This is a genomic window from Allobosea sp., assembly GCF_017308075.1.
Taxonomy (GTDB): Bacteria; Pseudomonadota; Alphaproteobacteria; order Rhizobiales; family Beijerinckiaceae; genus Allobosea.
Genome location: NZ_JAFKFX010000041.1, coordinates 1 through 57,671 on the forward strand (window position 1 = coordinate 1; position 57,671 = coordinate 57,671).

Consider the following 57,671-nt stretch of genomic DNA (forward strand, 5'->3'; position numbering starts at 1 on the left):
ATCCTCCAAGGCTCGAAAGCCTACTTCAGGGAGGGCCACTTTTCAGGGGGCAGGCCATGTGCGGTGGCCGCGAGCAACGATGCCAGTGGCAGCCTCTGAAGCGCGAGGCTGGCAGGCGCCTCGAGAGTGAGCTCGCTGTCGAGGTCGAGCGCGCCGACGCTGCTCAGATCGAGACTGAATCGCGCGCGGCCGAAGCCGGCGGAGATATCGGCCTCTTCGACAACCGCCAATGTCGAGGTCAGCGGAAAATCCCGCGCTGCGAGCACGATGCTCAGATCGGGGCGCGGCGCTCCGTAGACAGAGCCGACCAAACGCCCCGCATCGAATGCAAGGCGTCCCCACCGCAAGCCCGGGGTTGCGTCGGCCACGAAGGCTTTGCGGAAGCGCGCCAGCTCTATCGGCCCGGTATCGGTGTGTGCCTCCACGACTGCGATGCGCGTCTGGCCGTCGACGAAAAGCCGGGGCGGCGTGAAATGGAAGGCAACCGCATCGGTGCCGGCGAGGCTCTTGGGCTGGAGATAGGCGGATCCCGCCAGCGCGCCGTCAAGCTTCAGCGAGATACTCGACAGGCGCTCGAAAGGCACTGCGAACCAGCCCCGGACGCTGCCGGCGAGATCCGCGTCGACGAAGGCCTCGCCCGCGCCCGGTGCATCGCTTCCAGTGGACATATCGCCGCCCGGTATGGCGAGCGGTGTGCCATCCTCGAGAAGCGCCTCGACCGGCGTGCCGATCTCGATGTCTTCGGGCAGCTCAATCTGAAAGCCATCGAAGCTGCCTGATACTGTCGAAAAATGGCAGGCGAGCCCCGCGATCTGTCGCCCCCCGCTTTTGACGACGACTTTGGCCGGGCGTTCCCCGGCCATGTCGCGCGCGCGCCCGACGATGACACGGCCGTTACGGAGGCCGTCGACGCTTCCGGAGAAACGCTGCGGCGCAGGGCGCTCCTTGCGCGTATCCGAGTTCTCATTGGCGCTGGGCTGTGCTTCCATCTCGCGCGTCGGCTCGGCATGTGGCGCTTCAGGCTTCTGGCCGCGCCTGGCGGCGGCCCTCAGAACGAGGATTTGCAGCTCCTCATCCGTTTCGGCGAGGATGCGGGGGTCCTTCGACAAGGCCTTGACGGCCTCGAACGCCTCGCGCGTGCCGGGGTCGTCGAGCCGCTTGAGCAGATGCGCCAGATGAACCCAGGGATCAGCATCTTCTGGCGCGAGCTCCGCGGCGCGTCGATAGGCGGTGGCGGCCTCTCCCAGCTGTCCGCTCTCCTTCAGCGCATGGGCGTATTGCACCCACAGACCCGCTTCACCGGCCGCTACCGCCACAACTTGAGCATACGTCTCGGCGGCTTCGCGCCATGCGTGTGCGTCACGAAGACCATCGGCCTTGGTAATCAGATCACGAATGAACTTGTCGTCCTTGCCGCCCGCTGAGAATGCCTCGTCAGCCGGCAAAGGCTTCTTTGACGAAGGTCTAAACTTCCGAGTAAGGCGCATCAAATTCATATCGCAGACCTTCCTCACGTCGAACAGCCACGCGTCGCCTGAGCAGACGAGTATTATGAAATGCCGAAATTGTTGCGGGGAGCTCTACCCAATTAAAGCTTTATATGCGAGGGCAAAAAACGATAAGGATTACCTATGACTATCTCCTGGTTGCGTTTCGTCAGATGGTTCTCCACTGCCCCGGACGGCGACGCCCAGATCCTTTCCGTCAGCGATGCGTTTCTGGCCGAGGCCGACGCGCTGCGTGATGGCGGCCGTTGGGTGGAGGCTGCGGCTGCCTATGCGCGTTTCCTGCAGATCAATGATTCACAGCCGGCGATCCATGTCCAGCACGCGCATGCGCTCAAGGAAGCTGGCCGGCACCGGGAGGCCCTCGCGGCCTATGCCCGCGCCATCGCGCTCGCTCCGGACGATCCGGAGGCGATTCTTCATCAGGCCCATCTGCTGAAACGAATCGGTGATCCGGCGGCCCTTCAAAGCTTCCGTCGCCTTGCCGTGCTCGATGCCACCGCCGTCTCGACAGAAGAGCTGTCGCGGCTCGAGGCGCTGTTCGGCGATTCGGACCCTGACGTCGAGCCCGAGGCGCCGGTGTCGCCCACCGCCGAGATCCCGCCGCCACGCCCCGCAACCCGCATCGTCGAGCCTCTGCCGCTCGGGCTGCATCCGCGACGACGGGCGGTTCGCTTCGTCGCAGACGTCGATGTCGAGGCTCCTGCTCCGAAGCTGCGCGTCATGCTCGATGGCGACATCTGGTGGAGCGGCGACATCGAGACGCGACCGGGATCGCGGTCCCGCCGGATCGACAGCATTTTTTCCTTCCCCGAGCCCGATGGCCCGACGGATCGTCGCGAAGTGCGGATCGAGGCGCTCTCGGGCGGCATCGCCCCGGCCCAGGCCTCGCTCGCCTTGCCCTACGCCGCACGGTTCGAGGGCGAGTTCACGCTTGGGCCGCCCGGATCCGATGGCGACCGCATCGGAACTGCCCGTTTTGTCGACCATGAGGGGCTGACGATCGCGCCGGCCTTGCGGGCGACGGATGCGGATGGTGCGTTCGTCCCGATAGTCCTCACGAGCTGGCGGCGCGAAGGCACGGGATTCGAGATCGTCTTCTCGACCGTTCGCGCCGGGGCTTTGCAGCTCTATCCGATGTGGAGCACGCAAGCGCTCTTGGAATGCGAGGCCGGCGAGGCGGATACGGGCACCTTCGCAGCGGCTTCCACGGTCGAAGCAACCGAGGTCGTCGGCCGCATCCTCGGCGTCGCCGACGGGCATGTCGAGGGCTGGGCGCTGCGCCCTGGCCAGCGCGATCGCGCGGTGATCGTCGATATCTTCGCCGTGGGAATGCTGGTGGGTTGCGGCCGGGCCGATCGACCGCGATCGGACCTGGCCGAGACGATCGGTGATGGCGGTGCCCATGGCTTCCGGATCGTCCTGCCCTGCGGCCTGCGGGAGAACACGCCGCTTACGGCGCGCGCACGCGGCTCCATGACCGATTTCGCCACGGGCCGCGTCCCGGCGCGAGCCGCCGGCGTCCTGGCCGCACCGGCGCGGTACGCGGTCTCTGTGGCTGCCGCGGCGGCGACGGCAGAGACCGCGCGATCGATCGCAGCGCTGCTGCTATGTGACGGCGATACGGCCTGGTGCGACGAGACGAGCCGCGTCCTGATCGAGCAGGGCCTGCCTGTTCACCGGATCATCCGCGGCAGTGGGGGGGTCCCCGAGAGCCTCGATGCTGCATTCACCGGGATCGAGCAGGATCTCGTGCTGGTTCTCGGCGAGGCCGCGCTCTGGAACGAGGCGGCGCTGGCTCCCATGGCGCAGGCGCTGGCCGCCTCCGGTGCCGTGGTGGCCGTGCCGATCCTGCAACCGTCCCGGTCCTCGAATCTTGCCGGCGCACCGGATCAGTGGGGCTGGTCGCTCGACCTGTCATGCGGCGAGGCGGTCCTGCGGCCGTCGCCGCCATCACCCTGGCTCGCGCAGGCCGCGGCGGCATCTCCCTTCGTGACCGTGGCCGGGGCGGACTGGACGACTGCAAGCCTGATCGACCGGCGACGCTGGCTGGAAGGAGGCGGGCTCGTTCTTCGATCGTCGACAGAGGCGACGGCTTCGCCGCACAGCCCTGCCGCACCCATCGCGGCTCTCGCCGAGACCGAAACGATCTTGGCGACGCAGGCGGTGATCCCGTTGCGCGGCACGCCGTCGGAGGCGCCTGTCCCGCTGCCCGCGGCCTCCGCTGACAGGCTGGCGCGGGCGCAGAGGCAGAGCCCGCTCCTGGCAGGAGCGCTTTTCGCGAGGCCGTCCGTCATTGCGCTGCTGGTCACGTCGACGCGGACCGATGCGCTCGAGGGCGATGCGATCGTCGCGCGCGAATTCGCTTCGGCGCTCTCGGCGGTGCTGCCCTCAGCCGAGTTTCGGCTGATTCCGCGCGAGCCCGATGGCGGGGCGGATCTGGCCGGCATCGATGCTGTGATCTCCCTTCGCGAAGATTGCGATCCGCGGCGTTTCCGCCATCTCTCGCCGTCCTGCCGTGTCGTGTTCTGGATCCGCAACTGTTTCGACGCCTTCCTGGAGAACGAGAACTGGCGGCGTGCCGACGAGGTGTGGATGTCGTCCGAGCATGAATGCAGGCGGTTCAGCCGGCATACTGGGCTTCCGGCTCGTCTCCTTAGGATCGCGACCAATCTGCAGCTGTTCGGGGCTGCGAGGCCCGATCCCGACCTCGCCTGCGATATCTGCTTCACCGGTTCCTATTGGGGCGTCCATCGCGAGATCGCGACCAGCCTCGCGCCCGAGATCCTGGATGCCACGGTGCGCATCTTCGGCGCCGGCTGGGAGGCGGTGCCGGAGCTCGCCGCGGTGGCACAGGGGCCGGCGCCCTATGCCTGGATGCCGGCGATCTATGCGAGCGCCAAGCTCGTGATCGACGACGCCAACCATGTGACGATCGACAGCGGTTCGGTGAATAGCCGGGTCTATGACGCGATCGCCGCCGGCGCCCTGCCGATTACCAACGGCGTCGCGGGGGCGCAGGAGACCTTCGGCGACCTGCTGCCGACCTATCGGGATGCTCATGGTCTGACGGGGCAGATCCGCCGGTGGCTGGCGGATGAGCCGGGCCGCCTCGAGCGCATCGCTGCGCTTCGGCGTCTGGTCATGGAAAAACACGGATTCGAGCACCGTGCCCGGGACGCCGTGCGCTTCCTGTCGGAGCCGGCGCAGATCCCGTTCGCCGCCGTGACCGGAGACGGGCCGGAGGCGGGAGCGACGGCGGATGCCCGGCCTACCGGGCTCGCACCGCTCATGACGGCGCTGGCCCGCGCCGGCTGGCGCGCCGACTGGATCGGGCCGTCGCACTGGGACGGGCGCCTGGCGGCGAGCGCCGATCTGCGCCTGCATGTCGGCGCCGCGCCGCCTCCCGCCACGCGAGCCGGCCAGGGGTCCGTCGCCTGGGTCCTGTCCGAGGCCGACAGCTTGTCGGCGCGTATCGTCGGGCGCGAGAACGCCGTCTTCGTCCCTGCGGCGACGAGGCAGGCCGTGCCGGACCTGCCGCGAGCGGTCCGGACGCTGGACTGGCCGACGCGGGATGAGGAATTCGAGGCGATCGTGGCGCGTTTCGCAGGCCTGCGATGATGGAGCTCCGACCAAGACCGGCGCCGTTGAACAGGCGGCTGCATCGCTGTAACGATGCAGCCGCCCGGAGAGGTCCTACGCAACCTGGGATATCGCGCAGCCTGATGCCTTCCTATCACGGTCAGTTTCGGGCGATCGCGCCATGATGTCGGCGGCGTCCTTGCTCTATCCCGCCCCACCGACGATCGAAGAGCGCAGCGGTAGCGAATTCATCCCCGCTCACCCCATGCCCCTGCGGCGTGATCCCAATCTGCTTCAGATCGTCATCGGCGCCCGCCGCAGCCTGATCGAGGGCTGGACCGAGAGCTATTACCGGTCAGGGATCGACAGCTTCCGCATTCTGCGTCGCCAGATCGTCTTCGTGAACAGCCCGGAGCTCATCCGATACGTCGTGGTGACGCGGCACGGCAATTTCGAGCGCAAGAGCCCGCAGATGCGGCGCGCGCTGGAAGCGCTCCTCGGAGACGGGCTCTTCATCAGTGACGGCGAGACCTGGAAGAGGCGGCGCCCGCTGGTGGCGGACATCGTCCACAAACGCCGGCTGCCCGAATTCGGACAGACGATGGAGGATGCGGCGCTCGCCGTCGCAGAGGAATGGGGCGCGTTGCCGGCGCGCTCCGAGGTCGAGCTGACCGAGGAGATGGGGCGCCTGACCGCCACGATCATCTCCCGGGCCGTCTTCGGCAAGAACATCCCGCGCGACGCGGCCCAGCGGGTCATCGACGGTTTCAGTGCCTATCAGCGCCAGACCGATGCGTTCAATCTCGGCTATTTCCTCGGCGCCGATGACGGCTGGCCGGCCTTCGGCGGCAAGCGGCGGCGCCGTGCGATGGCGATGGTTCACGACGTCATCGAGAGCGTGGTCAACGCTCACCTGGCCGGCGAGGGGGATGCGGGCTCGATGGTCGACCTGCTGATCCGCCGCAACCAGAAGAGCGGGGGCGAGCCGCTGGATCTCGCGGCGCTGCGCAACGAGGCGGCGACCATCTTCATGGCTGGGCACGAGACGACGGCAACGACGCTGGCCTGGGCCTGGTATCTGCTGGCCAACGCGCCCTGGGTGGCGCGCCATGTCCACGAGGAGATCGAGACGGCCTGCGGAACGCGTGCCCCGACCCTGGCCGACCTGCCGCGATTGCGCTGGTGCCGCGCCGTCATCCAGGAGACGCTCCGGCTCTATCCGCCGGTCCCGCTGCTGCCGAGGCAGGCTCTGGAGGCCGACCGCATCGGGCCTGTCGACGTCGAGAAATCGGCCCTGGTCATGATCGCGCCCTGGCTGCTGCACCGCTCCGTCGATCTCTGGGAGAAGCCGAACCATTTTCTGCCGGAGCGCTTCCTGTCCGGCACGCGGATCGACCCCTTCGCCTATATTCCCTTCGCGGTCGGCCCGCGGATCTGCCCCGGCATGAATTTCGGACTGGACGAGGCGACTCTGTGCCTGGCGATCCTGGCGCAGCGCTTCGAGGTGCGCCCCCGGGAGGGCTACAAGGTCGAGCCGGTCTGCCGCCTGACGCTGCGCCCGAAAGGCGGCCTGCCCGCCCGCATCGTCGCGCGCTCTTCCCGCCCACCCCTCTGAGACGGACCGCCACAGCCATGCAGAGCCTGGAGAGAATGGCGCATCGGGCTCTACGGCGCCTGCCCATCCCGATGGTGTCGAATCTGGGCGCCCGGCTAGCTTGGCTCAAGATCCGCTTCATCGATCCTGACGTCGCCCGCAAGGCCCGGGCCAATGTCCGGCGGCATCATCCGGAGATGCCGGAGGCGGAGGTCGAGAAGCTCGTCTGGCGTTTCGTCGAGAATGTCGGTCGGCTGATGGCCGAGTTCTCGATCGTGCATCGCTTCGCCTCGGCCGACCGGATGGAATTCGTTGGCGTGGAGGCGCCGCGCGCCAATGTCGGCAAGATCCCGACCATCGCGCTCTGCCTGCATCTCGGCAATTGGGAGGTGCTGGCTTCGGCAATGCAGATGATCGGCGTTCCGATCGCTTCGATCTCGGAGATCCCCGACAATGCGGCGCATCGCGACATCGCCGATGCGACGCGCGGCGGCTTCGACGTCAATGTGCTCGCCCCCGATCGGAACGGCCTGCGCCGTGCGCTGTCGATTCTCGCCGGGAACGGCGTCCTTGCCATCTTTCCGGATGAAAAGCGCGGCGACACGATGATGGCGCCCCTGTTCGGACGCCCGCCTCACCTCAAGGGCAATCTGGCCATGGCGGCGAAACTCGCCCGGCGCAGCGGGGCGCAGCTCGTCGTCGTCTATTGCGAGCGGATCATGGAGACGCGCTTCAGGCTGCATTTCGAGGGACCGTTCTACATGGATCCGGCGCAGACCGACCCGCTCGCCGATGTCGCCTATCTCAACGGCCGGATCGAGCCCGCCATCCTGCGCCATCTCGACCAGTGGTATTATCTGGACGATTCGATCGGGCCGATCGCATAAGGGACCGACCTCGTGACGGCCCGTTCGGAGAATGCTCGCGTGCCAAGCAGCGATCCGCTGAAGGTTGCCGTCGTCTCGGGCGGCTCGAGCGGCATCGGGCTGGCATGCGCGCGCGTCCTGCTGCAGCGCGGCCATCGCGTCGTCCTGCTGGCCCGAGACGCGGATCGCCTCGCCAGAGCCGCCGCGGCGCTCGATCCGGCGCAGGAAGGCCGTGTCGATGTTCTGGCCTTCGACGTCGCCGAGGCCGGAGGTGCGCAGGAGGCGATCGCCAAGGTGGAGGCCCGCCATGGCCGTATCGACTGGCTCATCACGGCCGCGGGGATCGTCGAGCCGGGACTGTTTCGCGATCTCGACCTGGCGGACCACCGGGCGCAGATGGAGATCAATTATTTCGGGACGCTTCACCTGATCCGGGCAGCGCTTCCCGTCATGCGCCGCCATGGCGGGCGGATCACGCTCGTCTCCTCGGGGGCGGCCTTCATCGGCATCGCCGGCTATAGCGGCTATGCGCCGGGAAAGTTCGCGGTGCGGGCGCTCGCGGAGATCCTGCGCGTGGAGCTGGCCTGCGAAAGCATCTCGGTCAGCGTCGCCTTTCCGCCCGATACCGAGACGCCGCAACTGGATGGGGAGAGGCCGAAGCGGCCGCTCGTGACGCGGCTCGTCTCCGAGCAGGGCGGGGTGATGACGGCGCAGCGGGTCGCCGAGAGCATGATCGCCCAGGCCGAGAGGGGGGCCTTCGTGCTGGCTCCTTCCAGGACGATCGCGCTGCTGGCCCGGTTCCACAGCCTGTACAGACCGGTGCTGGCATGGCAGCAACGGCGTATCCTGGCACGAGATTCCGGTCGGCGCCCGGAGTCGTGAGAGGGGGATAGCGGTCCATCGTCCTGCGGCGGCAGGCGTTCCCGGCAAGGCAAGGCATGATCTATATCTGCTACGGCATCACGAAATCGGCCAGCACCTTCCTCTATCAGTTGACGGAGGAGGTCTTCAGAGCGGCCGGTCGGCCGGTCGCCAGGCTGGGCAAACCGTTCAGGAAGCTCGATTCCGTCGAAAACTACTTCAACTTCATCGACCACGAACTGCTCGGGGAGATCGAGCGCCATATCGACGGCGCGGATGTCGTCCTCAAGACGCATGGGCCGCCGCGCGGCGATGTCGCGGCGCTGGTGACCGCGGGCCGGGTCCTGGCGAGTGCGTCGATCAGGGATCCGCGCGAGATCGCGCTTTCGATGCTCGATCACGGCACTCGTTCGCGGCGCTGGCGGAACAAGCCGTTCTCGGAATTCGTGACCGTGGCGGACACGTTGAACTCGCTCGACATCCAGCTCGGCTGCTTTCGCGAATGGGCCGCGGCCGAAAAGGTCGCGATCTTCAACTACAACGAGGTCTGCTACGATAGCGGCGCCGTAGTCCGTGCCATCGCAAGCCAGATCGGCGTGAGCGTCGATGTCGACGGCGTTCTGGGGAAATTTCGCGACAAGGGCGTCATCGGGCAGTTCAGCAAGGGCAAGGCGCTGCGCTATTCCGAGATGAGCGAGGCCGACCAGGCGACGTTCCTCGAACGCTATGCCGAGCTCTACGCCGCCCATGTCTTCGATACCGAGAATGCCCGCCGGGTGGCTGCGGAACAGTCCTCGCTCGAAATGCGGGCCTCGGGCGAGCTCGCCCAGCACATCACCAATCTCAGGCGCCGCCTGCGCATCTGAGGGAAGCGGAGCCCGGCCGAGCCGGTGTCAGCCCAGGACCTTGTCGTAAACGGCCTTGACCCGCTCGGCGTGCCGCTCTGGCGAGAAGAATGCGGCCCGGCTGCGCCCGCGGCTCGCCAATTCCGCGCGTAGATCGGCATCGGCATCGAGGGTCCGGATCGAATCGCGGATCGCCTCGATCTCGTAGGGGTTCACCAGCATGGCGGCATCGCCCGCGACCTCGGGCAGGGAACTGGTCGTCGAGGTGATGACGGGCGTTCCCAGCAGCATCGCCTCGAGGATGGGCAGGCCGAAGCCCTCGTAGAGCGAGGGAAACAGCACGGCCCGCGCGCCCCTGATCAGCGATATCAGCGATCCTCGCGGCACATAGGGCAGGCGCTGGACGCGGCGCTCCGGCCGGATATGCGAGCCGTCGAAGCGCCAGCTCAGCAGGCGCTCGTCCTGGAGCGTCTCGAGATCCTTGTCGTATTGCCAGCCGAGGCCACCGACGAGAATGAGCGGCCGCGTCGATCCGGAAGCTGCATAGGCTTCGACCAATCGCGAGATGTTCTTCTTCGGCTCGACGGCGCCGAGGAACAGAAAGTACTCCTTGAAGGCGAGGCCATAGCGGTTCTCGATATCGCGGGCCACCACATCATCCGAGGTGGAGACGAGGGCTTCGTCCAGCGAGACGGACTGCCATGTGTTGGTGATCCGATTGTCCGGAATGTCGAAGAATTCCTGTACGTCACGACGCGTATGCTCGGATACGGTGACGATATGATCGGCCTCTTTCACGAGATGCCGGATCATCGTGTAGAAATACTTCTTGTTGTCCAAAGTCGCGTAGGGCAGGCGCAGCGGAACGATATCGTGGATGGTATAGATATTGGCCGCGCCCTTCACGAAGGCCGGGGTCGGGCGGGTCACGTGGAACAGATCGTGACGCCCCTCGGATTTCACCGCCATTCGCCGCCCGAAGCGATTGAAGTGGAGAAATGCGCGCTCCCAGAACCGGACGGCCCCATGCGTCGGATGGCGCCTCTGCGCGGTGGTACCGGAACCAGGGTCGAGAACGATGCGCGGCGCCGGCAGGCGCTGGGTCCGGGCGCCCGCAGGCACGCCGATCGTCCAGTCGACCGCACGGCCGATCATCTTGAGCGGATCGATGGTCTTCGGAGCGGCCGCCTCGTTGAGAACGACTTCGGACAGGAGAGCCTCGCGCCGGTTGATGGCGCGTTCGATGCCGATCAACAGCTCGACGTCATGACCGAGGCCGGTCGCGGTGCTCGCGAGATTGCGGGCATAGGTCGCGATTCCCGTGCCCTGCTTGAGCGTCATCGCATGGGCTTCGAGAAGGATGTTCTTCGGCACCGGCTGGGTCCCTGTTGGCGATGTGTCGTCGAAAGCCGCCGATGACGGAGTGGGCGCAGCCTCGCGTGCCACGGGACGAGGAGAGGTCATTCGGCCCCGCCGCGCAGAATCTGCTTCAGCGAGGCGTCGCCGAGGTTCCGCACTTCCCGGACCAGACAATCGACGGCGTCGTCGATCTGGGCGTCGCTATGGGTGGCGTTGATGAAGAAGCGCAGACGCGCCGCCTTCTCCGGCACCCCCGGCGGCACGATCGGAAAAGCGTTGACGCCCTGATCGAGCAGGCGCTCGGCCAGCATGACGGTCGGAACTGTCTCGCCGATGACGATCGGAACGACGCCGAAGCCCCAGCTCTCGCCGGTGTCGAGGCCGGCCTGCCGCGCCCGCTCGCGGAAGCGCTGCGATTGCCGCTGCAGGCGCAGGACACGCTCCGGCTCGCGCCGCATGAGATCGAGCGCCACGGTGGCGGCGACCGCGTTGGTCGCCGGCATCCCGACGCTGTAGACGAAGCCCGGAGCCTGATGCTTCAGCAAATCGACCGCTGCGGCGCAGCCCGCGACATATCCGCCGCAACTGACGAGCGACTTCGACAATGTTCCGAGCCAGAGGTCGACGCCCTGCGGGGCGATGTCCTGATGCTCGAAGATGCCTCGTCCGCTCCGCCCGAGGACACCTAGACCATGGGCATCGTCGATCATCAGCCAGGCGGAGAAGTCCGTCTTGATCTCGATCAACCGCGCGAGGTCGGGGCCGTCGCCATCCATCGAGAACAGACCCTCGCTGACGATCAGCACCCGCTCGAACTGGTGCCGGTCCGCCTCGAGCATGGCCTGGAGGGCATCGAGATCATTGTGGGGGAAGATTCGTCGGGTCGAGCCGGCGAGCTGAGCGCCGACCACGACACAATTGTGGATCAGCGCGTCGTGAAGGATCAGATCGCGCGGCCCGAGCAGCGTGGCGATCGCCGATACCGCGCCGGCATGGCCGGACACGAAGGCCACGCAATCATCGGTCTCGTAATTGCGGGCGAGCGCACTCTCAAGGTCCCGATGGACCCGGCGCTCGCCTGCGGTGATCCGGCTGGCCGAAACGGAGCTGCCGTATTCCGCTACCGCCTTTGCGATCGCATCGGCGATCTCCGGGTGACCGTTCAGACCGAGATAGTCATAGGAGGCGAAGTTGGTGACCTGCCTGCCTTCGACGACGGAGGTCGCGCCCGCCCTGGCCTCGTGGAGGCGATAATACGGGCTCTCCAACTTTGCGAAGTCGGCAAAGCTCCTCTGGAACGCCATCTGCTGATAAAGCGGATGATCCTCGAAAGCCATGCTGACGCGCGGCAGATTCCGAACGCCGCGACCGGCCAGGGCCGGTGCGGCTTGCGGAATCTCCTCCATCTGCACCAGGAGTTTCGCCAGGGCGCCGTCTGAAAGGGGGCGGTTGTCGTGGCTCATTCGGCGGCGGCGCGGCGAGGCTGACGAACCATCGTCTCGATCTGGCTCGCCTGTTCGGGTGAGATATCCATCTTCGAATGCACGTTCGCCAGCCTGATGATGGTCGCCTGCATGCTCTCCGCCGAGGCCGGATCGGTCTCCTCCTCGGCCTGATCCAGCTGGTCGACGATGGAGCCCGCCATGTCGAGGAGGCTGCGGTCGCCGGCACCCACCACCGTGATCTGGACGTCGATCGCCGCCTCGAGTGCCATATGCAGCTCCAGAGCCATCAGCGAGTCGAGCCCGAAATCGGCGAGCGGCCGCGTGAGGTCGACATTGCTTTCCGCCATGCGCAGGATCTCGGCCACCTCTCGGCGCAGGACGCCCGTCACAATCCCGATGGCCTCCTCGCGGCTCTTCCCTCGCAGGCTGGAGCCGAGGTCTTCGGCATGGGCCGCGCGCGCCTCGCCGCCGGGATTGCCGAGATCGATGAAGGCCGCGCTCTTGAGCAGGTTGAGTTTCTCGGCCCCTGCACCCGGTGTGATGCCCGCGAAGAACTGCACGGGATCGACGGCGTTGCCGAGTCTCAGGAGCCGGCCGAGATGTGCCAGAGCCTCGAAAGACCGCATCGGCACCACACCGGTCGCCCGGCGCAGCCGCTGCCCGAGGCGCTTGTCGCGGGCGATGAGGCCGACATCGGAGATGGCGCCCCAGCCGATGGCGAGGCCGGGCTTCCCCAGGCTCCGGCGGCCGCGCATGAAGCCTTCGAGGAAGCCGTTCGCCGCGACATAGGCGCTCTACCCGGGACTGCCGATCAGCGTCGTCGCTGACGAATAGGCGACGAAGAAATCGAGCTGATGGTCCGCGGTCGCCTCTGACAGGTTGATGATGCCGTCGACCTTGGTGCGCAACACCGCCTCGAGCCGTTCCGGCGCGAGATTGGCGATCAAGCCGTCGTCGAGATGCACCGCCGCATGGATCACGCCGCGAAGCGGGCCATGGTCGCGGGCGAGACGCGCGACGGTCTCCCTGACGGCAGCTCCATCGCAGATGTCGAGCGCTTCGACGATGACCTGCGTACCAGCGGTCCGCATCTCGGCGAGCTGCGATGCGAGCTCCTCGTCCACGGCGCCGCGGCGGGAGAGCAGCGCGACATGCGAGGCGCCCTTGCGTGCGAGCCATTGGGCGGTGGCGAAGCCGAGGCCTGCCGTGCCGCCGACGACGATATGGAGTCCGGGCGGAACCGTGTAGTCCAAAGACGCGAGATCGGTCCGCGCCGTCCGAGGCGGACGGATGACGATCTTGCCGACATGCTCGGACGCCTGCATGGTCCGGAATGCCGCACCGACTTCGTAGGCTTCGAAGCTGCGATAGGTCAGCGGCCGCAGACCCTGCGTCCGGAAAGCCTCCGACAGCTCGGTCATCATCCCGCGCACCAGATCGGGATCGACGGCGAGCAGTTCGTCGAGGTCGACACCGCTATAGGCGATGTTGCGCAGGAAAGGCCGCAAGGCCAGCTGCGTATTGTCGAGAAAGTCGCGCTTTCCAAGTTCCAGGAAACGCCCGAACGGCTTGAGCAGGCGGAAGCTGGCCAGCATGGCCGGGCCGGCCAGTGAATTGAGCACGACGTCGACGGGGCCGAATTGCCTGCGGATCTCGCCGGCGAAACGTTCCTGACGCGAATCGAAGACCGCGTCGGCGCCGGCCGCCGTGGCGATGGCGCGTCGCGCCTCGTTGCTCGCCGTCCCGAAGACACGCGCCCCGTGCAGCTTGGCGATCTGGATCGCGGCGAGGCCGACGCCGCCGGCCGCACCGTGGACGAGGACGTCTTCGCCGGCGCGGACATGGCCCCGCGCGACCAGGGCATACCACGCCGTCGAAAAGGCGACGGGGATCGTGGCCGCGGCTTCGAGGTCGAGCCCGTCAGGCGCCGGGAAGAAATGCCAGTCGGGGCAGGTGATGTGGGAGGCGAACGCGCCGGCGGCGAAGCCCATCACCGGATCGCCCGGCCGCAGCCGCGTCACGCCCGGGCCGACCCGGCTCACGCGCCCCGCGCATTCGAAGCCGAGTGCCGCGCGGGTCAATCCGGCGCCGAGCAGATCGTCGTCGAGGAGACCGAGGCCGACCATCACGTCGCGATAGTTCAGCCCGGAAGCGACGATCTCGACCTCGATCTCGCCATCCCGCGGGGCCTCACGCGGCTGGCGTTGCCATTCGAAGCCGTCGAGACCGACGCCATCGGCGAAATGGAGGACGGCACGTTCATGCGGACCGAGCGGCGTGTCGAGCGCGATGCCGCGCCGAATACGGCTGACCTCGACGCCCGAATCTGTGATCCGAATGTCGCGCTCGGCATTGTCGAGCGCGAGAATTCCGGTGAGATCGACGCCGGCCGCATCAGAGATATCGACGAGGCGCAGGTCGATCTCGGGAAACTCGTTGATCGCGACGCGTGTGAAGGCCGAGACGCCGGCATCCTCGCCCAGGCGAGCGCCGTCGCCGGTATGGGCGTTCTGGGTCAGGACCAGCATGCGGCAAGGCCGCCCTGCTTCGGCGAGCAGCTTCAGCAGCGCCGCCAGGGTCTCGATGCGCGCAGCCAGTCGGCTGGTGGGCGGCGCGTCCGGGGCCTCGGGCGCGACGACGACCGTTGCGCGCTCGCCGGGCGGCAGCGCCGCCAGCCAGGTGCCGAGCGCCTCGATGTGGTCGCGATCGACGATCTCGGGATTCGCCAGGCCGTAGCGTGCTTCGTGAGCGCCGACGATCGCGACATGGTCGGATGCAGCGGGCGCGATGTCGGAGCGGACGGCGCGAGCGCTGGCCAAAGCCAGAACGCGATCCGCGTCGTGGCCGGTTTCGACGGCGACGACACGTGCCGACTCCAGACGCCGCCGTAAACCGTCCGTCCCGCCCAGCGACGGGTTGCCACGATCCTGCCAGATGGACTGGGTCGAGCTCCCGAGCAGGAAGGCGAGGTGCAGATCGTCGACGGGCGCGGCGAGCAGGATCGGCGCACCGTCTTCCAGGAGGTCGATGGCGCTGCGCTGCGCCGCCTCGTTCGTCTCCTGGAACGGCGAGAGCGGCATGCCGAAGCTGATGAGCGCATCGAAGCGCCACGGGGCCGATTTCTCGCTCCCGTCGAGGACCAGCATGTCGAACAGGCTGCCGACGCCCGGCCAATGCCGCTGCTCGTCGGCCCTCGCGGCGTTGGCGACAGCGAGCATGACCTTGATGCGCCCTTCGCGGGTCGCGGTCGCCAGCGCTTCCGCCAGTCCGCTGTTCCAGTCGCCGGCGACGAGCACCCGCAGCGGCCGCGTGGCGGCCGCAGTCCAGAGGTCAAGCGTGTGGCCGACCGTATCGCGCAGCGGCCCGGAAAGCCCGAGCAGGCTCCACTGGTCATGAGCGAAGCCGGCGGGACGCGTATCGATCTCGCCGGTGCGGAGGAACGGCCCGGCTTGGGTCAATGCCTGCGCCGCCAGGCGCAATTCGCGGTTCGCCGCCGGGAAACGCTGCATCAGCGTGCCGAGCAGGGCTTCCGGCGAAGGCATGGCGAAGGTCGCGGAGAGCCGTGTGCCGGCCTCGGTGCTCTCCAGCCCTCCCGCCATGGCGAGAATGTCGCGCGCCATCCCGAAAAGCGGCTGGGCGGCTGTAGCAATCACACCACTGGTCGCGGCGCTCTCGAAGCTGTCGCCGCTCTCCGGCGGCAAGAGATCGCAACAGAGCTTTCGCGCCAGGGAAACGGCGAAGGCCTTCAGCAGCAGCGAAAGCTGCTTCGCCTCGCCGGGTTGGCCCCGACCGGGGTCGGCCGCAGCGAGCGGAGGCGGCGGCAGGGCGACGGGAGCGACCGCCAGACGCTCCTCCCGAAAAGTCCGCTCGACCATGAAGGGCTTGACCAGATGGACGGAGCGCAGGACCGCCGCCTCGATCGAGGCGACGAGTTCGCCCCGATCACACATGAGGGAGACGGAGAGCGTCTTGAAGCGGTCGGTTTCCCGCAGCAGCTTGGTCACCGAATGCGTGATCTTCGCCCCCGGCTTCCAGACGCGGATCTGCCGGAAACGGATCGGGAGATGCGCCTTGCGCTCCCCGTCCCGCTGCGGCCGCGCGAGGAAAAGCCCGTGGAAGCTTCCGTCCAGCGAGACGGGGTGCAGCACATGCAGGTCGTCATAGGCTCCGACGCCGCCATCAGGCACGGAGAGGCGGCTTTCGCCAACGGTGTCGTCGCGCCGTGTCGAGAGTACGACCTGGAAGCGCGGTCCATAGTCGAGACCTGCGCGCTCAGCCGCAGCGTAGATTTCCGCGCCCTCGTTCAGGATCGGGTTCTCGACCGCGGGGATCTCGGGCGTCTGCGCCGCAGAGGCGGTGTGCAGCGGCCCGAGTACGCCGCGGGCGTGCAGTATCCAGTCGCTGCCGGCGAAACGGCGCCGGCTCCAGATCTCGATCGTCCCGGTATGCTCGAAATGGCGGGTCGAGATCTCGCGCGTTTCGTCATCGGCGAAGGTCATCGCCTTGGTGATGTCGAATTCCGCGATCTCCAGGGGCACTGCCCCGAACAGCTCCCGGCTGGCCGCCAGGGCCAGCTCGATCAGCGCCGCCGCGGGCATCACCACGCCGCCATCGACCCTGTGATCGCCGAGATAGGGCAGCAAGACCGGGTCGAGCAGATTGCGCCATTCCGGCGAACCGTTTGAAACGCGCGCTCCGAGCAAAGGGTGTAGCGGCAGGCTTGCTATCAGGCGACCATGGGCGTTGAGCGCTTCGCTCGTGCCGTCGAAGTGATACTGCTCCGGCTGGAACGGATATGGCGGCAAGGCTTCAACCGCAGCCGGCGGCTCGCCGAAAACGGCCTGCTGCTCGTGCCGGACGCCATTGACCACCATGCGAGCGACCACGCCGCGGATCGGATCCCGATCCGCAGGGTCGCTTGCCGACAGCGTCGACAGGATCGGGTTCTGGGCCTGGCTCGCCCGCAGGATATCGGCGATCGGTCCGACCAGGATCGGGCGCGGGGCGATTTCGACGAAGGCAGCTTCGGGATGGGCCGCCAATGCCGCCTCGATCGCCTCCGCGAAGCGCACGGGGCGGCGGATATTGTGCCACCAATACGACGCGTCCAACATGGCGGGAGCCAGCGAATGCCCGGTCACCGTCGAATAGAACGGGATCTGCGGCTCCTGGCCGGCTATCCCGCCGAGGTCGCGCAGAAGGCCCTCGCGCACGACCTCGAGCGCCCGCGAGTGGAAGGGATAATCGACCGCCAGGGGCACGCTGGCGATCCGGCTTCTGCGCGCCAGCCGGGCCAGGACGTCGAGCTGCTCAGCGGGCCCCGACACCGTCGTCGAGGACGCGCTGTTGTAGGCCGCTATATCGACCTCCGACGTGCCGGCCTGCCGAATGAGATCCTCGACATTGGCCGGGTTGCTCGCCAGAACCAGCATACGGCCTTTGCCGCGCACCGTTTCCTGATGCCGGCTTCGCTTGTGCATGACCCGCAAGGCGTCGCGACGCGACAGCAGCCCGCAGCATTCCGCCGCCGCGACCTCGCCGACGCTGTGGCCGAGCGCGCCGAGGGGGCGGACACCATACTCTGCGAGAACAGCGGCGAGAGCCGACTGGATCGCGAAGATCAGCGGTTGTGCCACCGAGGTGAGCTCGAGCTGCTCGTCCGGGACCCCGTCGCGCAGATGGTCGGCGATCGACCAGCCGGCGATTTCGGCATAGAGGCGATCAATGTCGTCGATCTCGCGCCGGAAGGACGGATTGGTCCGATAGGCCGCGACGCCCATCTGCGCGAATTGCGCACCATTGCCGCTGAATACGAAGACTGCGCCGCGTTCCGCCCCGTGAACGACCGCGGCCGCGCCGCGCCCCTGCAAATCGGAACCCTGGCCGAATGCGCGCAGGCTCGCGGCCACATCCGCCGCTGCGGTAGAGCCATCCGGGACGGCAATGGCCAGTCGATGCGGCAGCAATTCGCGCTGATGCGCGAGGGCGCTCGCGACGCGCGCGACGGCGCGTCCATCCGCAACCGTCTCGGCGATCTGCAGCGAGCGGGTCTTCAATGCGTCGGCCGTGCCGCCGGAGACGAGCAGCACCTCGGCCTGGCGCGCGCCTGATCCGTTCGTTCCGGCAGGTTCAGGTTTGTGATCGCGCGCCGCGCGCAGGATCGCGTGTCCGTTCGTGCCGCCGAAACCGTAATTGCAGACGCCGGCGAAAAGATCCCCGTCATCGGAGGTCAGTGTGAGCGGCTGCGTCAGTGGCGACAGATTGAGCTCATCGAAGGCGATCGCCGTGTTTCGCTCTTCGGTGAACAGCGAGCGGGGTGCGAGGCGATGCTCCAGCGCCAGGCTCGCCTTGAGCAGACTGGCCAGCCCGGACGCCGCTTCCAGATGGCCGATATTCGATTTGACCGATCCGATCGGCAGCGGCGCACTGCGTCGCCGACCCAGCCCCTCGCCGATGGCGGCGGCCTCGATGGGGTCGCCGATCTTCGTGCCCGTCCCGTGCGCTTCGACGAATGCGAGCGCTTCGGGCGCGATCCCCGCTGACCGGTAGACCGTCTCGATCAGATTCTGCTGCGATTCCTGCGAAGGCAGCGAGATGCCGTTCGTCCGGCCGTCCGCATTCGTGCCGGCGGCAACCACCACGCTGCGGATACGGCGGCCGGCAGCGACCGCTTCCGGCTCCCTTTGAAGCAGCAGCACCACGGCCCCTTCGGAACGGACATAGCCGTCCGCAGCCTCGGAAAAAGGCCGGCACAACCCGGTGGACGAGAGCATGCGTGCCTGAGAGAAGCCGATGAAGGGCACGGGCGAGAGCAGCATGTTCACACCGCCGACGATCGCCAGCTCGATGTCGCCGGCACGCAGCGCCGAGACCGCCTGTGTCAGCGCGACGAACGAGGACGAGCACGCCGCGTCGACCGTGAAGCTCGGGCCCTTGAGGTCGAAGACATAGGACAGCCGGTTGGCGAGAACCGACAGCGCATTGCCGGTCATGAAGTGGCTGCCGATCACGGCGGGATCGAGCGCCCCAACGCTCTGGTAGTCGGCCAGGGAGGCGCCGACATAGACGCCGATATTGCGGCCAGCGAGCGAGGAGGGCGGCAGACCGGCATCCTCGCAGGCGCGCCAGGCTGCCGTCAGCAGCAGACGCTGCTGCGGGTCCATCTGCTGCGCTTCTCGCGGCGAGATGTTGAACGGTGTCGGATCGAAGCCGAACGCGTCGTCGAGATAGCCCCCGGCGAAGGTGTAGGAGAAGCCGGGAGCAGGGTCGCCCGGACGAAGGAAACGCTCCACATTCCAGCGCCCATGAGGGCGGGCCGAAACGACGTTACGGCCGGCCGTCAGCAGCTCCCAGAAGGATTCGAGACTATTCGCACCCGGAAGGATGCACGAAGCGCCGATAATCGCGGCTTCGGTGGGAATTGACTGCTGTCGGAGCGACATGGACTTAGACAATCCTAGCGAAATGATACGACCCGCCCGGCGCTTCTCGGCACTATTGTCCCACCATATGCTCCCTGCTGATAAGGGGGCTTCAGGCAAAAAACAATCCGAGTCACGTCCGGGCCGCCTGATCGGTCAGGATCGTGTGAATGAAATGTGACAGTGACGAAAAGTAATCCGACCAGGTGAGCTCGGCATAGCCGGGAGACGGGGCCAGACGGCGGGGCTCCCCGGACAGCAGCGCGGCGATGGCGGCCTCCCAGCCCGGGCCGTCGATCGGATCGACGAATGTCGTCCCCGGATGTCCCACTTCGCGATGCGCAGGGATGTCGGAGGCGATGACCGGCGTGCCGAGGACAGCCGCTTCCACGACCGGCAGGCCGAAGCCCTCGATGAAGGACGGCATCAGCAATGCGCGCGCGCCGCTGATCAGCCGCTTGAGCGCCGGGGTCGAGAGGCCGTGAAGCACATGGATGTAGTCGCTCACCTGGCCGGAGCGCCGCAGGCGATCGAGAATCAGGTCGCCCTGCCAGCCCTTGGCGCCCGCGATCACGAGATGCGGCGTGGCTGGACCATGCTTGCGATACAGGCGCTTCCAGACCTCGAGAAGCAGAAGATGATTCTTTCTCAGCTCTACCGCGCCGCAGATCACGAAATACGGGACGCCGGTCAGGGTCGGATCCGGGTCGGGTGCCCCGCGAAAGATCGAGGGGACGGGCAAGGGCAGCGCAAGTGTCGGCAGTGCCTTGGCGCCGCGGCGCTCCAGCTCCGTTTCGATCGCCTTCTGGGCCGTTCGTGTGGTGACGATCAGACCGGCGGCATAGCGCGCGGTCTGATCGACCATGGTCGCGTGCGCCTTGACGGCGTGCGGGGCGACGTATTCCGGTGTCTCCAGCGGAATGACGTCGTGCAGCATGAAGAGCGGCCGGATATCGGGCCGCCGGTTCAGCCAGCGCAGAAGGAACGGCACCGTCAGACCGACCTGGCCGACATTGACGTAGACCGTGTCGCGCCCGAGGCTCGCAACCGCATCCTCGCCAAGGCCGATGCCCGTCGCCTTGAGCAGGGCGGTCATGCGCGCCGTGAGGGTGAGAGCGCCGTTTGAGGGTAGGTACCAGGAGGATTTGCCGGCCTGGATCGTCGGAGCGAGCGATGTCCAGGCGCCGTCGATCGCGGGCTGCCTGTTCTCCGCCCAAAGTTCCTCGAGACGCGTGAGGCCACGCAGGACGCGCTCGCGCGAGAAGGTCCGGGTGCCCCATGCCGTGGGCAGGATCGCGCAGCAATCTTCCGTCGAGTGCTCAAAGAAATGGCGCGCATAGGCCAGATCGACGCGGTCGATGCCCCGTGGCGTCAGGGACAGCGGCCCCAGCAGAAGGCGTGTCGCGTCATAGGCAATAGGCACTAAAGATCCTAAAATTCGTTTAGTTGTGACGGTCGGCCATCGTCGCCTGCTTGCCAAGACAGCCGAGTAGAACGGACTTCATGTCGAAAATCAATCCGATCTATACGCCCGGCGATACTTGCAACCAGCGATCCGTTCGGCGATAGCTGGTTCCACGATTGGCATCAAGCAGTCACCGCCTTTGATACGCATACACAACAGCCTGGTCCGCTCCCTTGAGAGGAAGGCGCTGGACTGGCTCGTCGGGCGCGCGCCCGCGCGCGTCACGCCCGATTTCCTGACGGCTTTCGGGATCATCGGCGCCGGGATCACGCTCGTCGGCTATGTGCTGGCCAGCTGGTCTCCCGGCTTCCTGTGGCTGGCCACATTGGGCCTCGTGCTTCACTGGCTCGGCGATTCGCTCGATGGCAGCCTCGCGCGCTTCAGGAAGATCGAGCGCCCGCGATACGGCTATTTTCTCGACCAGTCGATCGATGTCGTCGGGAACCTGCTGATCTGCGTCGGCATGGGCCTGTCGCCCTATGTACGCATGGATGTGGCGCTATTCGCGCTCGCCGGCTACCACGCCTTGTCGATCTATTCCCAGGTCAGGGCCTGCGTGTCCGGCGAATTCCACGTCTCCCTGGCCGGCTGGGGCCCAACGGAGATGCGCCTGCTCATCATACTGATGAATACCATGGTCTTCTTCTTCGGCGCGCCGATCTTCGAGGTGGGTGGTCTGGCGATGACCTGGTGCGACGTCTCCGTCCTGCTGATGGCAGCCGGCTTCTTCGTGACCTTCGTGCACTTGCTCGCGAGCTATGCCCGGCAGCTGGCTCGCGAGGAGGGCGACACCGGCAAATAGCGACGCATCGCCACCCGAAACGGCGTTGGATGGCTATCCGTAATAGGCGATGTATTTCCGGAAATACGCCTCCCAGGTCAGCCATTCGCCCCGAACCAGGTACGTCCGACGAGCGTCCGCCCAGCCCATTCCCAGCGCCGCCGCGACTTTCGGGTGGATAGGCACCTGCAGGCGACGCAGCGAGTTCAGCGAGCCGGGCAGCAGGAAATGCAGGGGCAGTCCGAGCTCGCGCGCAACCTGCCGGACCAGCATTTTCATGATTCGGCCATTGGGGTGGGCCGTCGTATAGAAGGTCTGCTTGCTCCTGAAATTCTCGAGGATGTAGGCCCCGATCCCGGCCGCGAATTTTCGGTCCATGTCCTCGAGGCGCGCCTGCTCGAAACGGTGCAGGCGGTTGAAGTCGACGACCCGCTCGATATCGAGCGACTCATAAGCCCGGAAGCGTTGCTCGTGATCGGGGATTTCCTTGCGCAGCCGCGCCAGGAGGCCGTCGAAATAGGTGAACTCGAAATTCGGGAAGTCGCGATTGCGGGCCAGCTTGTCGTCCGGCCCGTTGAAGGCGTCGAAGGGCCAGGGCGAGGCGAAGCGCACGCAGGGGTAACGCAGCGTCGGCAGGTCGCTCGGCACATGCGCGCGCAGCGGATACTGGTCCCATTCCCGAATGTCCTGGACGAGGAGGAGATCGCATTCCTCCAAATCGCGCCGGCCCTGCTCGTGCAGATTGGCAGGCAGCTCCATATAGTGGTGCTTGACCGAGAAATGGCGCGAAAAGCCGGAATGATGACGAAGCGCCTCGGCGAGAAGATTGCCCTGGCAGTTCCCGAAGATGACGATCTGCTTCCTGACGCCTCGGCGGGCGGCCGGCCTCCCGGAGGATTGCTGCGATGGTGGAGCGAGGGGTTCTGCGGAGAACCGGTGCAGATCAAGCGCGGTGAGGAGGATGTCCGCATTGCGGAAGTGGCTCAGGCGGATATCGATCGAGCGCGGCACGCCGGCATCCAGGCCCAGATCCCGCGGCACGGTGAATTCGAAGGAAACGCGGCCGGATTCCAACTCGCTCGTCCCGAACCGGCCTTCCCCGAGCGGAATGCCGTCCCGCGTCCTGACCGTGACTGCGAGTGCCTCGTCGGAGATGTTGCGGGCGCGCCTGAGAACGCAGCCGATTTCTGCGCGATAGCTGCCCGCCGGCAGCCGCAGGATCGCCGAGCTGCGGCCGAGCTTGAGGCGTGTGACGGACAAGGGCGAAAGGCGCACCGCGCCGGGGGCGGGAAGGGTTCGCAGCCGGCCGAGTAGCCGCCATGGCGCGAGTTCGGCCGGCGCTTTGGCAGCGCAGTCTGCGGACGCCTCGCGATGCAGCGTCACTTCGAGCATGGTCAAGAAGGCATTGCCGAAATGCGTGAAGCGGAACTCGAAAGGGGCGTCGGCGCCGCTTTCGATGCTCAGATCTGCTGGAACCGTGAATGTCAGGCTCTGCTCGCCGTCGCGAAGCTCGGCTGCGCTGTAGTCGCGCCAGCCCCGCAGGATCCGATTCTGCGCGATGACCTCGAGACCCATGACGGGGTGCTCGCCCTGCAGCGGCATCTTCACCCGACAGCGGAAGGACAGGCGGTATCGCCCTGCCTCGAGGCGCAGGAAGGGGCCGTAGAGAAAGGCCTGGGCCGGGATCAGGAACACGACCGATACGGTGCCGTCGGCCCAGCGCCTCGCTGGTTCGCGAACCTCCATCACGGGCAGGAGCGGCCGGGCCTCGTCATCGCGAGACTGCCGAGGCGCCCCCGGCGTCGTCTTGACTTGATCTAGAGCATCCATCCTCTGTTCCAACAGGTCGGGCCCGGCTCCTCTGCGTGATCCGCGACGATCCTGCAGAACGGCCCGCCTCGCAAGCCGACCCGGTCCAGCTCTAACATCACTGACGCGGCCATGCAGCCATGGCGCGTCGGCTTTCCAGGTTGATCTGGTGGGAGGTGCGCTCCATAGAAGGCTACGGGCTCCTTCCAGGTCCTCTCCATGGCAGAGAAGACGGCAGTATACTATTCGAAGATCGCTGACGGCGCTCGTTCCACAGATGGATCGCTATGAGTCATTTTTCGTCCCTGGCAGAGGTCTTGCAACATCAGGCCATGACGAGGCCGGAGATCGCCGCCGTGACGGTCTATTCCGACCGCCCGGGTGAGCCTTCGAAACTCAGCTTCGCCGAGCTCTACGCGCAGGCGGCGCATCTGGCCCGGCAGCTCGCGGCCGAGACGGTGCCGGGCGATCGCGCCCTGCTGGTCTTTCCGTCCTGTCTCGAATTCGTCGTCGCCTATTTCGCCTGCCTGATCGCCGGGGTGGCGGCGGTGCCGATGATGCCGCCGCGCCGCAATGCGAACCATGATGCCAGCGCCGCCATCATCGCCGACTGCGCGCCGCGCCTGGCGCTGAGCCCGGCATCGGATCCTGATCCGCGCGGCCTGCTGCGCGAGCGTCTGGCCGCGCGCGGCATCCGCCATCTCCCGGTCGCCCTGGCATCCCGGCCGAACCAGGCCGGAGAACGCCGGAGCAACCCGACGGGCCTCGCCTTCCTGCAATACACCTCGGGTTCCACCTCCGCCCCGAAGGGGGTCATGGTCAGCCATCGCAATCTCCTGGCCAATCTGGAGATGATGCGGCAGCGTCTGGGGAACCATACGGGCTCGGCGCATGTGAGCTGGATTCCGCTCTATCACGATCTCGGCCTGATCATGAACCTGCTGCAGCCGATCTATCTCGGCGCGCCTTGCGTTCTCATGACGCCATCGGGCTTCATGCATCGCCCGCTCAACTGGCTGAGGGCCATTCACGAGCATCGTGCCGAGGTCGCTGCGGCGCCAAATTTCGCCTTCGATCTCTGCGTCGACCGTTTCCGGCCCGAGCAGATGGAGGGCATCGACCTCGGCGGATGGAAGATCGCGCTCAACGGCGCCGAGCCGGTGCGCGCGGCGACGCTGGAACGGTTCAGCGCCACCTTCGCCGCCTATGGCTTCGCGCCCGAAGCGATGCGGCCGGCCTACGGGCTGGCAGAGGCGACATTGCTGGTGAGCGCCGCGGAGCGGGGCAGCCTGCCCCGGACGCGCGAGGTCAGCGCCCGGGCGCTGAAGGCCGCGCGAATCGCCTCGCCGGAGGGGGAGGGCGACTGCCAGAGAATAGTCAGCTGCGGCTCGCCGATGACGGGGCTATCCATCGCCATCGTCGACCCGGACACGTTGCATCCGGTGCAGCCGGGCCGGATCGGCGAGATCTGGATCCGGGCCGACAGCGTCGCCGACGGCTATTGGCTGCGTCCGGAAGAGAGCGAGCGGGTTTTCGAGGCCCGGCCACAGCGGGCGGGGACAGAAGCCGAAGATAACTGGCTCAGGACCGGCGATCTCGGCCATCTCGACGAGGCTGGCGAACTCTATGTCGTCGGCCGGATCAAGGACGTCATGATCATCCGCGGCGTCAACCATTACCCGCAGGACATCGAGGCTACGGTCGCGGCGAGCCATCCCGCCCTGCGGCGGGATCACGGCGCGGCCTTCACTATCACGGACGAGCATGGCATCGAGCGCATCGTCGTCGTCCAGGAAATCGAGCGCAGCCGGCGCCACGCCGTCGTCGAGGCGGAGGTGGTCGCGGCGATCCAGGCGGCGGTGGTGAACAATCACGACGTCGCCGCCGACCGGATCGTTCTGATCCGGACCGGCTCGCTGCCGAAGACCACGAGCGGCAAGGTCCAGCGCGATCTGACCCGGCGCCGCTTGTCGGAGGGAACGCTCGAACGATGGAATCTGCCCGAGCGGCCGGGGGAAACCATCCCCGCCTGACACGGACCCGTTCCGCTTCGCTTGAAATTGCTCTCGCTCCCCACCCGACGGATCGCCATGCCACCCACTTCCGAGATTGAACGCTTCTGCACCGCCCGGCTTGCCGCCATGTTGGAGATCGACGAGGCCGGCATCGCGCCGATGACGAGCTTCGCCAGCCTGGGGCTCGATTCGGCCGCCGCTGTCCATTTCGTCCTGGAGGTCGAGCAGGAATACGGCGTCGAGCTCTATCCGGGCGTCACGCAGGATTATCCGACGATTGCGCAGTTCGCCGAGCACCTCGCTGGCGCGGCAGCCCCCTAGGCTGCTGCCGATCCGTTTGCGCATGCGGGCGGGGTTTTGCGTCTGGCTCCGCCATTGCCGTGCGATGCAACCTCGACGGGTTGCGCTGTTAACGATAGGTAGTCGCCTGCCGACGAACCGATGCGGCAGGGGACCCACCGGGATGGACCAGAGCTGATGGCACATGCTCCGAACGCGGCCGGCGGCCAGCACATGGCGAATGCCGAAGACATCATCCCGCGCGACATCCGGTTCGGTATCCTCGACAACGCCCAGCGCCATTGGCTCGAGGACGACATCATCAAGACGGTGCTGATCGACGGGCTCTCGATCTTCCTGCCCGAGGGCGAGCGCTTCTTCATCCGCTCGCTGAAGCATTACGGGCCGAAGCTGCAGGACCGCGAGCTCGCGGCCGAGATCAACGGCTACTCCGTGCAGGAGGCCTATCACACGCGCGAGCACGAGGAATACAACCGCGCCATGGCCAGGCTCGGCTACGACGTCGAGAAGATGGAGGCGCCGATCCGTCGGGGGTTCGACATCGTCAAGAACCCGCTGCACCGGCTGTCGATCACCTGCGCGATCGAGCACATGACGGCGACGCTGTCGACGCTGACCTTGCGCCATCCGGAGCTGATGGACAGGGCCGCGCCGGCCTATCGGCGGCTGTGGATGTGGCATGCGCTGGAGGAACTCGAGCACAAGGCCGTGGCGCTGGACGTGCTCAAGGCGGCGACACCGGAAATGTCGAGCTGGCAGCGCTATTTCGTCCGCGTCCTCGGGATGAACGGGACGCTGTTTCCCTTCCTCGTGCTCTTCCTGCGCAACGTCCCGATCTATGCCAAGACGGACGGGGTGAAGACCGGGTTGCGCTTCTGGCTGCGCTTCTTCTGGGTGACGATGGTCTATCCCGGCTATTGGCGGCGCTGCTTGCCGAACGTGCTGCGCTACTACCTGCCGGGTTTCGACCCGCGCAACAGCGATGACCAGGAGCTGATGCGCAAGGGGCGCGACTGGCTAGCCGCCAATCTCCCGCCGGCGCCCGGCGCCTCGCCGCAGTCGGCCTCCTGAGCATCGGACATGGCGAGCCAAGCCTTCTCCGGCCTGCTGGAAGCCATCGATCGGGGCGCCTTCCCCAAGACCCGCAAATGGCTATGGCGCGGCCTCTACAACATCCTGTCCCGGCGCTGGCGCGACGACGACTGGCGTTTCATGAACTACGGCTTCCTGCCGCCCGCGCCCGGCATTCCGCTGGAGCAGGAGGACGAGGCGGACCGGCCCTTCATCGGGCTCTATGCGCAGGCGGTCGCCGGATTGCCGATGAAGGGCGCGCGCGTGCTCGAGATCGGCTCGGGACGCGGGGGCGGGGCGCGCTACATCGCCCGCTATTGCGAGCCGGATTCCGTCATCGGGCTCGATTATTCTCCCGCGACGGTCGCTCTCGCCCGCCGTCTCAATCGCGACACGCCGAGGCTGGCCTTCGAGGTCGGCGACGCCGAGAAGCTGCCTTTCGCAGACGGCGCCTTCGACGTGGTGATCAACATCGAGTCCTCGCATTGCTATGGGGATGTGGCGGCCTTCGCGCGGGAGGCGGCCCGCGTCCTGGCTCCCGGCGGCTGGTTCAGTTTCGCCGACATGCGCGGCAGGGCGACACTCCCGCTGCTGCGGCAGCAGCTGGCGGTGCCAGGGCTGGTCCTGCGCGGCGAGACCGACCTCTCGCAGGGCGTCATCACCGCGCTCGACGCAGCCGAGCAGCGCAAGCGGGCTCGCATCGGCAAGATCCGCTTCATGCGCGGCTTCATCAGCGAGTTCGCAGGCTCGCAGGGCTCGATTCTCTACCGGGAGCTGAGCGAGGGCGGAGTCGTCTACCTCGCGCAGCGCTATCGGAAGGAAGACGATTTCCGCGAACTGCCTCCTCCGACGATCAGCGACGCTCCGAAGGCGTAGGTGGGGCTGGCTCCGTCGCCTCGCCGCCGGACGGCTCGAAGCTCTTCAGCGTGTCGTCGTAGCGCGGATGCAGCGTGCCCATCCAGCGGTCCCACAGCGAGAAGGTGTGGCCGTAGTTGAAGCGGAACGTGCCGTGATGCTGGTCATGGAACACGGTGCTGGCGAGCGGCCAGGGCGAACGCCCGGCGGGCGAGGCGAAATGCTCGAAGCCGGCATGCCCGAGCATGCCGCTGATCTGATCGTAGAGCTTCTGCAGCACGAGCATCTGCCACGGGATCGGCAGGATGAAGACGATGATCGCGTAATAGGCCTGGTTGAGCAGCGCCTCGACGAAGCTTTCGTGATGATTGCTCCACACGGTCGGCGCCACGCTCTTATGGTGGAGCGCGTGAAAACGATAGAAGACGCGGCCGTGGAGCAGCCGATGGACCCAGTAGAACCACGCATCGTAGAGAACGACCGAGAGCAGCAGCATCAGCGGCCCGGACCACCAGCCGAGTTCGAGCGGGGTGAGAGACCAGCCCTGTTCCTGTGCGAACAGGCCGAAGGCGAAGCAGGCCGACAGCGTCAGGATCGAGATCGGGGCCTGCCGCAGCTCCTTCCATTTGCGCCGGTTGACACGGTCCTTCTGGATGCGGCGTTCGGGATGCCGACGATTCATGACCTCGAAGAAGAGGCCGGTGAGCAGCATCACCAGCACGACGGCAGCCACCACCAGACCGAAGAGGCGGAGGAAGTCGTTCAGCAGCGCCACGGTCGCAATCCCATCATCGATCCGGTTCAGGCGGCGCCGTCCAGATAGAGCAGGCGATCTTCCTGGTTGCCCGGGTCGAGCAATTCCTCATCCGTGACGGGCGTGACTTGCGCATCGTAGCCGAGGCATCGCAGCACCGGATAAGGGCCGCGCAACCGCGCGAGCAGGCCTCGGGGATCCCGGCAGCGCCCCGGGTTGAATTCGAGGATGATTCGCGGCCGCCAGCGTTCGATGGTCCGACCCAGCCCGAGCGCGATGTCCTCTTCCGCCCCTTCCGCGTCGATCTTCAGAAAATCGACGCGGGGGAAGCCGGCGAAAAGCGTGTCGAGGCTGTGGATCGGCACGGCGACCAGCGAGGCGTCGCTGCGCGCTTCCGCCGCGCCGACGAGGGTGGCATTCTTGGGTTCGCCCGCCGGGACGAACAGGCATCCCTGTCCGTCGCCCGCGCCGGCAGCCGCAGCCGTGATGGTGCTGCGGCCCGCGAAGCCGTTGAGCTCGAGCGTTCGCTTCAGCATCTCGACGACGGGAGGGTTGGGCTCGACGGCCAGAAGACGGCCCGTCGGCCCGATCAGATCGGCCATCAGCAGCGAGTAGTAGCCGAAATTCGCGCCGACATCGGCGACATGCATACCGGGCGCGACCACGCGGGCGATGAACTGCGTCAGCCACATCTCCCAATAGCCGTCGAGCATGACATGCGCGGCAAAGCCGCGATCCCGCGTGTCGAGAAACGCCTTGTAGCGTCCCAGGACCCGCGACAGCACGGTATGCTCGCCCAGATAGACGCTTTGGGTCGTCGCGCGGCAGATGCATTCGACTCGGTAACGGTCGGGGCCTCGCAGTTCATCGAGGGACAGGATGCTTCCGGGCAGGATCTGCGCCTGCATGTGCGGATGCTCCGCGATATGCGTCTTGTTCATCAACCCGTCCACTCCGACCGGACATCGATGCGCACCGCGGCGCGCTCGAGCCGGATCCGGTCACGCCACAGCGACCCGACCGTGAATACGCTTCTAAACTATTGATAGAGAACGTTTTGCCGAACCGACTGCATGTGCACTCTTATCGGAACGCGCTCTAGGTGGCGATACCCCGTTCGATCAACGCCCTCACGACGCGATCGGCCAGTTCGTCGGCCTCGTATCGGCTGCTGTCAAGGTGAAGATCCGGGGCGATGGGGCGCTCATAGACGGAGTCGATGCCGGTGAAGTTGCGGATCTCGCCGCGGCGCGCCTTTGCGTAGAGGCCCTTTGGATCCCTGTGCTCGCAGATTTCGAGGGGAGCATCGATGAAGACCTCCAGGAAGGGACAGCCGGCGAGGCGCTCGCGCACCATGGCCCGGTCGGCCGCGAAGGGGGATATGAAGCCGCACAGCACGATCAAGCCGGCATCGACCATGAGCTTGGCGACTTCCGCGACGCGACGCAGGTTTTCGACGCGGTCGCCTTCGGCGAAGCCGAGGTCGCGATTGAGCCCCAGGCGGATATTGTCGCCGTCGAGCAGGATCGTCAGCTTGCGCCGCGCATGCAGCCGGCGCTCGACGGCGTCTGCTATCGTCGACTTGCCGGCGCCGGACAGGCCGGTGAACCAGAGGACCGCGCCCTTCTGGCCCAGCAGGCTCTCGCGCGCCTGCCGATCGACCGTCAACTTCTGCGCGAACAGATTGCTGCCGCGCTCAAGCGCGTTCCGCACCATTCCGGCTGCGACGGTCTCGCCGCTGACGCGGTCGACCAGCAGGAACCCGCCGGTGGCCGGACAGCGGGAATAGCTGTCGAATGCGATCATTCCGGGCGTCGCGAGGTGGCAGATCGCGATCTCGTCGCGTTCGATCTGCGTGCCCGCCACCAAGGCGCCGCCGACGATGTCGAGCTTGCCCCGGATCGCCGTCACGGTCACCGGGGAGGTCAGGGTGCCGAGGCGCAGTTCGTAGTCGCGGCCGGCGAACAGCGCCCGCTCGCCGAACCAGACCACATGTGCCGCAAAGTGGTTCGCGCATGCCGGCGCATCGCCGCCGGCATGCAGCAGGTCGCCGCGGCCGAGGTCGATCTCCGGTGTCAGCGTGACGGCGACGGCCTCTCCCGGCCCGGCCCGCTCGGCCGGTCCGTCCGCCCCGATCAGTTCCCGTATGGTGGCTTCAGTGCCGCCTATGGCGGTCCTGACCCGCGCGCCTGAGGACAGCGTCCCGGCGGCGATGGTCCCCGCATAGAGGCGCTCGCCCCCGGCCGTGCGCCAGATGCCCTGGATCGGCAGGCGCAGGTCGCCGACCGGCTTCGGCCTTTCGATCACGAGGCGTTCGAGATGGTCGAGGAGTGTCGGCCCTCGATACCAGGGCATGGAGGGGCTGGCGGTCACGACATTGTCGCCCAGGCGCGCGGAGACCGGAATGGCGACGACCTCGAGATCGAGATGCTTCGCGACCGGGGCGAAGCTCTCGACGATCCGGTCCAGGCTATCCGCCTCGAACCCGACGGCATCCATCTTGTTCACGGCCAGGACGATGTGCCGGATGCCGAGCATGCCGCAGATCGCTGCGTGCCGGAAGGTCTGCGTCCGCAATCCGCGGACGGCGTCGGCCAGAATGATACCGACCTCGCATTGCGAAGCGCCGGTCGCCATGTTGGCGGTGTATTGTTCGTGGCCGGGTGTGTCGGCGATGATGAAATCGCGCCGGGGGGTCGACATGTAGCGATAGGCGACATCGATGGTGATGTTGCGCTCGCGCTCGGCCGCCAGGCCATCGGTCAGCAGCGAATAGTCGATCTCGCCTTGCCGGGTGCCGTAACGGCGCGAATCGGCATCGAGGGCTGCCAGTTGGTCGTCGGGGACGGCGCCGGCCTCATGGAGGAGGCGCCCGATGAGGGTGGACTTGCCGTCATCCACGGCGCCGCACGCCAGGATGCGCAATGCCGGCGGGCGTTCGGGTGGTGTCTCCCGTTCGGTCTCGCCGAAGACCGCGCGATAGGTTGCTGAAACGGGGTTCAAAAATAGCCCTCCCGCTTCTTCGCTTCCATGGACGCCGCGCCGGTGCCGTCGATCAGCCGGCCATGGCGTTCCGAGGTGGTGGTGGCTTCCAGCTCGGCCACGACCTCCGCCACGGTAGCGGCTTCGGATTCGACTGCCGCGCTGAGCGGATAGCAGCCGAGCGAGCGAAAGCGGACGGATCGTAGCTCCGCGACCTCGCCGGGCTGCAACGGAAAGCGCTCGTCATCCACGACGATGAGCGAGCCGCCTCGGTCGACCACCGGGCGCGGGCGTGCCAGATAGAGCGGCACGATCGGAATGCCTTCCGCCAGGGTGTAGCGCCAGACGTCCCGCTCGCTCCAGTTCGACAGCGGAAAGACCCGCATCGTCTCGCCCGGCCGCAGATGCGGGTTCACAAGGCGCCAGAATTCCGGTCTCTGGCTGCGCGGTTCCCAGCCATGTCCGGGGCTGCGCAGCGAGAAGACGCGCTCCTTGGCGCGGCTCTTCTCCTCGTCCCGGCGCGCGCCTCCGATGGCCACGTCGAAGCCTGCCTGCACGAGTGCCTGCTTGAGGGCTTCGGTCTTCATGACGCGGGTATAGGCGTTCGCGTCGGCGGAGAAGGGCGAGACGCCGCGCTCCAGCCCCTCGCGGTTGACATGCACCCTGAGCTCGTAGCCCAACGCCCGGGCAAGCCGGTCGCGAAAAGCGATCATGTCGCGGAACTTCCACGTCGTGTCGACGTGCAGCAGCGGAAATGGTGGCCTGGCCGGCCAGAAGGCCTTGGCCGCCAGATGGGCGAGAACCGTCGAATCCTTGCCGATCGAATACAGCATCACCGGCCGCTGGAAGAGAGCGGCCGTCTCCCGCAGCAGGAAGATCGCCTCTTCTTCCAGCCTCCTGAGGTGGTTCACGCCATTATTCGTCCGGTTCGGCGGGAGGGGGCCCCATTTGCGGGGCTTGGACCCTGTCGGCGCCTCGTTTGCGAGAATGCGCGCCTAGTAGAAGCGGCCCGCGACACTGGCGCCTTGAACCACCGGCGAGGACAGGCTCTGGAAGACGGAGAAGGCCTTCTGCAGATCCGTCAGCGGCGCATTCGAGACATAGAGGATATCGCCCCTCTGCATGCGCAGACCCTGGGCGATGAACAATCCGTTGGGGTCGCGCAGGTTCACGCGATAGACCACCGGAATCCGCCCGCCACGACCGAGGAGCGGGCTGTCCGGCTTGACCCGGCGCAGCAGTTCGGCGGATTCGAAGCGATACAGGAACACGCCTTCCGGGTCCGCGCGGAAGTCGAGGAGGCCGCCGGACTTGGCGATCGCCTGTGCCAGGTTCATGGCGTCGGCGTCGAACGGAATGTCGGTGTTGCGTCCGGTCGCGCCGGCGGCGATGAAGGTTCTGGGGTTCCGGACCAGCGTCAGGGTATCGCCGCCACGCAGATAGATGTTCTCGCGCGGGTTGTTGACGACGGTGATCATCGGAACCGCGACGGAACGCGAGCCGCGCATGAGACGGATCTCGGTCTCGTTGACGGGCGCGCGGATGCCGCCGGCTGCGGCGATGACGTCGAGAATGCGATCGCCCCGGTTGGAAAGAGGGATGCGCCCGCCCGTCGCCACTTCGCCGGTGACGGCCACCGTGCTGCTGACCGGACGGCTGACCGTCACCAGGATCTGCGGCTGGATCGCCTTGCCGGCGAGGCGTTCCTCGATCGTGCTCTGGACCTCGGCCGCCGTTTTGCCGGCCACTTTGACGCGCCCGGCGTAGGGCACCGAAATCGTTCCGTCACGGGCGACGGCCTGCTCCGGGATCGTGGCGGTCCGCGAACCGGGCGAGAAGCGATCCGTGGTCAGAGGTGCCGAGAAGAGGCCGCCTGCTCCAGCCTCCCAGATCGTCACCGCGACGAAGTCGCCGATCCCGATCCGGGTCTCGACCGCCCCGCTGCGATCGCCGAAGCTGCCGCTGAAGCTGTCGACCGCCCGGCTGTTCAGCGCGGCGAGCGAGGCCGGAGTGAGATCGATCAGCTCGAAGTTGAAGTTCGCGTTCTCGGCCGATGGGGACACGATATCTGAAGTGGACGGACCACTGGCAGGGAGATTGGAGCAACCCGCCAAAGTCATGGCGGACAGAATCACGAATAGGCCTACCCGCACAGATCTCGTCTCCTACGCCACTCTGCGACTACCACTGATTGTCCCGCTTTGAAAACGAAACGAAACCGAGGGAGCGCATTCCCTTTCGGAGTGTGGACTTCTTGCATCGCGAAACGGTTACGCGCTGCGCGGTGAACGGAAACATGCTTACCGAAACGTGAAGGGAGCGAGGCGGCCGGCGGTCCGCGGCGCCTATTTCATCTTGATGGCGTGTTCACGCACGCCGGCGAGGACCAGCCAGCCGACCAGGAACAGCAGGAGGCTTGCGGCGAAGGTCACCACCACCCCCCGCAGCCGGCGGGGCTGTTCGGCGAAGTCGGCGATCCGGGGTTCTACCACCCGCTCGAGATAGAGCTGCTGGCGACGCGCTTCGTTCCGTGCGACTTCGAGGCTGGTCATGGCGGAGGCGAGCGCCTTGACCGCGAATTCCCGCTGAAGATTGAGTCTTTCATAGCCAGCGATCTTTTCCGCCAGGCCGTCCGACGCATTCGAAACGCGCTGGCGCTCCAGCGTGATCTGCGCCTCGAGAGCAGCGATCCGGCGCCGCAGTCCCGGAATCTGCGGGGAGCTTGGCGAAGAAGCCTCGATCTCCCGCAGCTGAGCCGTCACTGCGGCCAGTTCGTCCGACAGGCGGCCGATGAGCGCGGCGATGACGAGCGAGCTCTGCGATGGGTCGAGCATCAGCTCGCGATTCCGGAATTCGGTGATCGCGAGCTGCGTCTCGACCAGGCGTTCCTCACCCCGCTTGACCTCGGCTTCGGCGAAGCGGATGGCGTCGGCACGGATTCTCTCGTTCATGCGATTGACCAGTGCCTCGCCCAGATTGAGCAATGTCCGGTTGATCTCGACCGAATCCTCGGGTCGGAAAGCCTCGACGGTCAGGGTCGTCAGCCCGGTCGTCGCGCCGTGGAGCACGCTGACGAACGATTTGTAGTGCTGGAACAGCTCCTCATCGCTCGAGCCGCGCAGCAGATTGGGATAGCGCGCCACGAAATCTGCGCCGGGGCGATCGAACATATCGCGCAGGGGCAGGCGCTCCGAGAGCGCAGTCACCGCATCACGCGACAGCAGATATTCCTGGACCGAATAGCTGTCGTCCTGTGACCGGGTGACGCCGACGATTTGCAGCAGCCCGCCAAGGCCGCCGGCAAGCGGCGCCTTGGCGGAGCGAACCACGAAAGTGGATTCGGACACGAACCGGTCCGAGGCGATCAGGCCGAAATAAATCGCCGAGAGCGCCGTGGGCAGCGCGACGAACAGAAGAAACGCCGCCTTGCTCCAGCTCAGGCGGATGCTCGGGCGCGGACGCAGCTCGGCATCGGGCGCCACGTCGGGAGCGCGATCTGTTCCGGGGAGCGGCAGGCGAAAATGCTTGGCGGCGAGCGGCCGTGCCACATGGGCGATCGGACGCAGCCGCCGAGAGAGTTTCTCGAAGCGCTGCCTCATGCCGGGACCTCGCTCCCCTCGCCGATTCGCAGAGAAGCGTTCATGTCAGGTCGATGTCGCGAGTGTCCGGAACCATTGGTTCGGCATTCCTATCGAAGAGGCGGCCTGCTATCTAGCACTCAAGTGTCGGGATCAGAAGTCGACGATGTCTCAAGGTATAATGCAGGAAAGTGCCACCGACTATGTTGAGCTCGTTCCCTTGCGGGTCAACGAGGCCGGTGTCGGCTTGCCCGCCAAGAAGCCTCTGCCCGGTTGGCTGGCTGCGCTGTCCCGGCACGCGCTGATCCTCGTAACCTTCGTCCTGCCCTGTTTCCTCGCCGTGCTTTATTACGGGCTGATCGTCGCTGACCGCTATACTTCCGAGGCGCAGTTCGTGGTCAGAAGCCCGAGCCGGGCAGGCCTCGACCAGCTGACGGGCATGATCCCGGTCACGGGTGGGGAGCGAGCCTCCGACGAGGCCAGTTCCGTTCACGAGTTCGTACGCTCGCGCGATGCCGTCGAATTGCTCGTGCAGAAGGCCGATCTGCGGGCGATCCTGTCGCGACCGGAGGGCGATGTCTTCTGGCGCTTCCCCGGATGGTTCTCCAGGGATCTGCGAGAAAAGCTCTTCGAGCGTTATCTGGATTTCGTCTCGATCAAGCCGGACGGCAGCACGGGCATCAGCACGCTGGTCGTGCAGAGCTTCCGGCCGGAGGATTCGGTGAAGATGGCCGAGGTCCTGCTCCAGGGATCGGAGGCGCTGATCAACCGGCTGAACGAACGCGCGCGCGCCGACACGATCCGGGCCGCCACGCGTGAAGTCGAAACGGCTAAGGCGCGTGCCTTCGAGCGGCGCGAGGAACTCACCACCTTCCGGACGCGCGCGGGGACAGTCGATCCGGCGAAATCCTCCCAGAACCTCCTGGAGACGATCGGGAAGCTGTCTTTCGAGGTCGCGCAGCTCAATGCGCAACTCGCCGAAGCGCAACGGAACTCGCCCCAGGGGCCGCAGATCACGAATCTGCGCAACCGCATCCAGGCGGTCGAGCAGCAGATCGTCGAGGAGAAGCGGCAGATCGGCGGGTCGGCCCAGGCGCTGGCCCCGATCATCGCCGAATATGAGCGCCTGGTGCTCGAGCGCGAATTCGCGGACCGCGCGCTCGCCTCCGCGCTCGCCTCGCTGGAAAACGCCCGGGCCGAATCCCAGCGCCAGCAGCTCTATCTCGAACGCGTCGTGGCGCCGCACGCCGCCGATTATCCGAGCCAGCCGAGGCGCTTGCTCTGGATCGGCATTGTTTTCCTGCTCAGCCTCTCGGTCTATTCGATCTGCCGTTCGCTGCGGGACTATCTTCGTCAGCGCGAGCATTGAGATGACGTCGCCTGCCGCCCTTTCGTCTCGGCCCGACACCGCCCCTGAAGCCGGCGCGGAGCGGGTGGTGCGTGCCGACGACATCGTGAAGGAATTCCATACCGAGCACGGTCCCCGACGTGTGCTGGACGGAATCTCGTTCAGCGTCGGGGCCGGCGAACGGATGGCGATCCTGGGCCGCAACGGTGCCGGCAAGTCGACCCTGATCAAGATTCTCGCAGGCGTCGAGCGGCCGACCTATGGCAAGATCCATCGCGGCCTGAACATGTCGTGGCCCTTGGCCATCGGCGGCGGTTTTGAAGGGCAGATGACTGGCTACGATGCCTGCCGGTTCGTTTCCGCCCTGTATGGCGCGCCGCTCAAGGACACCGTCGAGTTCGTCGCCGATTTCACCGAGCTGGGCAGCCAGCTCTTCACGCAAGCGCGTTTCTATTCAGACGGCATGCGGGCACGCCTGGCCTTCGGGCTCTCCCTGGCCATCGACTTCGAATGCTACCTCATCGACGAGGTCATCCTGGTCGGCGACCGGCGCTTCCAGCAACGCTGCCATGACGAGCTTCTCGTCAAGCGCAAGGACCGGGCCATGCTCATGGCGATCCATTCGATGGAATTCGCCCGAGAGTTCTGCAGCTCGGCGCTGGTTCTGAAGCAGGGGCGCGGCCGCGTCTTCTACGATCTCGATCTGGCCTGTTCGATCTATGCGACATTGTGAACCGTCACGCGGACCTATCTCTCGCCCGGTGACCTTCCGGGCATGACCACCATCGTTCTGGGCATCCCCAGCGCCTTCTCCGCCTGGGGTTTCGAGGTTGTGCGCCGCTTGGTCAAGGCGTCGCGGCCTGCGACTGAGCTGCGTCTCGTCGATCGTTACGATCAGTTCGACGAGGATCCGGATGCCGAGGTGATCGTCTGCTCGCAGTTCCCTTCGCGCTCGCTGCGCGAGGCGGCGCAGAAACCTCGGGCGCGCCTTGTCGTCTTCGCTGCCGACAGCCTGGCTGCCGTCAGCTTCCAGCGGCGCCGGCAGCCGAAACTGGTCGAGGCCTTGCGGACTGTCGGTGCCAGTGCCGCTCTGATCAGTGACTGCCGGCCGCAGAAGCGGGCGCTCTTCCTCGACGCCGCCGGCCTGACCTCGGCCGAGTTGGCGACGCAGCTCATCGCCGATCACATCGATTGCCCCATTCCCGCGGATTTCGCCGAGACATTGGCTTCCCTCGGGCCGATCCCGACGGAGGACGCGACCGGCTCTTCGCTGACGGAAGCGGATAAGGGGATCATCGCTCTCGTTCTCGACAATGCCACGGCCCATCTGCGTGATGCCGGCGTTCCGCTGAAATCCATTTGGCCGCATCGGGTGTTCTTTTCGGGCGATCGGCCAAACGAAGAGGCTCCGCTCGTGGTGGATGCCACAGGGGGTTCGCGGGTCCTGTATTACGGCCCGTATTTCCATCTTTCCGAAGGACGCTGGCGCGCCAAGCTCACGGTGGGCTTCACCAAGGAAGCGGCAGGATTGCCGTTCAAGATCTCCGCCTTCGGGCCGGAGCTGCTGGGAGAGGCCCGCCTGAGGCCGCGCCAGGAAGGGATTTTTTCAGCGCAGTTCAGTTTTCTGGTCTCCGAGCCGGAACGTCCGGTCGAGTTCCATATCCGCACCGAGGAAGGCGCCATCGAAGGACGGGTCGCACTGGCGCAGGCGGAACTCTCCCATCTCGGCGACAAGCGCCCGGCGGATTGATTCCGGCGGAGCGTGCCAGGAAGCTAAGGCGCTGGCGCTCGAAACGGATACGCTAATAGTGGAACGTCCAGAGCAGGCTTTCGCTCAGGCCCTTCAGCGCCTCGACGGCGTCGGGCCGCTCGCGCGCCAGGGTCGCGATCAGCGCGTCGGCCACGGCGAAGGCCGCGGTTGGCGAGTTCGGCAGGAAGCTGTTGCGGGCCGGGGCGAAGAGCGTCATGTCGGCCAGCGGCACCAAGGGCGATGACGGTCCGTCGGTGAGGGCGAGCAGCACGGCGTTGCGTTTCTTGGCGAATCTGGCGAGCTCGAGCGTCGCGCGCGAATAGCGCGGCAGCGAGATCGCGATGACGGCATCCTCAGGCCCGGCCGAGAGCATGTGGCGCACGGCGCGCTCCGGCCCGCCGCGCGAGGAGGCGAAGACCACGTCGGCGTCGAGATAGAGCGCCAGCCCGTCCTCGAGGAAGGCGCCGACATGATGGCTTGCGCCGGAGCCGACGATGAAGATTCGGCGCGCCTTCAGCAGAAGGGCGATGGCGCGGTTGACGGTCTCCTCTTCCAGCGTCGCGATCGCCTCGTCGAGATTGGCGGCCTCGCCCTTCAGCGTCGTCGCCATGGTGGCGAAGACCGAGCCGGCTGCCGCGCGCGCATCGGCGAGGCCTTCGACCGGCGCGAGAGCGACCTTCAGTGCCGTCGACAATGCGGCGCGGAAATCGCCGTAATTGCGATAGCCCAGGGCCCGGACGAAGCGGGTGACCGTCGCGGTCGAGGTGCCGCTCTTTTCGGCCAGGCCCTCGATCGTCACCGTCGCGGAATCGAGCGGGCTCTGCAGCACGAAATCCGCCGCCTTGCGATGGCCCTCGCTGAGCGAGGGGTAGATCCGGGCAATGCGGTTGGCGAGGTCCGTCGTCGGCTTCAGGGCGCGTGACATGGCTTTTCCGCTGATTGACGTCGGATCATTTTCATGTTTGCTACCGCGTGAAAATAAAACTGTCAAAAACGCTCACCTATGGGAACGGAGAAGGACCGATGCGGCAGCGCGCACTGATGACCATCCTGCTCGGCGCAAGCATGCTGAGCGCGCCCGCCATGGCGCAGACCCTGCGCGTCGCGCTTTCCTCGGAGCCGACCGCGGTCGATCCGCATTATCACGACCTCACCCCCAATAATGCGCTCGCCCTGCACATCTTCGACCATCTCGTGCTCCAGGACGAGAAGCAGGCGCTGAAGCCCGGCCTCGCCACCGCCTGGGAGAATGACGGCAAGAACCGCTGGACCTTCAAGCTCCGCCAGGGCGTCAAGTTCTCGAACGGCCAGCCCTTCGGCGCGCAGGACGTGGTCTTCACCTTCTGCCGCACCCTGAAGAACGAGACCAAGGTCTCCGGTTCCTTCGCCGACATCACCGGCAATTTCGCCAAGGTCGAGATCCCCGACGCCAGCACGCTGGTGATCGAGACCAAGACGCCGGAGCCGCTGCTGCCGACCCTGCTCTCGGGCCTGCCGATCCTCTCCGCCTCGATCGTCCAGCACGGCGATATCACCTATGACGTCGAGAAGAATTGCGGCGTCACCGGTCCCTGGCCGACCGTCAACAACTTCAACGACGGCTCGATGGCGATCGGCACCGGGCCCTACAAGCTGAAGTCCTATGTCCGAGGCTCGGCGATCGAGCTCGAGCGCAACCCCAATTACTGGGGTGCGGCCGAGCCCTGGGAGAGCGTGCGCTTCCTGCCGGTGACCAATGCCGGCCCGCGCCTCGCCGGCCTGCTCGCAGGCGATTATGACGTGATCGAAAGCCCGGCGGCGCGCGACCTCAACCGCATCAAGGGCGACAAGCGCTTCAGCCATGTCATCACGCCCTCGACCCGCATCATCTATTTCCAGCTCGACGTCGCCCGCGACGACAGCCCCTTCGTCAAGTCGCCCGACGGCAAGAACCCGCTGAAGGATGCTCGTGTGCGCAAGGCGATGTCGATCGCCATCGACCGTGACGCGATCGCCAAGCGCATCATGGACGGCGCCGCCGAGCCGGCCTACCAGTTCCTGCCGACCGGCATGTTCGGCACGCTGGCGAACCCGGCGAAGATCCCCTACGACCCCGCCGCGGCCAAGAAGCTGCTCGCCGAGGCCGGCTATCCCAACGGCTTCCAGCTGACATTGTCGGCGACCAATGACCGCTACATCAACGACAGCCAGATCACCCAGGCGGTCGCCCAGTACCTGACCCAGATCGGCATCAAGGCCGAGGTCGACGCGATGACCCGCGCGATCTATTTCCCGCGCCGCGCCAAGAAGGAATTCAGCGTCGCGATCGGTGGCTGGGGCTCGAACACCGGCGAGGCCTCGTCCTTCCTGCGGCAGTGGCCGCCGACTCCGAACGAGGACAAGACGATCGGCGGCTCGAACTATGGCGGCTACAAGAACGACGAATACGACAAGGTGATCCGCGCCGCGATCTCGACGCTCGACGACAAGAAGCGCGAGGAACTGCTGCAGCAGGCGATGACCATCGTCCTCGCCGACGGCGCCTTCATCCCGCTGCACTTCGAGAGCGGCATCTGGGCGGGCAAGGCCGATCTCAAGATCACCGGTCGCGCCGACCAGTTCACCCTCGCCATGTCGGTGAAGCCGGCGAAGTGAGCCGCGCTTAGCCCGCTGGCGACAGCAAGCAACATCGTCATTCCGGGCCTGCGCCCAGCGCCGAGCCCGGAATGACCTTTCGAACGGTCGAGTATTCCAGATGACCGCCTATGTCCTGCAACGGCTGATCCAGAGCGTGCTCGTGCTGCTCGCGGTCTCGGTCGTGGTCTTCTTCGCCGTCTACGGCATCGGCGACCCGATCGAGCTTCTGGTCTCGCCGCAGGTCAGCGATGCCGAGCGGCAGGCGCTGATCCGGCGCCTCGGGCTCGACCTGCCGGTCTGGCAGCAATACCTGACCTTCATGGGCAATGCGCTGAAGGGCGATCTCGGCCGCTCCTTCGTGCATGGCGTGCCGGCGGTGCAGCTCATCCTGGCCCGCCTGCCGGCGACCTTCGAGCTCGTGCTGCTGGCGATGACACTGGCACTCGTCTTCGGCATCCCGCTCGGACTGATGGCGGGGCTCAACCCGGACAGCCGCCGCGCCCGCATCGTCATGGCCGGCACGGTGCTCGGCTTCTCGCTGCCGAGCTTCTGGAAGGGCATGATGCTGATCCTGCTCTTCGCCGTGCTGCTCGGCTGGCTGCCGACGGCAGGCCGAGGCGAGACGGTCTCGGTCCTCGGCGTCCAGACCAGCCTGCTGACCCTGGACGGGCTGCAGCACATCGCCCTGCCGGCGCTCAATCTCGCCATCCCCAATCTCGCGCTGATCGTGCGGCTCGTCGCCGCCGGCACCACCGAAACGATGACCCAGGACTATGTGAAATATGCTCGCGCCAAGGGGGTGCGGCCGCGCCGCATCGTCAACCGGCATGTGCTGCGCAACATCCTGATCCCCGTGGTCACCGTGGTCGGCGTCGAGTTCGGCAGCCTCGTGGCCTTTTCGACCATCACCGAGACGGTCTTCGCCTGGCCGGGCATGGGCAAGCTGCTGATCGACTCGGTCTACCAGCTCGATCGTCCGGTGGTCGTCGCCTATGTCCTGCTCGCGACCCTGCTCTTCGTCACCGTCAATTTCATCGTCGACGTGCTCTATGCCGCGCTCGACCCGCGGGTGAAGCTCGCCGGAGAACAGGCATGAGCATGGACGCTTCCCGCCTCGCCGGGCCGGCCAAGGCCGACACGCCCCTGCGCGAGAAGGTGCTGCGCCGGCTGCGCAACCGCCCGACGACCCGCGGCGCCATGATCCTGCTCGGCATCATGGTGGTGCTCGCCCTGTTCGCACCGGTGATCGCGCCGCAGAACCCGCATGATCTCGGCTCGCTCAGCGTGATGGACAACAGGCTCGCGCCCGGTGAGCAGGGCATGAGCGGCTTCACCTTCTGGCTCGGCAGCGACGCGCAGGGACGCGACATGCTGAGCGCCATCCTCTATGGGCTGCGCACCAGCCTGCTCGTCGGCCTCGCCTCGACGATCGGCGCGCTCGCCATCGGCATCATGGCCGGGCTCGCCGCGGCGCAGTTCGGCGGCACCATCGACGCCCTCATCATGCGCATCGTCGACTTCATGCTCGGCTTCCCCTCGATCCTGGTCGCGCTCGTGCTGCTGGCCTCGATCGGCCGCGGCGTCGACAAGGTCATCCTCGCCATCGTGCTGGTGCAATGGGCGCAATATGCCCGGCTGATGCGGGCTGCGGCCATGGTCGAGCGCCGCAAGGAATATATCGAGGCGGCGGTGAATTTCGGCCTGCCGACCCGCCACATCATGCTGGCCCATCTCTTGCCGAACTCGGTCGGCTCGGTGCTGGTCGTCGCCTCGATCAGCATCGCCTCGGCGATCACGCTGGAGGCGACGCTTTCATTCCTCGGCGTCGGCGTACCGGTGACGCAGCCCTCGCTCGGCCTGCTGATCGCCAACGGCTTCGAGTTCCTGCTCTCCGGCGAGTACTGGATCGCCGTTTTCCCCGGCATCGCGCTGGTGCTTTTGATCATGTCCCTCAATCTCGTCGGCGATCGTCTGCGCCGCAGCTTCAACGTGCGCGCATGACCGACGCTCCCCTCCTTTCCGTGCGCGGTCTCAAGACCGTGTTCCATGCGCAGGACGGCGCCTGGCCGGCGGTCGACGGCGTCGATTTCAGCGTCGCCAAGGGCGAGGTGCTCGGCCTCGTCGGCGAATCCGGCTCGGGCAAGTCGGTGACCGGCTTCTCGCTGGTGCAGCTGATCGACCCGCCGGGCGAGGTCGTCGCCGGCGAGGTCATGTTCGACGGCACCGATCTGCGCGCCGCCTCCCAGGAGCAGCTGCGCCAACTCCGCGGCGACCGGATCGCGATGATCTTCCAGGACCCGCTGATGACCCTGAACCCGGTGCTCAGCATCGGCGAGCAGATGGCGGAGGCGATCCTCGAACACCGCGCCTGCAGTCGTGAGGAAGCGCTCGCCAAGGCGGCCAAGGCGCTGGCGCGGGTCGGCATCTCGTCGCCCGAGGCCCGTCTCAAGCAGTATCCGCACGAATTCTCCGGCGGCATGCGCCAACGCGTCGCGATCGCGACCGCGCTGCTGAACGACCCCGATCTGATCATCGCCGACGAGCCGACCACCGCGCTCGACGTCACCATCCAGGCGCAGATCCTCTACGAGGTGCAGAAGCTCTCGCGCGAAAGCGGCGCCGCCGTGATCTGGATCACCCACGACCTCGCCGTCGTCGCCGAGCTCGCCGACCGCGTGGCGGTGATGTATGCTGGCCGCATCGTCGAGATCGGCGATGTCGAGACCGTGCTCGACCGGCCGCGCCACCCCTACACGCTCGGCCTGCTTAACTCCTCGGCTGCGATGGTCGAGCCCGGCGAGCGTCTGCACCAGATCGACGGCATGGCGCCGCGCATCGACTCGCGCCCCTCCGGCTGTCCGTTCCGGCCGCGCTGCGAGCGGGCTTTGCCCGTCTGCGCCGAAAGCGATCCGCAGCCACAGGCCCATGACGGCCGCACGCTGCGCTGCCACAACCCCGTACCTGACCGGGTAGCGGCATGAGCGAGACCCTTTTCGAGCTGCGCGGCGTCCGCAAGTATTTCCGCGGCAAGGCCAACATCGCCGAGCGCATCCTGACGGCGATCGGCCGGCATGCGCCGCCCTCGACCCTGAAGGCGGTCGACGGTGTCGATCTCAGCGTCAGGAAGGGCGAGGTGCTCGGCCTCGTCGGCGAATCCGGTTGCGGAAAGTCGACCCTGGCGCGCATCGCCACCGGCATCCTGCCGCCGACCGAAGGCGAGGTTTTCTACAAGGGCCGCTCGGCCGCGGTGCTGAAGGGCAAGGACCGGCTCGATTATCTGCTCAAGGTGCAGATGATCTTCCAGGACCCTTATGCCTCACTCGACCCGCGCATGCGCGTGAACCGCATCGTCGGCGAGGCGCTTTCGGTCCACAAGCTCGTGCCGAAGGCCGAGCTCGACGGCGCGGTAAACCGGGCGCTCAGCGAGGTCGGGCTCGATCTCGCCTATCGCGAACGCTATCCGCACCAGTTCTCCGGCGGCCAGCGCCAGCGTATCGGCATCGCCCGGGCGCTCGCGGTGAAGCCCGAATTCCTGGTCTGCGACGAGCCGGTCTCGGCGCTCGACGTCTCGATCCAGGCGCAGGTGATCAACCTGTTCATGGATGTGCGCGAGCGGCACGGGCTGACCTATCTCTTCGTCAGCCATGATCTCGGCCTGGTCCGCCATATCAGCGACCGGGTCGCGATCATGTATCTCGGCCGCATCGTCGAGATCGGCAGCGCGACCGCGATTTTCGCCGAGCCGGCGCACCCCTACAGCGCGGCGCTGATCAAGGCGATTCCCTCCGCAGAACGCCGCAAGAGCAGCTTCCAGCCGCTGAAGGGCGAACTGCCCTCGCCGCTTTCGCCGCCCTCGGGCTGTCCCTTCCACCCGCGCTGCGAGCACGCCATGGCGGTCTGCCGCGAGGTCCGTCCGGAACTCGCCGAGATTGCCCCAGGTCGCAGCGCCGCCTGCCACCTGCACACGACACCGAAGGCCGCATGACTACGCTCACGCTCGATCCGCCGCAGGGGCGCAGCACCCTGCCATTCACCGATGCGCGCCATCCGCAGCGGCCGCTGGAGGTCAATCTCTATCGCCCGGCCGCGCACGGCCCGGATGACGAGGTCGTCTTCGTCCAGCACGGCATGCTGCGCAATGGCGACGAGTATCGCGATTTCTGGATCGAGGCAGCCGAGAAGCATAATCTGCTGATCGTCGCTCCGACCTTCGGCAATGCGCATTTCCCGCAGCCCGAGAGCTATAATAACGGCCTCGTCGTCGGCGAGGACGGCGTGGTCGCCGCGCAGGACGACTGGCTCTATGCGGTGCCCGGGCGCGTTCTGGCGGCCCTGCGCCAGGCCGGCGTCACCCGGCGCGACAAGGTGAGGCTGTTCGGCCATTCCGCCGGTGGCCAGTTCGCCCACCGCCTGCTGGCGACGCAGGCCGAAACGCCGTTCTCGGTCGTCTTCGCCGCCAATTCCGGCTGGTACACGCTGCCGACGCTGGAGCGGCGCTTTCCGGAAGGATTAGGCGGGCTCGGCTTCGGTGAGGCGGAGCTGGCGCGCTGGCTCGCCCTGCCGATGGTGATCTTCGCCGGCGATCAGGACATCGTGACGGGCGATCCCAGCCTGCCTTCCCAGTCCGAGGCGCTGGCCCAGGGGCCGATGCGCTATGCCCGCGCCCATTTCATGCTCGACTTCGCCAGCAAGGAAGCCGCCCGGCTCGGCCTGACCTGCAACTGGTCGCTGCTTACCGTGCCGGGCATCGGCCATGACGGGGCGGCGATGTCGCGCGCCGCGGCCGCCTATTGGTATGAGGGGCGGATTCCCTCGGTCGAGGAATTGAAGCCGGAGGCGATGGCGGTCGCCTGACCTGCGACCGAGCCCGGCCCGTTCCGCCGCACTGCAGCCAGCTATGGCGGCTGCGATCGGTGCGTGACGTTCAGGTGATCCGGCGCACGCTTGCGCGGATCTCCTCCGGTTCGAACAGGCGCTTCCAGTCCGGCTTCAGGATGGTGTCCTTGCCGAAGACGATCGCCTTGTTGCAGGCGTCGGAGAACACGCCCTGAACCTCGCCGAAGGTCACGGCGGCGAGGATGTTCATGTGGCCGAGCAGGAAGTCGCGGGCCGCCTCGCGCGGCACGCCGCGCGCGATCGCCTCCTCCATCGCCTCGCGCATGGCGTCGAGCAGCGTGGCGCAGACCGTTTCCGACAGGCCGGGCTCGAGGATCGCGATCTGCTCGACCGTGACCCGGTGCGAGCGCATCACCGGCGCCCAGATCGTGCGGGCCACCTCCTCGCCGAGGGCATAATGCTCCTCCGGCCCCTGCATCAGCGCGTTGACGATGTGCTGCTTGGCGGCGATGCCGCCGAAATGATCGGCCTTGGCCGCCGGGTCGGTCTCGTCGTTGAAGATCGGCGGATGGCAGGGATGGGTGATGAAATAGGTGATGTCGGCCCGTTCGGGCAGATGTCCGGCATGCGGCGCGGCGGCGTCGAGAATCACGACGATGCTGCCCGCGGCGAGCTTCGGCAGCAGATCCTTGGCGACTGCGCCGACATGGGTGTCCGGAACCGCCAGGATCACCACCTCGGCGCCGGCGATCGCCTCCTCGGCCGGCACGCAGTCGACGCCATGGGCGTCCTTCACGCGCTGCTGCCCGGCGGGGCTGACCTCGACATGGCGGGTCTGGAAGCGTGAGCCGGCGAGGTTGCGGCCGAGGCGCATCCCCATCTTCCCGCCGGCGCCGAAGAGCGCAACCGTGGTCATTCCTCACTCCCCTGATATGGCACTGGCTGGGCGAACCTCTTGATCGGGTCGTTCCCATGGAGGCGCTTCGGCCGCCAATCCGGGATGATGACCATATGGTGATCCTTTTGCCAACATTGCGCGGGAGCGCGCCTGCTGACGGCGTGTCCGCGCCGAAGCCGGGCGATACGCACCAAGGCGCCGCGTGCTCGCGCTTGCGTGGAAAGGCGGTCGAACGGGCCGACACGCCAAGGATAGCGCCGCTGGCCAACGTCTCGAAGCGCAGCGGCAGGTCGATCTTCGTCGCGCCAGCGGATATGCCAACCGAGAGCCCATGACCGTGATGGCTCGCCCGCAAATCGGGACTTGGTGACTAGCTTTGGGATTCCCTGCTGATCCGCCTTTTGGACAGGGCAGGCATAATCAGCGATGGGTCGCATGCGTGGTCGGTCGCTGCTACCGGTATCGTTGGATCCGCGGCGCGGTGGTACCGGCCCGGCAGGATAGATGGTGCAAATCATGGCGCAGCATTCAAGCAACAATTCCAGCCACAGCCTCGCCCGACTGGTTTCGGGCAAGCTGATCGCGCTGGGCATCGTCCTCATCGTCGCCGGGATCGCCGCGATCGCGAGCCCGGCGCTGTCGACCATGGCCGTGACCCTGTTCCTCGGCCTGCTGCTCGCCATCGTCGGGGCGCTGAAGCTGTTCCATGCCTTCTCCATCAAGGAATGGGGCGGTTTTCTCTGGCAGCTGCTGATCGGGCTGGTCGAACTCCTCGGCGGACTTCTGGTCTATTTCAACCCGATGAAGGGGGCGATCGCCATCACTCTGGTGATTGCGCTGGTGCTGATGGCGGAGGGCATCGCCCAGCTCGGCCTCGCGGTCAGGATGCGGGCGCAGAGCGGCGTCGTCTGGATGTTCCTGTCGAGCATCGTCACCATCATCGTCGGCGTCGCCCTGGCGATGCGGCTCCCTGCCGGCGGCATCTACACGCCCGGCACGCTGGTCGGCGTCTCGCTTCTCTTTGCCGGCTGGGCCTATATCGCGATCGCGCTCGCCACCAGGCGGGCGGCGGCCTGAGCTCAGATCGCCGAGCGTTCTGCCGGACGCGAGCTGGCGATCCATCCCTTTGTTCAGTCATCGGGTCTGCCCGAAAAGTGGATTCCACTTTTCGGGCAGACCCGATGCTCTAGCGCTCGGTCGGCAGCGGCAAGGTCTCGAAGGTTCAGGGCATGCGTAGTTTCATCGGCAAGACGTTGAAGCGCGGGGGCGCCGTTCTCGTGATCGTCGCGCTGTCCCTGTTGGGCCTGCGCATTTACGACACCCAGAGGGGCGCGCCGCTGGAGCCCTGGCACACCTTCGTGCCGGAGGAACTCTCGATCAAGGAACTCGACCGCGCCGGCTGGGCCGACTATCTCAAGGCCGAGGACAAGGCCTTCGCCAGCGTGCGGGCCGAAGTCACGCAGAAGCTCGACCCGGAGGAGCGGGTCCCGGTCAACCGCTATTTCGACGGCAGCGCGATCCACCCGGCCCATTTCAAGCAGGACTGGAACCGCTCCTATGTGATGGAGCCGGAAGGCAAGCCGGTCGGCGTCGCCGTCTTCCTGCACGGGCTGACGGATTCGCCCTACAGCCTGCGCCATGTCGCGCGGCAATATCGCGAGCGCGGCTTCGTCGCCATCGCCATCCGGTTGCCCGGGCACGGCACGGTTCCGGCGGGGCTGACCGAGGTCGAATGGCAGGACTGGCTGGCGGCGACGCGCCTTGCCGTCAGGGAGGCGCGCAAGCGCGTCGATGCGGCCGCGCCGCTGCATCTGGTCGGCTTCTCCAATGGCGGGGCGCTCGCCCTGATGTACGCGCTGGAAGCGCTCGAGAACAAGGAGCTGGCGCGGCCGGAGCGGCTCGTGCTGATCTCGCCGATGGTCGGGATCACCGCCTTTGCGCGCTTCGCCGGGCTGGCGGGCCTGCCGGCGATCCTTCCGGCCTTCGCCAAGGCGGCCTGGCTCGGCGTGCTGCCGGAGTTCAACCCGTTCAAATACAACTCCTTCCCGGTCAACGGGGCACGGCAGTCGCATCTCCTGACCCAGGCGTTGCAGCAGAAGATCGTCCGGCTGGCGCGCGAAGGGCGGTTGACGGAGCTCGCGCCGACGCTGACCTTCCAGTCGGTCATGGACTTCACCGTGAGCACGCGGGCGATCATCACCTCGCTCTATGCGCATCTCCCGGCCAATGGCAGCGAGCTCGTGCTGTTCGACCTCAACCGCTCGGCCAAGTTCGGGCCGCTCTTGAGCACCACTTCGGACACGCTGCTGACCCGAATCCTGCCGGCCTCGCCGCGGAACTTCCGGCTCACGGTGATCACCAATGCCAACGAGGCTTCCAGTGATGTCGTCGAGCGCGTGACGGAAGCCGGCGCCTCGACCGAGACCGTGCGCGATCTCGGCCTGTCCTATCCCTTCGACGTGTTCTCGCTGTCCCATGTCGCGCTGCCGTTCCCGGTCACCGACTCGCTCTATGGGCTGAAGCCCGATCCGACGGAGGATTTCGGCATCAAGCTCGGCGCGGTCGCGGCGCGTGGCGAGCGCGGCACGCTGATCGTCAACCTGGATTCGCTGCTGCGGATGTCGTCCAATCCGTTCTTCCCCTATCTGATCGACAGGGTCGACGAAAAGCTGCGGGCGGGCTCTTCCGCAGCCACGGCGGTGCCGGCGAAGAACTAGAGCCAGTTTCGCTCGGGTTTGCTCGTCGTTCCGGACAAGCCGCGAAGCGCGCCCGGCTCCGGAAACCATCGTAGATCATCGATCCCCACGATGGATTCCGGTGTTCCGCTTCGCTCCAGCCGGAAGGACGGTGCCAGCTGATTGGAACCTGCTGCAGCCTTCAGAAGCGCCAGACCAGCGGGACGTAGAAGACCGCGATGACGAAGAACCAGATCATCAGCGGCGTGCCGAGCTTCCAGTAGCTGTTGAAGCTGTAGCCGCCTGGGCCCATCACCATCATGTTGGTCGAGGTCGCGATCGGCGTCAGGAAGGAGGCCGCGCCGGCGACGCACAGGCTCATCAGGATCGGGCGCGGCGAGACGCCCATGCCGGATGCCGCCGCCATGGCGATCGGGATGACCAGCATTGTCGTCGCGGTATTGCTCATGATCTGGCCGAGGCTGGCGGTCAGCACGAAGAGCCCGGCGAGGAAAACGGCCGGGCCGGCGCCGCCGGTCAGCGCGACGAGATGGTCGGCGACGAGTTGTGCCGCGCCGGACTGCACCATGGCGGTCGAGAGCGGCATCATCGCCCCGACCAGGATCACGGTCGTCCAGTTGATGGCACGATAGGACTGCTCGACCGTGATCGTGCCAGCGAGGATCAGCAGGCCGGCGCTGACCAGCCCCGCCACGGCGGGCGGCACGATGCCGGTGGCGAGCATGACGACGAGGCCGGCCAGCACCGTGACGGCGACGCCGGCGCCGGCGCCCATCGGTACGGCCTGGCGTCGGACGAGGTCGGGCGAGTTGACGACGAGCACGTCGGGATCTTCGAGATGCAGGTCGAGCGCCTTCCAGCTGCCTTCCAGCAGGATGGTGTCGCCGGCCTGCAGCACGTCTCCCGTTTCGAGATCGACACCGCCGCGCTGCACCGCCAGCACCACGAGGTCGCCGCTATCGGTGATCATGCCCGGGAACATCGGCCGGCCGATCAGGGCGGAGCGCGGCGGGATGACGACCTCGGCGAGGCCGGAGCGGCGGTTGAACAGGCTCGGCCCGGTTTCGTCCTCGGCCCCCTCCTCGCGCAGGGCGAGATGCTTCTCGGCGGCGAGATTGGCGATCGCCTCGGCCTCGCCCTTCACCAGGAGATAGTCGCCGACGGAAATGGTGGGTGCGCGCAAGGGCTTGCCGGTGGCGCCTTCCTGGACGGCGATCAGCTGGAGACGCGGATCGCCGGTGAGATCGAGCTCGGTGGGCGCCTTGCCGTGATAGAGCGAGGTCGCGCGCACGCGCAGGCGGAAGACGCCGTCGCTGAGCCCGTAATGCTCGACCAGTGTCTGGGCGTGACGGCTGAAATCGGCGGGCAGCCGGGCGCTGCTCTGGGCCGGCAGCAGGTATTTTCCGAGCAGGAGGATGATCAGCATCGTGCCGGCGAGCAGCGGCAGGCCGACCAGCGCGAACTCGGCGAAGGCGAAGCCTTTCATGCCGGCATCCTCGAGCGCTTCCGAGACGAGGATGTTCTTCGGGGCGCCGGTCAGCAGCAGGTTCGAGCCGGCATGGGCGGCGAAGGCGAGCGGCATCAGGAGCTGCGAGGGCGACTGGCGCAGGCGGATCGCCGCCATCACCACGACCGGCATCAGAGCCGCGACTGCCCCGCCGCCGCTGATCAGCGCGCTGAGACAGCCGACCGCCGCCATGATGATGATCAGCAGGCGAGTACGCTTGTTCTCGCCGGCCTTGGCGATGAGGAGCTGCCCGGCCCAGGCGGTGACGCCGGTCTTCTCCAACGCGGCGCTGACGATGAACAGGCTGGCGATGAAGAGCACGGCGCGATCGCCGAAGCCGGCCATCGCCTGTTCGAGCGTCACCGCGCCGGTCGCCCAGAGCGCCAGCGCGGCACCGATGGCGACGATAATCACCGGCAGCCTGTTCCAGGCGAACAGGGCGATCGTGATCGCGGTGACGACGGCTGTGCTCTCGATCGGGGTCAAATCGGGTCCAGTTCTGTACTTGCTCTGCGCGGTCCGTCAGGCCTGGAGCATCAAGGCGCCGCCGATGAGGATGGCGAGCGCCAGCAACAACAGCCCGGCCACCGGCCAGCGGCGCAGATGAGCATCGGCCCGCTCGACGAAAGCGGCAAGACGGGCAATGGCGGGCGTCCCCGCTTCGGCGAGGACGACGATATCGCCTTCCGGGATGGCTCCCTGCAGGCGCTCAAAGCGCCTGACCAGCAGCAAGGCGAGGGTGCCGAGCAGCATCGGCCAGAGCAGCTTCCAGAGCGCGTCGGGCTGGATCAGGCTCGCCAGCGGCTCTCCGGAAATCGCCGGGTAGAGCGACCAGGGCAGGATCAGCGAGGCGGCGGCGACCGCGAGCCAGGGGACGAGCTGTCCAGCCGGTGCGATGGAGGCGGGATTGTCCCTGACATCGCGGGCGACAATCAGGGTGAAATGCAGCATCAGCATCGTGCTGCCGGCGCCGGCCAGCGCCATGGCGTGGCTGACGAGCCCGTATCCGAGCATCGGCTTGCTAGCGAGCTTGGCCAGCGCGCCACTGGTCAGCGGCATGCCGCCGAGGCTGAGCGCGAGGACGGCGGTCAGCAGGAGCATCGGCCTCAGCCGCTGCCCGCCGGTCGCGGCGAGGACACCGACCGCGAGGAAGAGCGCGCCCTTCACCAGCGTGTGATGAACGGCGTAATAGGCGACGAGGCTGGTCGCGCCCGGGTCGGCGTTCTCCAGCCCGGTGCCGAGCAGTACGGCGAGCAGGCCCATCTGGCTGACCGTGGAGTAGGCCAGGATGGTCTTGGCGCGGGTCTGGGTGACGCCGACGATCGCCGCGTAATAGGCGGTGACGAAGCCGGCGCCGATCAGCAGCGTGCCCCAGAAGGGCAGGCCGGCCTCGAAGGGCAGGAAGCGGATCAGCCCGATCGCGCCGGCCTTGACCACGACGCCGCTGAGCACCGCCGAAGCCGGCATCGGCGCCGCCGGATGGGCGAGCGGCAGCCAGACATGCAGCGGGACGAGGCCGAGCTTCAGGGCGAAGCCGAGCACCAGCAGGGTGACGATCGCATCGCGCAGCGGCGCGGCGGGCAAGGTTGCGACCACGTCCCGGATCGCCGGGTTGGGGTCGGGATGGCCGGCGGCGAGCATAACGAAGGCGAGCAGCAGGAAGGCCTCGGCGAGCAGCGCCAGCACGACATAGACGGTTCCGGCCCGGTGGGCCCGCGCGGTCTGCTCATGGACGATCAGCCCGTAGGCAGCGAGGCTCGCCAGGGTGAAGAGCAGGTAGAAATTGGCGATGTCGCGGACGATGAACAGGCCGAGGCTGCCGGCGAGGGTCAAGAGCCACCAGACCGCGAACCCGGCCCTGGCCGGATCGCTGCGCATATAGGAGGCGGCGAAGGCGCCGGCGGCGCTCCACAGCAAGGCGGCGCCGCCGAGCAGGATGGCGCCAGGGCGGTCGAGCATCAGCGACAGGCGCAAGGGCGGCGGGAACAGGGCCGAGGTCCCATCCGGCACCAGAAGCGCGGCGAGCAGCGCGGGGAGCGGTGCGAAGACGAGCAGGGACGGCGCCCGCGCCCGGAAACGGCTGGACAAGCAAAGGGCCGCTATGGCCAGCGGCAGCAGGATGGTCGCGGCGAGGAGCGAGCCGGAGGCGGTCATGGCGCCACCGCCGTCGCAAGGCCGGAGCGGCCGATCTGCAGGAGACCGAAGGGCTCGAGCGGGATGAAGCCGAGCAGGACTGCCGCCACGGCGAGGGCGAGCGCCGTCATCTCGAGACGTCGCGGGATCGGCCTTTGCACGGCGAGCGGCGTGGCGGGGCTGGCGAGGGCGGTGTTGATCACCCGGAAGACATAGCCGCCGGCGAGCAGGCCGCCGGCCAGGATGGTGGCGGCCAGCCAGGGATGGCCGTTGATCACGGCCGCGGTCAGCAGCAGGCATTTGGCGATGAAGCCGCCGCTCGGCGGAATGCCCATCAGCGAGAGGCCGGCGAGGCCGAAGGCGGCGGCGCTGAGCGGCAGGGCGCGGCCGAAACCGCCGAGACCGGCGATGCGGTCATGGCCGAAAGCCTCGGCGACGACGCCTGCCGCCAGGAACATCGCGGCCTTGGCGAGCGCATGCGAGACGAGCTGCAGCGTGCCGCCGGTCCAGGCGATGGTCTCCCAGGGCGGTGTCCCTTCCGGGCCCGAGGCGAGCGGGAAGACGATGAACAGATAGCCGATCTGCGCCACCGTCGAATAGGCGATCATCAGCTTCAGCCGCGCCTGCCTGAGCGCCATGACGCTGCAGAACAGGATGGAGGAGGCTCCGAGCACGGCGAGGAGCTGTCCGGCGAAGGCGGCCGCCTCAGGCGGCGCGACATCGAGCACGAGACGCAGGATCAGGAAGACCGGCGCCTTGATCACCAGCGCCGAGAGCACGGCGCTCGCGGCCGCCGGAGCCCCCGCATGGGCGGGCGGCAGCCACAGATGCAGCGGGAACAGCGCCGCCTTGGCGAGCAGCCCGGCGATCATCAGCGCCAGCGCGACCGACAGGGCCGGGCCGCCATCGCCCAGCCCGGACAGGATCCTGATGTCGAGCGTGCCGAAGGCGCCATAGATCAGGCCGACGCCGAGCAGATAGAGCAGCGATCCGAGCAGCGCGAACATCAGATAGCGCAGCGCCGCCGCCATGGTCTCGGCCCGGCCATCGAGGCAGACCAGCGGCACGGCGGCGAAGGTCAGCAGCTCCAGCGCGACATAGAGGTTGAACAGGTCCTCGCCGAGGAAGACGGTGTTCAGCGCGCTCCAGGTCGCGAGCAGCAGGGCCCAGAAGGTCGTCGCCGCCCGGCCATCGCGGGTCTCGGGCGAAAGATCCTGCATACCTCGCGCGAACAGGCCGGTTGCCGAGATCACCAGCGCGGTCATCGCGATCAGCGCGGCGGAAAGCCCGTCGGCGCGCAGGGCGATGCCGAGCGGGGGCTGCCAGCCGCCGACGACATAGGTCAGCGCATCGCCGGTGCGCAGGAGTTCGGCGAGGATCGCGATAGCGACGGCAAGGCCCGCGGCCATGCTGGCGAGGGCAACCTGCCTCGCGCGGCGCGGCGCGAACGCCAGGATCGCCAGCACGCCGATGACCGGCAAGGTCAGCGCCAGCACGAGCAGATAGCCGCCCGGGGTCGCGACATGGACAGGGGCGAGGGCGAGCGGCGTCATGACTCGGCTCGCGGTGTTTCGCCGGCCGCCGGCGGCTCCAGGCTTTCGCGGCCGGTCAGATCGAACAGACGCCGCAGCAGCGCCACGGCGAGCGCGCTCGCCGAGAAGGCGACGACGATGCCGGTGATCACCATGGCCTGCGGGACGGGGTCGCCCGGCAGGCCGGCCGCGGCGCCGCGGCGTGCCACCGCCCCGAAGACCATGAAGATGCCGGCGCCGAGGATGTTGAAGCCGACCAGCCGGCGCAGCAGGCCGGGATGGGCGATCACGACGAACAGGCCGATGCCGGCGAGCGCCGCGCCGCACAGGCCGAACAGGGTGGCGGTGTCGGAGATGGCGGAGCTCACGGTGCCGGCGCCTTGCTGGACGGCCCGGCAACGAGCAGGCCGAGCGCCAAAGCGATCGCGACCGTCAGGGCGGCTTCGATGCCGACGATCAGCGCCTTGGCCAGGGGCTCGGGATAGGCGAGGAAGCCGCCCGCGACGGCAAAGCCGAGGAAGCCGATGGCGAAGAACAGGGCCGGTCCGCCGACAAGGAGGAGCCGCAGCAATCTGCTGCGCGTTTCGGGCGCCGGTCTGAGCCCGGCCAGCATGACGAGCAGCCACATCGCCGCCAAGATGCTGCCGGCCTGGAAGGTGCCGCCCGGCGCGTCGGCGCCGACCCAGACCATGTAGACCGCGATCAGCACCCCGAAGGGCGGCAGGGTGCGGGCGAGATAGAGCAGCGGCTGCGGCGGGTTCGCTTCCTTCAGCGCCGGCGCGCCGCCCCAGAGATGATCGGGGGTGAGCGCCCAGACGCCGAGCAAGGCGAGCAGGACGACGACCTTTTCGAGCAGCGTGTCCAGTGCCCGGTAGGCGAGCAGCACCGCCGTCACCGGGTTGCCGAGCCCGGTCGCGTCGATCGCCGCGAGCGCCGGCGGCGCCAGTGTCGGTGCCGGCGAGGGAAAGGCGAGCACGGCGAGGCCAAGGCCGAGGGCGATCGCGGCGCTGGCCAACGCTGCGACGATTGACGTGGCTCCGCTGGCTTTGCGTGGGGCGCTGCCTGCCTGCCTGCCGCGGCGCAGATGCGCTTCGGCGCGCAGCAGCAGCAGGCCGGTGATGCCGCCGCCGATCGCCGCCTCGGTCAGTGCGACGTCGATCGCCCCGAGGCGGGTCCAGGCCAGGCCGAGCAGCAGCCCGAAGGCGATGAAGGCGATGATCGCATTGCGGTCGTCGCCGGTGCGGGCGACATGGATGGCCAGCACGATGAGCCAGGCGACGAGCGCGAGGTCGAGGAGCAGGTTCATCGGCCGGACTTGCGGCGATGGAGGGCGCCGGCGATCAGCTGGCTCGCGGTCGCTGCCGAAAGCTGGGCGAGCAGCCAGACGCAGACCAGTTTCAGCCCGCCGGCGATGCTGTCGACCTGGGGCAAGAGCCCGAGCACGATCAGGCCGAGGCCGAGATTATCGGCCTTGCTGAGCGCGTGCAGCCGGCTCAGCGTGTCGGGAAAGCGTAGCAGGCCGAGCGTTCCGGCGAGGAAGAGCAGCGCGCCGCCGGCAACCATGGCGAGGGTAAAGAGATCGGCGAGCGTGCTCATGGCTCGTCGCCCTTCGGCGCGGCAGCGTCGGCGGCCTCATCCGATTGGCCGAGGGTGAAGGCGGCGCAGGAGAAGGCGGCAAGCAGCATCAGCAGCAGCGCGACATCGGTCATCGCCGGGGTATTCGAGGCGGCGCCGAGCAGGAGCAAAGCAGCGGCGGCGCCGGTTCCGAGCAATTGCACCGCCATCATGCGTTCGACCGCGAGTTCCGAGCGCAGCACTCTGAACAGGCCAAGCGCCGTGACGGCCAGGATGAAGAGCGCCGCCCCGGTGAGGAACTCAGCCATTGCGGCCTCCGTCCTGCAAGGTCTCGCAGAAGGCAGCTTCGTCGGCGGCGAGCTGTTCGGCCACAGGCTCGCGCAGATCAAGGCAGTGGATGTGGAGCGTGCCGTCGGCCTCGGCCGCGACCGGCAGCTTGCCGGGTTGCAGGCTCATCACGGCGCAGCACGCCTGGCGCGCCATGCCGGCGGGCAGGGCGGTCCGGTAGGTGACGAAGCCCGGCTGCAGCGGGGGCACGGGTGCGAAGGCGCGGTGCGCGACATCGATGCCGGCCGCAACCGATTGGGGCAGGAAGCGGACGAGGAAGCGCAGCACGCCGGGAAAGGATAGACTGCCACGCGCCGGCCAGAGAACCGTGCTCGTCCAGGCTGCCGCCGCGGCTGCGACGACCCCGACCGGGAGGTCCTTCATGGCGGGGCCCATCAGGACCAGCCACAGCGCGAGAAAGCCGGCCCCGCGGGTCAAGAACACATGCCTCGGGGTGGAGTTCTCGGGCATCGATGCCGTTTCTCGCGAGCCGTCATGCCGGCGCGTTGCCATGTCGGGGGCGACGGCGTCCGACCGAAGGCATGTCGACGCTGCGCCAATCCGTGGTTCACGGGCCGGAATCGGCCTGATGATCCGCGGTCAAGGTACCGTTCGGTCATGCCATCGGCATCAGCCCCCTGTCTCAATCCTGTGCCCGGCGTCCCATTCTCGCCTTCTGCCGCCCGGACTGGCTGCCGGGAGGTGCAAGGCCGTGCGCGGGCGGCTATCCCTTGGCAAGGGCCGATCGGAACGACGGGTAGGCCGGGGGAGCGGACGATGCGGACCAGACAGCGAGGCACATCGGCAACAACCGATCGTGGGCGGAGCGTATGAGCATGGCACCGCTGATCGAGCCGCGCGCCGGCGACGCCGAGGATGATTTCAGCAGCACCAAGAAGCGTTCGCTGCTGGCGATCGCGGGCAGCCTGCTCGGCGAGATCAATCTGCCGAAGCTGGCGCTGGCCTGGGTCATCCTGGCACTGGTGCCCGGGGTGCTGCTGGGGCTGGCGCCGCTGGTCGCGACCGCGTGGTTTGCCTCGGTCGCCGATCGGCTCTTCGCGCTCGCCGGCATCGGCTCGCTGCTGCTGCTGGCGCTGATCGCGGTGGCCGGCTGGTATGGCTTCAGGCCGCTCTTGCGTCTGGTCGAACGCAGCTTCTGGTCACTGAACTCGCTCGCCGTGCAGCCGGTCTACGCATTGTGCCGCGAAGGGCTGCGCCATCTCGCCGAACGTTTCCTGACGGTCGGCGCGAGCGAGGACAAGCGGGCCGCCCTGCGCGCCGCGACCGCTATCGGCGCTGGCCTGCTCGCCAGCGCCGGCGCTGCCACCGTGGTGGGCCTGGTCTGGCCGGCGACGCGCTGGTCCG

Annotated in this window: 44 protein-coding genes and 1 pseudogene (1 of these 45 running past the window's edge); 22 read left to right on the forward strand and 23 right to left on the reverse strand. The window is 67.2% G+C overall.

The annotated features are described in order from the left end of the window. Positions 1 to 20 precede the first annotated feature (20 nt). The gene (locus tag J0J10_RS21350) at positions 21 to 1,496 is read right to left on the reverse strand and encodes a tetratricopeptide repeat protein (protein ID WP_291648982.1); all 1,476 of its coding nucleotides are present in this window, start codon (positions 1,494 to 1,496) and stop codon (positions 21 to 23) included. Positions 1,497 to 1,631: 135 nt separating this feature from the next. On the opposite strand from J0J10_RS21350, the gene J0J10_RS21355 reads away from it, so the two are divergent. The 5 genes from J0J10_RS21355 (at position 1,632) to J0J10_RS21375 (ending at position 9,274) form a co-directional block, all read left to right on the forward strand. After that, complete coding sequence (locus tag J0J10_RS21355) at positions 1,632 to 5,126, forward strand: glycosyltransferase (protein WP_291648984.1); 3,495 nt, start codon at positions 1,632 to 1,634, stop codon at positions 5,124 to 5,126. Positions 5,127 to 5,271: 145 nt separating this feature from the next. Continuing rightward, positions 5,272 to 6,702, forward strand: a complete 1,431-nt coding sequence (locus J0J10_RS21360) for a cytochrome P450 (RefSeq protein WP_291648986.1) — start codon at positions 5,272 to 5,274, stop codon at positions 6,700 to 6,702. Next, positions 6,699 to 7,568, forward strand: coding sequence for a lysophospholipid acyltransferase family protein (locus J0J10_RS21365; protein ID WP_291649096.1), 870 nt, complete (start codon positions 6,699 to 6,701; stop codon positions 7,566 to 7,568). Before J0J10_RS21360 ends, J0J10_RS21365 begins: the two co-directional genes overlap by 4 nt. 39 nt (positions 7,569 to 7,607) lie before the next feature. Further along, positions 7,608 to 8,429 (forward strand): SDR family NAD(P)-dependent oxidoreductase, encoded by an 822-nt coding sequence (locus tag J0J10_RS21370; RefSeq protein WP_291648988.1) that lies wholly within the window; start codon positions 7,608 to 7,610, stop codon positions 8,427 to 8,429. A 56-nt stretch (positions 8,430 to 8,485) separates the two neighbouring features. After that, positions 8,486 to 9,274: a hypothetical protein gene (locus J0J10_RS21375; RefSeq protein ID WP_291648991.1), complete on the forward strand. Its 789-nt coding sequence runs from the start codon at positions 8,486 to 8,488 to the stop codon at positions 9,272 to 9,274. A gap of 27 nt (positions 9,275 to 9,301) precedes the next feature. On the opposite strand, the gene J0J10_RS21380 is transcribed toward J0J10_RS21375, so the two are convergent. From J0J10_RS21380 to J0J10_RS21400, 5 genes and pseudogenes are all read right to left on the reverse strand, one after another. Next, complete coding sequence (locus J0J10_RS21380) at positions 9,302 to 10,627, reverse strand: glycosyltransferase family 4 protein (protein WP_291648992.1); 1,326 nt, start codon at positions 10,625 to 10,627, stop codon at positions 9,302 to 9,304. A gap of 86 nt (positions 10,628 to 10,713) precedes the next feature. Further along, positions 10,714 to 12,075 carry an aminotransferase class I/II-fold pyridoxal phosphate-dependent enzyme gene (locus J0J10_RS21385; protein WP_291648994.1) on the reverse strand — a complete coding sequence of 454 codons (1,362 nt, stop codon included), beginning with the start codon at positions 12,073 to 12,075 and terminating at the stop codon, positions 10,714 to 10,716. Continuing rightward, on the reverse strand, positions 12,072 to 12,683 hold the full coding sequence (locus J0J10_RS21390) for an acyl carrier protein (protein WP_366825986.1): 612 nt from the start codon (positions 12,681 to 12,683) through the stop codon (positions 12,072 to 12,074). Before J0J10_RS21390 ends, J0J10_RS21385 begins: the two co-directional genes overlap by 4 nt. Positions 12,684 to 12,764: 81 nt before the next feature. Then, positions 12,765 to 19,499 (reverse strand): annotated as a pseudogene (locus tag J0J10_RS21395) (SDR family NAD(P)-dependent oxidoreductase); the annotation flags it as partial. 112 nt (positions 19,500 to 19,611) lie between these two features. Then, a complete protein-coding gene (locus J0J10_RS21400) occupies positions 19,612 to 20,958 on the reverse strand; it encodes a glycosyltransferase family 4 protein (protein WP_291649000.1) in 1,347 nt (448 codons plus the stop codon). A 61-nt stretch (positions 20,959 to 21,019) separates the two neighbouring features. On the opposite strand from J0J10_RS21400, the gene J0J10_RS21405 reads away from it, so the two are divergent. After that, positions 21,020 to 21,745 carry a CDP-alcohol phosphatidyltransferase family protein gene (locus J0J10_RS21405; RefSeq protein WP_291649002.1) on the forward strand — a complete coding sequence of 242 codons (726 nt, stop codon included), beginning with the start codon at positions 21,020 to 21,022 and terminating at the stop codon, positions 21,743 to 21,745. A 33-nt stretch (positions 21,746 to 21,778) separates the two neighbouring features. Here the strand turns inward: J0J10_RS21405 and J0J10_RS21410 are convergent, their stop codons facing one another. Beyond that, positions 21,779 to 23,554: a WcbI family polysaccharide biosynthesis putative acetyltransferase gene (locus J0J10_RS21410; protein WP_291649003.1), complete on the reverse strand. Its 1,776-nt coding sequence runs from the start codon at positions 23,552 to 23,554 to the stop codon at positions 21,779 to 21,781. A 266-nt stretch (positions 23,555 to 23,820) separates the two neighbouring features. Here J0J10_RS21410 and J0J10_RS21415 point away from each other — a divergent pair, with 266 nt between their 5' ends. The 4 genes from J0J10_RS21415 (at position 23,821) to J0J10_RS21430 (ending at position 27,795) form a co-directional block, all read left to right on the forward strand. Next, entirely contained in the window at positions 23,821 to 25,566 is a 1,746-nt protein-coding gene (locus tag J0J10_RS21415) for a fatty acyl-AMP ligase (RefSeq protein WP_291649004.1), read from the forward strand. A gap of 57 nt (positions 25,567 to 25,623) precedes the next feature. After that, on the forward strand, positions 25,624 to 25,869 hold the full coding sequence (locus J0J10_RS21420; RefSeq protein WP_291649005.1) for an acyl carrier protein: 246 nt from the start codon (positions 25,624 to 25,626) through the stop codon (positions 25,867 to 25,869). A 156-nt stretch (positions 25,870 to 26,025) separates the two neighbouring features. Then, positions 26,026 to 26,919 (forward strand): metal-dependent hydrolase, encoded by an 894-nt coding sequence (locus J0J10_RS21425; RefSeq protein WP_291649006.1) that lies wholly within the window; start codon positions 26,026 to 26,028, stop codon positions 26,917 to 26,919. Positions 26,920 to 26,928: 9 nt separating this feature from the next. Then, entirely contained in the window at positions 26,929 to 27,795 is an 867-nt protein-coding gene (locus J0J10_RS21430) for a class I SAM-dependent methyltransferase (protein WP_291649007.1), read from the forward strand. Here J0J10_RS21430 and J0J10_RS21435 read toward each other — a convergent pair. From J0J10_RS21435 to J0J10_RS21460, 6 genes are all read right to left on the reverse strand, one after another. Next, the gene (locus J0J10_RS21435) at positions 27,773 to 28,549 is read right to left on the reverse strand and encodes a sterol desaturase family protein (RefSeq protein WP_291649008.1); all 777 of its coding nucleotides are present in this window, start codon (positions 28,547 to 28,549) and stop codon (positions 27,773 to 27,775) included. The genes J0J10_RS21430 and J0J10_RS21435 overlap by 23 nt on opposite strands. Before the next feature lie 26 nt (positions 28,550 to 28,575). Next, complete coding sequence (locus J0J10_RS21440; RefSeq protein WP_291649009.1) at positions 28,576 to 29,469, reverse strand: FkbM family methyltransferase; 894 nt, start codon at positions 29,467 to 29,469, stop codon at positions 28,576 to 28,578. A gap of 157 nt (positions 29,470 to 29,626) precedes the next feature. After that, positions 29,627 to 31,531, reverse strand: a complete 1,905-nt coding sequence (gene cysC, locus J0J10_RS21445) for an adenylyl-sulfate kinase (protein ID WP_291649011.1) — start codon at positions 31,529 to 31,531, stop codon at positions 29,627 to 29,629. Next, positions 31,528 to 32,421 carry a sulfate adenylyltransferase subunit CysD gene (gene cysD, locus J0J10_RS21450; protein WP_291649013.1) on the reverse strand — a complete coding sequence of 298 codons (894 nt, stop codon included), beginning with the start codon at positions 32,419 to 32,421 and terminating at the stop codon, positions 31,528 to 31,530. Before cysD ends, cysC begins: the two co-directional genes overlap by 4 nt. Positions 32,422 to 32,505: 84 nt before the next feature. Continuing rightward, positions 32,506 to 33,630 carry a polysaccharide biosynthesis/export family protein gene (locus tag J0J10_RS21455; RefSeq protein WP_291649015.1) on the reverse strand — a complete coding sequence of 375 codons (1,125 nt, stop codon included), beginning with the start codon at positions 33,628 to 33,630 and terminating at the stop codon, positions 32,506 to 32,508. A gap of 225 nt (positions 33,631 to 33,855) precedes the next feature. After that, positions 33,856 to 35,058, reverse strand: coding sequence for a KpsE/RkpR family capsule polysaccharide export protein (locus tag J0J10_RS21460; protein WP_291649016.1), 1,203 nt, complete (start codon positions 35,056 to 35,058; stop codon positions 33,856 to 33,858). A 196-nt stretch (positions 35,059 to 35,254) separates the two neighbouring features. Here J0J10_RS21460 and J0J10_RS21465 point away from each other — a divergent pair, with 196 nt between their 5' ends. The 3 genes from J0J10_RS21465 to J0J10_RS21475 are packed head-to-tail and all read left to right on the forward strand — an operon-like array spanning position 35,255 to position 38,186. Beyond that, positions 35,255 to 36,457, forward strand: coding sequence for a KpsE/RkpR family capsule polysaccharide export protein (locus J0J10_RS21465; RefSeq protein WP_291649017.1), 1,203 nt, complete (start codon positions 35,255 to 35,257; stop codon positions 36,455 to 36,457). 1 nt (position 36,458) lies between these two features. Continuing rightward, a complete protein-coding gene (locus J0J10_RS21470) occupies positions 36,459 to 37,169 on the forward strand; it encodes an ABC transporter ATP-binding protein (RefSeq protein WP_291649018.1) in 711 nt (236 codons plus the stop codon). 42 nt (positions 37,170 to 37,211) lie between these two features. After that, positions 37,212 to 38,186 (forward strand): hypothetical protein, encoded by a 975-nt coding sequence (locus J0J10_RS21475; RefSeq protein ID WP_291649019.1) that lies wholly within the window; start codon positions 37,212 to 37,214, stop codon positions 38,184 to 38,186. A 52-nt stretch (positions 38,187 to 38,238) separates the two neighbouring features. On the opposite strand, the gene J0J10_RS21480 is transcribed toward J0J10_RS21475, so the two are convergent. After that, the gene (locus tag J0J10_RS21480; RefSeq protein WP_291649020.1) at positions 38,239 to 39,111 is read right to left on the reverse strand and encodes a MurR/RpiR family transcriptional regulator; all 873 of its coding nucleotides are present in this window, start codon (positions 39,109 to 39,111) and stop codon (positions 38,239 to 38,241) included. 98 nt (positions 39,112 to 39,209) lie between these two features. Here J0J10_RS21480 and J0J10_RS21485 point away from each other — a divergent pair, with 98 nt between their 5' ends. From J0J10_RS21485 to J0J10_RS21510, 6 genes are all read left to right on the forward strand, one after another. After that, on the forward strand, positions 39,210 to 40,820 hold the full coding sequence (locus J0J10_RS21485) for an ABC transporter substrate-binding protein (RefSeq protein WP_291649021.1): 1,611 nt from the start codon (positions 39,210 to 39,212) through the stop codon (positions 40,818 to 40,820). Positions 40,821 to 40,920: 100 nt separating this feature from the next. Beyond that, positions 40,921 to 41,898 (forward strand): ABC transporter permease, encoded by a 978-nt coding sequence (locus tag J0J10_RS21490; protein ID WP_291638035.1) that lies wholly within the window; start codon positions 40,921 to 40,923, stop codon positions 41,896 to 41,898. A 2-nt stretch (positions 41,899 to 41,900) separates the two neighbouring features. Beyond that, positions 41,901 to 42,803 (forward strand): ABC transporter permease, encoded by a 903-nt coding sequence (locus J0J10_RS21495; protein ID WP_465247236.1) that lies wholly within the window; start codon positions 41,901 to 41,903, stop codon positions 42,801 to 42,803. Beyond that, on the forward strand, positions 42,800 to 43,783 hold the full coding sequence (locus J0J10_RS21500) for an ABC transporter ATP-binding protein (RefSeq protein WP_291649024.1): 984 nt from the start codon (positions 42,800 to 42,802) through the stop codon (positions 43,781 to 43,783). The genes J0J10_RS21495 and J0J10_RS21500 overlap by 4 nt, the downstream gene beginning before the upstream one ends. Beyond that, a complete protein-coding gene (locus J0J10_RS21505; RefSeq protein ID WP_291649026.1) occupies positions 43,780 to 44,787 on the forward strand; it encodes an ABC transporter ATP-binding protein in 1,008 nt (335 codons plus the stop codon). Before J0J10_RS21500 ends, J0J10_RS21505 begins: the two co-directional genes overlap by 4 nt. After that, positions 44,784 to 45,656 (forward strand): alpha/beta hydrolase family protein, encoded by an 873-nt coding sequence (locus J0J10_RS21510; RefSeq protein ID WP_291649028.1) that lies wholly within the window; start codon positions 44,784 to 44,786, stop codon positions 45,654 to 45,656. The genes J0J10_RS21505 and J0J10_RS21510 overlap by 4 nt, the downstream gene beginning before the upstream one ends. A 70-nt stretch (positions 45,657 to 45,726) precedes the next feature. On the opposite strand, the gene J0J10_RS21515 is transcribed toward J0J10_RS21510, so the two are convergent. Beyond that, on the reverse strand, positions 45,727 to 46,554 hold the full coding sequence (locus tag J0J10_RS21515) for a phosphogluconate dehydrogenase C-terminal domain-containing protein (protein ID WP_291649030.1): 828 nt from the start codon (positions 46,552 to 46,554) through the stop codon (positions 45,727 to 45,729). Between the two features lie 498 nt (positions 46,555 to 47,052). Between J0J10_RS21515 and J0J10_RS21520 the strand changes: the two genes are divergently transcribed. Both J0J10_RS21520 and J0J10_RS21525 read left to right on the forward strand, forming a co-directional pair. Beyond that, complete coding sequence (locus tag J0J10_RS21520) at positions 47,053 to 47,613, forward strand: HdeD family acid-resistance protein (protein WP_291638041.1); 561 nt, start codon at positions 47,053 to 47,055, stop codon at positions 47,611 to 47,613. A 152-nt stretch (positions 47,614 to 47,765) separates the two neighbouring features. Then, positions 47,766 to 49,253, forward strand: a complete 1,488-nt coding sequence (locus tag J0J10_RS21525) for an alpha/beta hydrolase (RefSeq protein WP_291649032.1) — start codon at positions 47,766 to 47,768, stop codon at positions 49,251 to 49,253. A gap of 160 nt (positions 49,254 to 49,413) precedes the next feature. Here the strand turns inward: J0J10_RS21525 and J0J10_RS21530 are convergent, their stop codons facing one another. From J0J10_RS21530 to J0J10_RS21565, 8 genes are read right to left on the reverse strand one after another with little or no spacing between them, the layout of a single operon-like run. Further along, complete coding sequence (locus J0J10_RS21530) at positions 49,414 to 51,225, reverse strand: SLC13 family permease (protein WP_291649034.1); 1,812 nt, start codon at positions 51,223 to 51,225, stop codon at positions 49,414 to 49,416. A gap of 36 nt (positions 51,226 to 51,261) precedes the next feature. Beyond that, a complete protein-coding gene (locus tag J0J10_RS21535) occupies positions 51,262 to 52,893 on the reverse strand; it encodes a complex I subunit 5 family protein (protein ID WP_291649036.1) in 1,632 nt (543 codons plus the stop codon). Next, entirely contained in the window at positions 52,890 to 54,425 is a 1,536-nt protein-coding gene (locus tag J0J10_RS21540; RefSeq protein ID WP_291649037.1) for a complex I subunit 5 family protein, read from the reverse strand. The genes J0J10_RS21535 and J0J10_RS21540 overlap by 4 nt, the downstream gene beginning before the upstream one ends. Continuing rightward, positions 54,422 to 54,772, reverse strand: a complete 351-nt coding sequence (locus tag J0J10_RS21545) for an NADH-quinone oxidoreductase subunit K (RefSeq protein ID WP_291649039.1) — start codon at positions 54,770 to 54,772, stop codon at positions 54,422 to 54,424. The genes J0J10_RS21540 and J0J10_RS21545 overlap by 4 nt, the downstream gene beginning before the upstream one ends. After that, complete coding sequence (locus tag J0J10_RS21550; RefSeq protein WP_291649041.1) at positions 54,769 to 55,710, reverse strand: hydrogenase subunit MbhD domain-containing protein; 942 nt, start codon at positions 55,708 to 55,710, stop codon at positions 54,769 to 54,771. The genes J0J10_RS21545 and J0J10_RS21550 overlap by 4 nt, the downstream gene beginning before the upstream one ends. Further along, complete coding sequence (locus J0J10_RS21555) at positions 55,707 to 56,000, reverse strand: monovalent cation/H(+) antiporter subunit G (RefSeq protein ID WP_291649043.1); 294 nt, start codon at positions 55,998 to 56,000, stop codon at positions 55,707 to 55,709. Before J0J10_RS21555 ends, J0J10_RS21550 begins: the two co-directional genes overlap by 4 nt. Beyond that, a complete protein-coding gene (locus tag J0J10_RS21560) occupies positions 55,997 to 56,287 on the reverse strand; it encodes a monovalent cation/H+ antiporter complex subunit F (RefSeq protein WP_291649044.1) in 291 nt (96 codons plus the stop codon). Before J0J10_RS21560 ends, J0J10_RS21555 begins: the two co-directional genes overlap by 4 nt. After that, positions 56,280 to 56,744 carry a Na+/H+ antiporter subunit E gene (locus J0J10_RS21565; protein WP_291649046.1) on the reverse strand — a complete coding sequence of 155 codons (465 nt, stop codon included), beginning with the start codon at positions 56,742 to 56,744 and terminating at the stop codon, positions 56,280 to 56,282. Before J0J10_RS21565 ends, J0J10_RS21560 begins: the two co-directional genes overlap by 8 nt. A gap of 398 nt (positions 56,745 to 57,142) precedes the next feature. On the opposite strand from J0J10_RS21565, the gene J0J10_RS21570 reads away from it, so the two are divergent. Beyond that, a protein-coding gene (locus J0J10_RS21570) for a metallophosphoesterase family protein (RefSeq protein WP_291649048.1) crosses the window boundary here: on the forward strand, positions 57,143 to 57,671 show its beginning. It continues 1,223 nt past the right edge of the window; only the first 529 of its 1,752 coding nucleotides appear in the window; the start codon lies at positions 57,143 to 57,145; the stop codon falls past the right edge of the window.

Bases quoted from the DNA above. Each gene is read 5' to 3' on its own strand.
- J0J10_RS21495 (WP_465247236.1), top strand. From the start codon at position 41,901: ATGGACGCTTCCCGCCTCGCCGGGCCGGCCAAGGCCGACACGCCCCTG.
- J0J10_RS21455 (WP_291649015.1), bottom strand. From the start codon at position 33,630: ATGACTTTGGCGGGTTGCTCCAATCTCCCTGCCAGTGGTCCGTCCACT.
- J0J10_RS21390 (WP_366825986.1), bottom strand. From the start codon at position 12,683: ATGCGGTCTTTCGAGGCTCTGGCACATCTCGGCCGGCTCCTGAGACTC.
- J0J10_RS21350 (WP_291648982.1), bottom strand. From the start codon at position 1,496: ATGAATTTGATGCGCCTTACTCGGAAGTTTAGACCTTCGTCAAAGAAG.
- J0J10_RS21485 (WP_291649021.1), top strand. From the start codon at position 39,210: ATGCGGCAGCGCGCACTGATGACCATCCTGCTCGGCGCAAGCATGCTG.
- J0J10_RS21540 (WP_291649037.1), bottom strand. From the start codon at position 54,425: ATGACGCCGCTCGCCCTCGCCCCTGTCCATGTCGCGACCCCGGGCGGC.
- J0J10_RS21465 (WP_291649017.1), top strand. From the start codon at position 35,255: ATGTCTCAAGGTATAATGCAGGAAAGTGCCACCGACTATGTTGAGCTC.
- J0J10_RS21410 (WP_291649003.1), bottom strand. From the start codon at position 23,554: ATGGATGCTCTAGATCAAGTCAAGACGACGCCGGGGGCGCCTCGGCAG.
- J0J10_RS21430 (WP_291649007.1), top strand. From the start codon at position 26,929: ATGGCGAGCCAAGCCTTCTCCGGCCTGCTGGAAGCCATCGATCGGGGC.
- J0J10_RS21500 (WP_291649024.1), top strand. From the start codon at position 42,800: ATGACCGACGCTCCCCTCCTTTCCGTGCGCGGTCTCAAGACCGTGTTC.
- J0J10_RS21470 (WP_291649018.1), top strand. From the start codon at position 36,459: ATGACGTCGCCTGCCGCCCTTTCGTCTCGGCCCGACACCGCCCCTGAA.
- J0J10_RS21415 (WP_291649004.1), top strand. From the start codon at position 23,821: ATGAGTCATTTTTCGTCCCTGGCAGAGGTCTTGCAACATCAGGCCATG.
- J0J10_RS21510 (WP_291649028.1), top strand. From the start codon at position 44,784: ATGACTACGCTCACGCTCGATCCGCCGCAGGGGCGCAGCACCCTGCCA.
- J0J10_RS21490 (WP_291638035.1), top strand. From the start codon at position 40,921: ATGACCGCCTATGTCCTGCAACGGCTGATCCAGAGCGTGCTCGTGCTG.
- J0J10_RS21475 (WP_291649019.1), top strand. From the start codon at position 37,212: ATGACCACCATCGTTCTGGGCATCCCCAGCGCCTTCTCCGCCTGGGGT.
- J0J10_RS21515 (WP_291649030.1), bottom strand. From the start codon at position 46,554: ATGACCACGGTTGCGCTCTTCGGCGCCGGCGGGAAGATGGGGATGCGC.
- J0J10_RS21425 (WP_291649006.1), top strand. From the start codon at position 26,026: ATGGCACATGCTCCGAACGCGGCCGGCGGCCAGCACATGGCGAATGCC.
- J0J10_RS21480 (WP_291649020.1), bottom strand. From the start codon at position 39,111: ATGTCACGCGCCCTGAAGCCGACGACGGACCTCGCCAACCGCATTGCC.
- J0J10_RS21560 (WP_291649044.1), bottom strand. From the start codon at position 56,287: ATGGCTGAGTTCCTCACCGGGGCGGCGCTCTTCATCCTGGCCGTCACG.
- J0J10_RS21385 (WP_291648994.1), bottom strand. From the start codon at position 12,075: ATGAGCCACGACAACCGCCCCCTTTCAGACGGCGCCCTGGCGAAACTC.
- J0J10_RS21535 (WP_291649036.1), bottom strand. From the start codon at position 52,893: ATGACCGCCTCCGGCTCGCTCCTCGCCGCGACCATCCTGCTGCCGCTG.
- J0J10_RS21420 (WP_291649005.1), top strand. From the start codon at position 25,624: ATGCCACCCACTTCCGAGATTGAACGCTTCTGCACCGCCCGGCTTGCC.
- J0J10_RS21550 (WP_291649041.1), bottom strand. From the start codon at position 55,710: ATGAACCTGCTCCTCGACCTCGCGCTCGTCGCCTGGCTCATCGTGCTG.
- J0J10_RS21525 (WP_291649032.1), top strand. From the start codon at position 47,766: ATGCGTAGTTTCATCGGCAAGACGTTGAAGCGCGGGGGCGCCGTTCTC.
- J0J10_RS21375 (WP_291648991.1), top strand. From the start codon at position 8,486: ATGATCTATATCTGCTACGGCATCACGAAATCGGCCAGCACCTTCCTC.
- J0J10_RS21355 (WP_291648984.1), top strand. From the start codon at position 1,632: ATGACTATCTCCTGGTTGCGTTTCGTCAGATGGTTCTCCACTGCCCCG.
- J0J10_RS21555 (WP_291649043.1), bottom strand. From the start codon at position 56,000: ATGAGCACGCTCGCCGATCTCTTTACCCTCGCCATGGTTGCCGGCGGC.
- J0J10_RS21520 (WP_291638041.1), top strand. From the start codon at position 47,053: ATGGCGCAGCATTCAAGCAACAATTCCAGCCACAGCCTCGCCCGACTG.
- J0J10_RS21360 (WP_291648986.1), top strand. From the start codon at position 5,272: ATGTCGGCGGCGTCCTTGCTCTATCCCGCCCCACCGACGATCGAAGAG.
- J0J10_RS21505 (WP_291649026.1), top strand. From the start codon at position 43,780: ATGAGCGAGACCCTTTTCGAGCTGCGCGGCGTCCGCAAGTATTTCCGC.
- J0J10_RS21440 (WP_291649009.1), bottom strand. From the start codon at position 29,469: ATGAACAAGACGCATATCGCGGAGCATCCGCACATGCAGGCGCAGATC.